Genomic DNA, 57,671 nt, shown 5'->3' on the forward strand with positions numbered 1-57,671 from the left:
TGAGTCGACCTCTGTTGATTCCATTGTTCGCAGCGCTGGCATCGCCAAGGGGACGTTTTATTACTACTTCAAATCCAAAGATGAAGTACTGGCAGCGTTGGCACAGCAACTGTGTGCCGAGATGGTTGCCCGCTCACAAATCATTGCCGACGATCCGCAACTGGGGGCGATTGAAAAGTTCTGCGCCATCATCGCCGCGCAGAATCAAACTGCAGAAGCCGGGCAGGCTTTGGTTGAGGACTTACACCGCCCAGAGAACCGCGCATTGCATGAGCGCAGCAATATTGAAACGGTGTTGGCCTTTGGGCCGATCCTGGCAACGGTGGTGGAGCAAGGAAACCAGGAAGGCGTTTTTCAAGTTGATGATCCGCTATCGACGGTGCAGTTCATTCTTGCCGGTTCGCTGTTCCTGTTCGGCCACCAGATGTTTAGCTGGACGCCTGAAGAGCAAGCCGCGCGTATGCAGGCCATGCTGTTGCTGATTGAGCGCGCCTTCGGTGCCGCTGCCGGGTCTTTTGCCGCCGTTTTAGGAGCCAGCATCCAAGGGGAAGATTAAAATGGCCCCGGCACAATCTACTATTCCCTGCAACGCTAATGGCGGCGTTGCTTGTTTCCATAGAGCAGGAGCCTATTAAAAAGTAAGTCATAACATTTCATTAGCGTATCGATAAAAACCTGAACTTTAGTGATCGGCTCATTAGTAGCTGATGGCTACCTTTTGACCTAACCCTGGGATATTTATCATGATGGATTATTCTTTTTTATCTACTCGCACGTCATTTTTAATGGTTAAACCGTTCTCGCTGACAGCCATATTACTAACGGGCAATGCCTATGCTGGCGATTGGTCGGTAGGTGCTGGTGTACTGGCAGAACAGTTACCCTATCGCGACTATGATGCACAATATATACCGCTACCGATTTTGACTTATCAAGGAGAGCAGTTTTTTATTAACGGCCAAGGGATCGGGATTAATCTACTGAGTTCTGAGAAGCACAATCTGCATTTGGCGGTTAACTACTCCCCACTAAGCTTTAAGCCTGCGGATAGCGACGATCCGGCGATGAAGAAACTGGACAAGCGGCGAGCGACCGCCATGGCGGGCATCGGGTATCAGTACCATGCCGATTGGGGCAGCATCAACGCTGATATTGCAACCGACGTGCTGGGCTATAGCGACGGCGTAATTGCCGATGTCGGCTATCAGTACCGCTTCCAGTTTGGCAAATTACAACTGGTTCCCGGTTTCGGTATGCGCTGGCAAAACCGCGCCTTCAATAATTACTATTTTGGTATCAGCGAACGGGAATCGCAACGCAGCGGGATGCAACAATACCAGGCGAAAAGCGGCGTCACATCTTACATTTCTCTCGCCAGCTATTATGCCATTAATAACGACTGGCAGCTGTTCCTGATGGGATTTAATGAACAGATGAGCGACACGGTGAAAGATAGCGCGATGACCGATCGTGATTATAGTATCAATGCAGTGGCTGGCGTTTTATATAGCTTCTGATCGGCCCACTATTTTATTTGATAAACCAGCGATGGATCCCAATAATCATTTATGGGAAGGGACTGTTTTGCCATAACCCACTGCACCTTAATTTGTGACTAGCCAGCGTTTAAGGTGCAGTTTACTTTCTGCCAGGGTAAGGGGATTTTAGGCACCAAGATCCCCGAGTCACTCCCGATAAAGCAAATCCCCATAAATCCCGGTCAGCACCCCACCCGGAGCGAACTGCTTTTTGATCCACTGGGTGACCTGCCCGGTTGCCGCATGCTGTGTCGCCAGCAACATGCTGGAATCCTGCCGTGGGTTATGAATGGCGCGGGTTGCCAACAGCCCCTCTGCTACCGGTTCACGCGCCATATATTCCGGTAAGAAACCAATCCCCTCCCCTAAAATCTGGCATTGGCACTTGGTGTTAAAATCCGGCACCAGGATCGCTTCCTGCCCGTGCAGCAACCATCCCACCTTCTTGTTGATGGTATGCGCGGTGTCTTCCACCATGATGTTGGGATAAAGCCGCAGCTGGCTCTCTGAGATCGGCTCTGGCATAAACGCCAAGGGATGATCGGGCGCAATGGCGAACACCCAGCGGATGGCGCCAATTTCGGTGTAATCAATGCCACCGCCGTCCAGCAACGTATCCGGTGCGCCAATAGCGATATTGGCCTGGTTGTTGATGATGGAATCCCAGACGCCGTTGTATACCTCGGTGGTCACCGTAATGTGGCAGGTGGGGAATTGCTTCTTCAGCACCTGTAACAGCCGGGCGGTATGCCTTGGGGTGTAGAGCAACTGATTGATACAGATGCGCACCCGCGCCTCGATACCCTGCGAGATGGTATCAATACCACGCTTGATGGCATGGAAGTCGTTAAGCAGATCGGTCGCTTTACGGTAGAAGTAAAAACCGGACTCGGTGAGTTCGATGCTGCGCGTGCTGCGGTTAAACAGTACGACGTCCAGCCCGGTTTCCATCCTTTTGATGGTATAGCTGATGGCCGAGGTCGTCAGATCCAGTTCCTTGGCCGCCTTGCTGAAGCTGCCAAAACGCGCCGTGGTGGTAAATGCCAACAGATTTTCTTCGGTAAAAATAGAATTCATGACCCCTCCTCCCCCCTGGACGCATTGTTGAATGTATTTGTAAATCCTATGACACGCAACCAGTATTGAACAAAATTTAACACTGCGATTACAACTGATTTGAAGACAATCACACTTCTGATTATTAGTTTAGAGCCTGATGTGGCGGGAGGTGAAAGCCCATTCCCCGCAGGGACGTTTGCCGTGGCAAAAGGCGCAAAACATAAGAGAAAGATTGCGCCGCCGCACAGTTTGTCTTTATTGTTGAATTATTTTCAATAATTACACCCTTTGCGATGAATGATTCTTAAGCGGATGTTTTTATCCAGCATCTATTGCTATTCTCAGTAGCAATGAAAGCATCCAAAGCCCACTGGAAAAATAGGGAGCCAGAATATGTCTGATAAGGCGCTAATCACAGAATTTCTTTTTGCAGCGGAACAGGGCGACAGCGACGCGCTGAAAAATTGCCTGAGTAAAGGGGCAGATATCAATGCCACTAACCGCCAAGGCCGCACCGCAATTACGCTTGCCAGCTTGAATAAACATTACGACTGCGTGGAATTATTAATCGCTGCCGGTGCAGACATTGATAAGCAGGATCAGACCTGTTTTAACCCCTTCCTGCTGAGCTGCCTGAATAACGACTTAACGCTACTACGTCTGGTATTGCCAGCAAACCCGGATTTGGACCGTTTAACACGCTTTGGCGGCGTGGGTATTACCCCAGCCAGCGAAAAAGGTCACGTCGATATTGTACGTGAATTGTTAACGCGTACTGAAATTAACGTCAACCACACCAATTTTGTCGGTTGGACGCCGCTGCTGGAAGCCATTGTGTTAAATGATGGCGGCGCGAAACAGCAAGAGATTGTCAAATTACTGCTCGATCACGGTGCCAATCCTCATATGACCGACAAATATGGTAAATCGCCTCTGACGCTGGCCCGCGAAAAAGGCTATCACGAAATTGCTGAACTGCTGGTTGCCGCCGGCGCTTAACCGAGGAGAAATGCCATCGCACAGCCTCAACGGCAGTGCATTACAGCGTTATCGGCGGAGGTGGCGTTCCCCCGCCAGAGGCTAAGTGGGCAGGTCGAACAGGTTTTTTCACGCGCGGTAAACCTGTTCGTTCCCGAGCAGAACATGCTCTACACGTTATTAAGCGACGAGTACGATAACGCCCCCAATAGTTGCCGCATAGCGCTCAGGCACTGTGACCAGATATTTAGCCCAGGAGATCGCGTCGAGTTTTCTCAGGGCAGCATTGAAATAGGTCAGCATAGTTGGATTGATTTATCTCACTGCCAGACATGGCAGCAGCCTGACCTGTATTTAACCGAAGCAAGCAGAGCATCAATTGCTTGGCACCAATGGGGGGCTTGCATTAATCAACAGGCTTCATCCGGTAATTCGCTGTTTAATTACCGTGGCGAGAATATATTTTATCGGGAAATGGCCAGATTATTACAACTTCATCGTGATGCGTTATTTCTAGCGATACGGCGCAATGAAGATCCCGACGAGGCCTTACATTCTCTCATTGGTTTGGGAATTGGCCTGACGCCTTCCGGTGATGATTATCTGGTTGGGCTTTGCTCTATATTATTGCTACCCGGTCATCCGGCGCGAAAATATCGCGAGGTTTTTCTGGCAGTGCTGGAGAAAGCACAACATAAAACCACGCTGCTAAGCGCTATTACCTTAGAAACGGCAATCAATCAGCGTTACCGACAGGTGATTAGTCACCTGTTAGAAAAATTAGTACACGACGATCGTCACCTTATTATCGATACCATTAACAAGATTAAACAGATCGGTTCAAGTTCGGGTTGCGACATGCTGTATGGCATGGCCGATGCCTGCCTCTTGACCTCATATTTTGGAGAAAAATATGCCCATCAGGATCGTGGTAAAAAACAACACCTGGTTTGACTCTGTTTCGCTGATGTCTATTTCCACCAAAGCGAACAAACTTGAAGGCGTTGAACAAGCGTTTGTGGCCATGGCCACGGAGATGAACAAAGGAGTGCTGGAGAACCTGGGCTTGTTAACCCCAGAGCTGGAAGCCGCCAAAAACGGCGATCTGATGATCGTGATTAAGGGTGCCAGCGATGAAGCTAATGAGGCGACTCTGCAAGCGATCGAAGCCTTGTTCACCCACAAAGATAAAGGTGGCCGCCACGAAGCGCGTTACGCCACCCTCGCCAGTGCGAAAACTCATATCCCGGAGAGCAACCTCGCGGTGATCTCGGTAAACGGGTTGTACGCGGCACGTGAAGCCCGTCAAGCGCTGGAAAACGATCTCAACGTGATGCTGTTCTCCGATAACGTCTCCATCGAAGATGAATTGGCGTTGAAACAGTTGGCGCATGAAAAAGGCCTGCTGATGATGGGGCCAGACTGCGGCACCGCCATCATTAATGGCACCGCCCTGTGTTTTGGTAACGCGGTTCGCCGTGGCAACATCGGTATTATCGGCGCATCCGGCACCGGTAGCCAGGAGTTGAGCGTACGTATCCATGAGTTCGGCGGTGGTATTTCGCAACTGATTGGCACCGGCGGGCGCGATCTGAGCGAAAAAATTGGCGGCCGGATGATGCTGGACGCGCTGGAGATGTTAGAGAACGACAACGGTACAGAGGTGATTGTACTGGTCTCCAAACCCCCTGCCCCTGCCGTGGCACACACCGTGCTAGAACGCGCCCGTGCCTGCCGTAAACCCGTGGTGGTTTGTTTCCTTGGGCGCAATGAGCCACCAGCCGATGAACCAGGGTTACAGTTTGCACGTGCAACCAAACAGGCAGCGTTAAAGGCCGTGCTGCTTACCGGCATCAAAGAAGAGTCGCTCGACCTGCATCCACTGAACTGGCCGCTGATTGAAGAAGTGCGTGCCAAGCTGACGCCGCAGCAAAAATACATTCGTGGTCTGTTCTGTGGCGGCACTTTGTGCGACGAAGCGATGTTTGCCGCACTGGAAAAATACGACGACGTTTACAGCAATATTCAGCCCGACCCGGCCATGCGCCTGCAAGACCTCAACCGCAGCGTGGCACACACCTTCCTCGACTTTGGCGATGACGACTTCACCAATGGCAAACCGCACCCGATGATCGACCCGACCAACCGCATCCAACGTCTGTTGCAGGAAGCGCGCGATCCCGAAGTTGGCGTGATCGTGATGGACTTCGTGCTTGGCTTTGGCTCTCACGAAGATCCGGTGGGCGTAATGATCGAGGCGATCAAAGAGGCCAAGGCCATTGCGTCCAGCGAGAGCCGACCGTTGGAGATCCTCGGCTATGTGCTGGGCACCGATCTCGATACGCCGTCGCTACAGCAGCAGTGCCAGATGCTCACCGATGCGGGAGTGATCTGGGCTAGCAGCAGCACCAATACCGGATTGCTGGCGCGTGAATTTGTTTGTAAAGGAGGGAAAGCCTGATGAGCCACACGTTATTCAACCAACCGCTGAACGTCATTAACGTCGGTATCGCCATGTTCAGTGATGATCTCAAAAAACAGCATGTGCCGGTAACCCAGCTCGATTGGACTCCACCGGGCCAGGGCAATATGGCGGTGGTTGAGGCACTCGATCAGATTGCCTCCCCCGCGCTTGCCGAGAAAGTGGCTGCCGCGAACAAACTGGCGCTGGAGCGCATTATTCAGTCGCATCCGGTGCTGGTAGGTTATGACCAGGCGATCAACGTCGTCCCTGGTATGACGCGCAACACCATTTTACATGCTGGCCCACCGATCACCTGGCAGAAAATGTGCGGTGGGATGAAAGGCGCGGTCACCGGTGCGCTGGTGTTTGAAGGACTGGCAGCCAACCTCGACGAGGCAGCAGAATTGGCAGCATCCGGCGAAATCATCTTCTCGCCGTGCCACGAGCATGATTGCGTGGGTTCGATGGCAGGCGTGACGTCCGCGTCAATGTTCATGCATATCGTCGAGAACAAAACCTACGGCAACCGCGCATATACCAATATGAGCGAGCAGATGGCGAAGATCCTGCGCATGGGGGCCAATGACCAAAGCGTGATTGACCGACTCAACTGGATGCGCGATGTGCAAGGCCCGATGCTGCGAGATGCCATGAAGCTGGCCGGTGAGATCGACCTGCGGCTGATGCTGGCGCAAGCGCTGCATATGGGCGACGAGTGCCACAACCGCAACAATGCGGGCACTTCACTGCTGATCCAGGCGCTGACGCCGTGGATTATCCAGGCGGGCTACCCGGTTGAGCAGCAGCGCGAGGTCTTCGACTTTGTCGCCAGCAGCGATTACTTCTCCGGCCCAACCTGGATGGCGATGTGTAAAGCGGCAATGGATGCGGCGCACGGTATTGAGTACAGCACCGTGGTCACCACCATGGCGCGTAACGGCGTTGAGTTTGGTCTGCGCATCAGCGGGCTACCGGGCCAGTGGTTTACCGGCCCAGCGCAGCAGGTTATCGGCCCGATGTTTGCAGGCTATAAACCGGAAGACTCGGGGCTGGATATCGGTGACAGCGCCATCACCGAAACCTACGGCATTGGCGGTTTTGCCATGGCAACCGCTCCGGCCATCGTTGCACTGGTCGGGGGCACGGTGGATGAAGCGATCGATTTCTCACGCCAGATGCGTGAAATCACCTTGGGCGAAAACCCCAACGTCACTATTCCCCTGCTGTCGTTTATGGGGATCCCAACGGCGATCGATATTACCAAGGTCGGCAGCAGCGGCATCCTGCCGGTGATCAATACCGCCATTGCCCATAAGGATGCCGGGATCGGCATGATCGGTGCCGGGATTGTGCACCCGCCGTTCGCCTGTTTTGAGAAAGCAATACTGAGGTATCGCGACCACTACTGCCAATAACAATATACCCGTCGTCTTTCAAGCTGCAGCGTTGTTACCTGCACTATCTCACCCCAGTCACTTACAAAAACGTAAGCTCCTGGGGATGAGATAGTTTGTCGCCTAGCTGCAACTTGAAATTCATAGGGTAACCGGGGCTAACCCAGCGTTAGCCCCACCTGACACCAGAGAGTTGTTCACCTGCAGGACCAATGGCGATCCCGTTGATCGTCGAGAGTTGTTAAACGACCTGTGAAGGATTTTCCATGAACAAAATGAAATTAGAGTGGAAACGCGGTGACTGGGCAGCCTACTTCGGGCTGATGACCAATAACCTGACCAACCTGCTCACCATGATGGGGTTACTCATCTTTGTGGTGGGTATTCCCAAAGAGATTGTCTACGGGCGCATAGCCCCGGCCTTTGGTCTGGCCGTGATGATGGCCAGCATCTGTTACACCTGGTTCGGCCTGCAAATGGCTCGCCAGACCGGGCGGAGCGATGTGACCGCGCTGCCTTCTGGCCCGAGTGCGCCGTCTATTTTTACCGTGACCTTCCTGGTGCTGATGCCGGTTTATCAGTCGACCGGCGATGCGGACTTTGCCATTTCGATCGGCCTAGTGTGGTGCTTTGTTGAAGCACTGATCCTGGTGGGCGGCTCTTTCCTCGGCGAAACCATCCGCAAGATGATCCCGCGCACCGTGCTGCTCTCCTGCCTTTCCGGCCTGGGGCTGTTGCTACTGGCGATGAACCCGATGTTGCAGGCGTTCGAAGCGCCGACCGTTTCGTTCATCGTGCTGCTGCTGATCTTTATCAACTGGTTTGGCAAAAAGCCAATATTCGCCCGCATTCCGACCGGTTTGCTGCTGCTGATCGCCGGTACTGCGCTGGCGTGGATCTCCGGCCTGCAAAGCCCAGATGCGATTAAAGCCTCAATGTCTTCCTTTGGCTTTAACCCGCCAGGATTCCATGTCGACAGCTTCATGCAGGGCCTGCCACACGCGCTGCCGTATCTGGCCTCTGCCGTCCCGCTGGGGCTGGCGAACTACATCTTTGACCTGGAGAACATCGAGAGTGCGCACGCCGCCGGGGATGAATACAACACCCGCAAAGTGATGATGGCCAACGGCCTCTCCTCCATGTTCGGCTGCCTGCTGGGCAACCCGTTCCCGGTGACCGTGTATGTTGGCCACGCCGGTTGGAAAGCCATGGGGGCCAGCATTGGTTACACCTTGGCGTCCGGCGTGACGATGTTCCTGGTTCCGCTGTTCGGGCTGGGTGCCTTTATGTTGGCGGTGATCCCGATGACGGCGATCGTGCCTATCCTGGTGTTTATCGGCGTGGTCACCGCCAACCAGGTGGTGAGGGAAACGCCGAAAATCGAGGTCCCGGTGATCTTCATCTGCCTGTTCCCGTGGATCGCCAACTGGGGATTAACCATGGTTAACAGCGTGCTGGGGGCGGCGGGCACCTCGGGAGCCAAGCTGGGCGCTGAGTTGCTGCATAGCAAAGGCGTGTATTACCAGGGGCTGGTGCATTTGGGTAGCGGTGCGCCACTGGCCAGTATGCTGTGGGGCTGTGTCGCGATTTTCGCCATCATCAACAAACCGCTGCGTGGTGCGGTGGCAGCGGCAACTGGTGCTCTGCTGGCCCTGTTCGGCGTGATCCATGCGCCAGCCGTGGGCTTTGCCGAGGGAAGCTCATTGCTGTTCACGCTGGCTTACCTGATGATGTCGGCCATGTTTGTGGTGAAGCATTTTCTCGATAGCCGTGAAACGGTTCCAGCTCCAGTGCAAGAGCCAACCAAAACCGCCTGACCTCTCATCCCTACCCTCTCCCACAGGGAGAGGGAGTTGCCCCGAGTGCGCAACCAGCCCGGACAGTAGGGAGTAATAAAAGCAAGGTATTACACCGAAAAATCAACGAACTCGATCGGTTCCCTCTCCCTGTGGGAGAGGGTTAGGGTGAGGGGCATTTATAGGTTCCCGCCCCTATTTAAACGGCCTTTTTAATCGGAAGACCCAAATGAAAGAACTCGTCGTCGTCGCCATTGGTGGCAACAGCATTATCAAAGACAACGCCAGCCAGACCGTGGAACATCAGGCCGAGGCGGTGAAAAAGGTCGCAGACTCGGTGCTGGAAATGCTGGCATCGGATTACCACATCGTACTCACCCACGGCAACGGTCCGCAGGTGGGGCTGGAATTACGCCGTGCAGAAGTGGCCCACGAACATGAAGGACTGCCGCTAACCCCGCTGGCCAACTGCGTGGCGGATACCCAGGGCGGTATCGGCTATCTCATTCAGCAGGCACTCAACAACAGTCTTGCACAGCATGGCGGGCAGAAAGCGGTAACCGTCATCACGCAGGTTGAGGTGAATAAACAGGATCCCGCCTTCACCACCCCCACCAAACCGATTGGCGCTTTCTTTAGCGAACAACAGCGTGATGCGTTATTGCAGCAATACCCCACCTGGCGTTTTGTAGAAGACTCCGGGCGCGGCTATCGCCGGGTGGTCGCCTCACCGGACCCCATCAGGATCGTGGAAGCCGACGCTATCAAGGCGCTGACTCAACAAGGGTTTGTGGTGATCGGAGCGGGCGGCGGTGGCATTCCTGTCGCGCGTAATCCGCAAGGGGATTACCAAAGCGTCGATGCGGTGATCGATAAAGATCTGTCCACTGCCCTGCTCGCCAGGGAAATCCGCGCCGACGTACTGGTGATCACCACTGGCGTGGAGAAAGTGTGCATTCACTTTGGCAAGCCGAACCAACAAGCGTTAGGCCAGGTGAACGTGGCCGAAATGACCCGCTATATGGCAGAGGGCCACTTCCCGGCAGGCAGCATGTTGCCGAAGATCGTCGCCAGCCTGGCGTTCTTACGCGACGGCGGCAAACGCGTCGTCATCACCTCGCCGGATTGCCTCCCCGCCGCACTGCGCGGTGAAACGGGCACCCATATCGTTAACCTCTGAGAGGCAACAACAGATGAATGAGAACAAAAGCCGCCGTGAGTTTTTGAGCCATAGTGGCAAAGTGGCTGCGGCCTGCGCACTATTGGGGGCAACCTCCTCCGTCGGTTATGCTGCTAACCCGGCAACCGCGAACTGTGAGGCAGATCGGCGCATGAAAATTACTGACAAGCACTATTATCTGGATAACGTGCTGCTAGAGGCGGGTTTTGAGTTTGACGGAGCAACCCCGGTCAGCACTCGCACCGAACTGAAAACGCTGGAGATCAATCAGGGCAAGATCGTTGCCTTGCGCGATAACCGCCAGCATGCGGACAGTACGCTGCCGGTTTACGACGCTGGCGGCAAGCTGATGCTGCCCGCCATGCGAGATATGCACATCCATCTGGACAAAACCTTTTACGGCGGCCCATGGCGTTCGCTGAATCGCCCGGCGGGCACCACCATCAAGGATATGATCAGGCTGGAGCAGAAGCTGCTGCCGGAACTGCAACCTTACACCCAAGAGCGGGCCGAAAAGCTGATCGATTTAATTCAGTCCTACGGTTCCACCACCGCCCGCAGCCATTGCAACGTTGAGCCAACCTCGGGGCTGAAAAACCTGGAGAATCTGCAAGAAGTGCTGGCACGCCGCAAATCTGGCTTTGACTGCGAGATTGTCGCGTTCCCACAGCATGGCCTGTTGTATTCGAAATCAGAGCCGCTGATGCGTGAGGCAATGCAGGCAGGAGCGCACTATGTCGGTGGTCTGGATCCGACCAACGTCGATGGCGCAATGGAAAAATCGCTCGATAGCATGTTCCAGATCGCGCTGGATTATAACAAAGGGGTGGACATCCACCTGCACGAAACCAGCCCGGCAGGCATTGCGGCGGTGAACTACATGGTAGCAACCGTCGAGAAAACGCCACAGTTAAAGGGCAAGCTGACCATTAGCCATGCCTTTGCGCTGGCAATGATGAATGAACAGCAGGTGGATGAGATTGCTACCCGTATGGCAGCACAGCAGATTACCATTGCCACCACGGTCCCTATCGGCACTATGCACATGCCGCTCAGCCAGTTGCGTGAGAAAGGCGTGTTTTTGATGACCGGCACCGACAGCGTGATCGACCACTGGTCGCCGTATGGCTTGGGCGACATGCTGGAGAAAGCCAACCTTTACGCTCAGCTTTACGTACGCCCGAATGAGGGAACTCTGTCACGTTCGTTGGCGCTCGCCACCGGTGATGTCTTGCCGCTGAATGACAAAGGGGAACGCGTATGGCCGAAAGCCCAGGACGATGCCAGTTTCGTGCTGGTTGATGCCTCCTGCTCCGCCGAAGCGGTAGCACGCATTTCCCCAAGAACCGCCACGTTCCATAAGGGCGAGATGGTTTGGGGCCACGTTGGGCAAGGCAGTAAGGCCTGATAGATGTGGTGACACCAGGGGTGCAGCACGCTGCGCCCATTTACATCATCATTGGCTTAACCCGTACTTGCATTAACAATCCACCCGCAGAACAGACCGAGCAATGCCAAAAATACCAATAAGGTGATTAACACCCGTGCTCGCTTATGTCCTTTGGTAAACGAATAAATGAAGTTCACAATTTCGTAGATGGCTTCCAATATCCCAAAAATAATTCTGAATACCAGGTTCACCAACTCACCGATACTTTCAAGCATTCCCTGCTCCTTGCTATCCGTAAAGACCATACCGTAGCAGCAAGGCACATGATAAGCCACTGACCTACGCTGGCAGGCCAACGGATTGCCCACTCTTACCAGCGCATTGTTGGCTTACACGGATCATAGTCCGCATCCCCGTCTAAACTTATCGCTCTTCACTCAGGCAAATCGTTTAAAAACCGTGGATCGGTGGGAAATAATGCCTTTGCTTCCTGATGTAAACGCCGGTAGGTGGCGGTATCCTGTTGATATTGCGCGATAGCCAACCATGAGGCATAAATATTTTTATCGATCCGCTGAGCAAGATAGCCCTGTGCCCATTGAGCATAGTTTTCAAGCAAGCGGGGGGCGCGGGACTGGTTATACATTAGCAACGCATGGGTCTGTTGATCGTAATGCCAACGTTCGGTATTCACCCAGGGGTCAAACGCCATCGCACGGTGAGCGGGTTGAATATCCGCAAAGTGATTACGTTCAAAGGCGGTTAAAGACAAATTGGCATATAGCCCAATACTGGCCACTATGCAGATGGCGGCTGAAGCCATAGGCACTACAGTTCTTAAAAATGAGTGAGTTACTGAAGATAAAGTGGTGCGCTCTGTGGCCTTATCGGTTTGGCAATCCCACTGTGCCAGCAGCAGTAAAAAAATGGCCCAATGTGCGCTAGACAGCATAAACGGGTATTCCGTTTGGCTGTGTAACAGCAAAGGGAGCAGCACGATGGCCAACGCCAGGCTTGCGCCTTTTTTTCGCCAGGATAGCCGGAGCAACCTGATACCGGCACACAGTAAGACTATCATGCCAGCCAAGGCAACCATGCCCCCTTCAACCCACCACAGTAAGATTTCATTATGCGGATGGCGCACCACGCCAAGACCCAATGTGGATAATCCGGCAGCCAGGCGATAGTGCTGAAAACTATATTCGAATCCACCGTAACCCCAACCCAGCCAAGGCTTTTCGGCAATCATCTTTATGCTGTCCTGCAACATGATCAACCGGGCCTGGTTTGATGTGGTGTGTTCAACCGTTTCAACTCCTCCATTTATTTGAAAAATGAATGCGATAGTGATACCCAAAAGCATTAGGCCTGTTGCGATACCCGTGAGCTTTTTTGCCTGCCGCCATCCCAACCAGAGCAACAATATCCCGCTGATAACGCCGCCAAGCCAACCTATCCGTGACTGTAACCACATCAACAATGCGGGAAACAGCACCAGTACCAACCCCAAGGCATAACGTCTGTATCGTTCTGCTTTTGGCTGGGTTAAGGAAAAATCAGGCAACAACAACAGCATCAATGCCAGTGCCAATCCGCAAGCGATAAAGCTGGCTAGAACATTCACCTGTTGGAAGACCCCATAAGGCCGGTCGTTTTTCATTGGGTAGTCAAACCAGGCTGGTACAACTTCCGGTAAGGCCAATTGCAACAGAGCAATCAGCGCCTGGAATACCGCGGCCAGCAGAATGGCGTAAAATAGCCAATGCCGGGCAAAGTGCGGTGGGCGATATTGCATCCATGAGACGTAAAAAACCCAACCGCCAGCTAACCCAAGCCAGCGTGCCATTCCCGCACTCTGCCAATGTGGCGAGGTATATAATAGGGGAATTGCCAGGATCACCACGGCCAGCAGCAGCCAACGGGCAGTTACGCTAAGCGAGATGGAAGAGTTGGCCGATAGTGTCAGCCAGAGGGTGGCAGTGACGGCAGCCATCACTGCCCAAGTCAGGATATTATGCGGCAGTTTCAGGCCACTTCCGCCCATATTAGGCAAGGCAAGCGGGCTAAGAAATATCAACCAAATCAGTAACAGCCCTAGAGGCAATAAGGATAGTCCCACCGGGCTAGCCAATGGTAAAGGACTTTGTGGATGATGCATTTTTCACCTGATGAAATAAGCTTTAGTGTTGAGAGCGACGGTATTACTCTTTTATTCTTATCACTCTTCAAATTACGGGGGGGATAATAAATTTCACATCAATTATAGTCATTGATGTATTAGAGGCTACAACATCGTGACAAACCAATCAATTTAATGATTGATAATTAACAGCAAAATACATTTAATTTTTTATAATAAAAAATTAAATGCTAAGTGAACAGCAGAGATCGCAAACTCAATGGCAATATTGCTGAATTACCGAGGGGGCTAAACGCATACCACAACCAAGTTAATACATTGATTATTTTATAAAAATATACCACGGCCGTTTGGGCGCAGCCGATTAAGGAGTGTTTGGCCCGGCAAACCGGGCCATCGTGCGATAAGAGGATTAATTCAACTTAAAATTAACTTAAATCAACATCCTTGCTGCCAAATAGCCAGGTCAGAATAAATCCGGCGGTATAAGAGATCAATATACCGGCGACATAAACCAACATGCCGGCGAAAATTCCCTTGGCTGAGGTCATTAATGGAATCGACACCAGACCCGAAGGGCCAAACACCGTATTCAGCCCCACCGGCAACCCCATCCAGGCAACCAGACCGATAAAGAAGCCGCCGACCGCGCCCCCCAGGCAGGCGGTAACGAAGGGCTTCAAACGCGGTAAGGTAACGCCGTAAATCAGCGGCTCACCAATCCCCAGCAGGCCAGGGAAAATGGCCCCCTTAATCTGGGTACGCAGTAAAGAGCCTTTAGGTGACCGAGCAAACAGCGCCAGCGACGCCCCCACCTGCCCTGCACCGGCCATCGCCAGAATAGGGAACAGCGAGTTAAAGCCCTGTGCATCCATCAAGGCAAAGTAAACCGGCACAAAGCCCTGATGAATGCCAAACACTACGGCGATCAGGAACAACCCGGCCAGAATGGCGGTGCCGAACGGATTGCCGTTCAGGTGCATAAACAGCCATGACATGCCCTTAAACAACTCACCGCCAACCGGCATAATCACCACAAAGGTAATGGCGCCAGTGATCAGCAGGGTAATTGACGAAGTCAGGATCATATCCAGATTATCGGGGATCACCCGGCGCACCTGCCTTTCGATCCATGCGCCCAAGATACAGGCCAGTAGAACCCCAATAATGTTACCGCGTGGGTCGATCGCCAGCCCAAAAAAGTCGCTCATCCCTGCGTAATAGCCTGTAGTTCCTTCAGGGACATAGCGTAAAACAAACAGTGAAGCGATGATCGCACCGTTAACCCCGGTGCCACCAAAGGCCTTCTGAGTATTAAAGCCGATCAGGATACTGAGGAAGGTAAACAAACCGATGCTGAACACTTTCATGTAAGCGATCAGCCCTTTGAGCCATGCGGCCGGTGCTACGCCCTCCACGATCAGCGTTTGCTGCATCAGGGTAGCAATCCCCAACAACAGCCCTGCGGCAATAAAACCTGGGATCAACGGCGTAAAAATCGTGGCAAACTTAGTCAGGAAATTATGTACCGCGCTATTTTGCTTGGCTTTCATCTGCTGCTTGTTTTCACTTGCCAGGGCCTGCAAGTCAGCTTGCTCGGCATTCCCCCGTTCCTGCTGCGGCTGCGCCGTTAACAACGCATTCATCATCTCGCTGGCAGTCTGAGCTTTGCCAGGGCCGAGGATAACCTGCAGTTGATCGTCGCCGTTAACTACCCCCATCACGCCAGGGATCTTCTTCAACTCATCGAGCCGTATCTGCTGACGATCTTTTAACGTCAGACGCAGCCTGGTCATGCAGTTACCGCAGATAATGATATTTTTACTGCCGCCGACCAGAAGTAAAATTTGCTCTATCATAGGAACGGTTATTTTCGCCATGGTTATGCCTGTATCCCTTGCAGTGCTTGACGGATAAATCCTTTGTTTTTACTCAAAACCGCGCTGGCCTCAGGGGCAGACAAGCCGCCGAGGATCATCACAATCGCGGTTTTGCAGTGACGCTGACATTGATTAAGTGCCTCTTCCGCCTCCTCTGGGCTGCACTCGGTGGCTTCGACCACGATATTGACCTGGCGCTGTATCAGCTTGGCGTTGGTGGCCTCCACGTCGACCATCAGGTTGCTGTAAACCTTGCCGCTGCGGATCATCGCGCCGGTGGTGATCATATTCAGGATTAACTTCTGCGCCGTTCCCGCTTTCATGCGCGACGACCCCGTCACCACTTCTGGGCCGACTACCGGTTCAATAGCGATATCGGCTGCCTGGCTCATTGCGCTATTCGGATTGCATGAGATGGCCACAGCAGTCGCCCCAACGCTACGGGCATACGCCATTGCCCCCAGTACATAAGGGGTGCGGCCACTCGCTGCGATGCCAACCAGCACATCACGCGCGTTGAAACCGAGATTACGCAGATCCTGTTCGCCCATTTGCGGATTATCTTCGGCATTTTCCACCGCCTGCAAAATCGCGGCATGCCCCCCGGCAATCAGACCAACGACCTGTTCACGCGGCGTGCCGTATGTTGGTGGGCACTCACTGGCATCCAGGATCCCCAACCGGCCAGAAGTGCCTGCGCCGCAATAAATCAATCGACCACCACAGGCAAAAGCCTCTACTACCAGATCCACTACCCTGGCGATTTCTGGCAAGGTGGCAGCTACCGCCAGCGGCACTTTTTGGTCTTCGCTGTTGATTACTGCGAGCATGTCCAGAGTAGGTAGCGTGTCAATTTGCGAACTGGCCGGGTTGCGGCTTTCCGTCACCATCTGGCTTAAATTTATCTTCATAGGGGCTTCCAATGGGTTAAGATTTTCGACAATGTTAAGGAATTATTTATTCGGCAAATGTGATAATCGTCACGGTAAATCTATTCTCGCCGACGAGTAAATCAGGAATAAGACGGAAAAATAACCGCCATTTAAACTTTAATTTTCAACAATTTCAAATAAATAAGTCAAAGGAATGAAAAGCCCCCTAACTGGAATAATCTATTACACACAGTGGAGATATTGTTGATGTCAGTCCTGAACGAAATCACCTGGTTGTTGCCAAGCCTGGCCGAAAACCAGCAAAAGATCGCTAAATATATCCTTGATAACCCGGAAGCCGTCCTGAGTATGTCTTCTTCCCAGTTTGCTGAAGATGCGGGGGTCAGCCAGTCAGCCATCGTCAAGTTTAGCCAGAAAATCGGCATGAAAGGCTTCCCTGCCCTGAAAATTGCCATCAGTGAGGAGCTGGGTAGAAATAACCTGTTCAAGTCCTATCCGCACAAGGCCTTGCATAACGCCATCTCGTCGGAAGATTCATTGATGGTGGTGGCACAAAAACTGGCCCATGAGAAAAATGCCGCGATCGTCGAGACGACAAAAAGGATCAATTTCGCCATTTTCCAACAGGTGGTCGATGCCATCGATAACGCGCAACGCGTACAGATCGTAGGCATTTGGGGCTCGGGTCTCACCGCCAAAGATTTGAGCTACAAATTACAGAAGATCGGTATCCTGAGCCTGGTGGAAGCCGACCTTCACGTCCAGATTGCCACCGCGCAGGCGCTAACCGCCAAAGACGTTCAAATCGTTATTTCTTTCAGTGGCCGCAGGAAAGATATGCATATCGCCGCCTCGATGGCCAAAGCACAGGGAGCGACGGTGGTCGCCATAACCGGCAGCAAGGACAATCCTTTAGCCAAAATAGCCGATTATGTATTGGAAAGTGTCTCTGATGAAAACGAGTGGCGTAGCTCTTCGATTTCGTCCAGAACCGCACAAAATACCCTGACGGATTTGATTTTCCTGGCGTTAATGCAACGACGCAAAGAGATTGCCAAACCTCTGGTGCTGAATGCGAGCATGACCATTAATAACCTGGACGACTGACCCCCAGAAAAAACCGAATACCATTAAAACAATGACAAGAATTATCTTAACTTTTTATGACGGGATTAAAATAATTACCGCAAGATATTCTTGCCCTTAAAGGGTTATTCTTTGCTCGCCCCCTTTACCAATCAAGCTGCGCGATACAATGCTGGTATAAAAAACCGGCATTATTCCTTTCCGCGCCACAAACACGAATCGATCAACTGTGATAATTATCACTTTATTACCTGGTTTGGAATGTACAATCGCCGGAAATTGATACCTCGGAGTCATCCCATGAAAAAAATAATACCGGCCATCTTTTTATTTAACGCCGGAAGCTATGCTGCCGCTATTCCAGAAGCCCAACTAAAAGAGATGTGGCTTTCCCCCAAAGGTGCAACTGAAAAGCTCATTGCCGACATGAGTTTTGCAGAAAAACTCGGACAAATGTTGATGATTGACATTCGTTACTGGGATGAAAATAGCAGCGAAAGTAAAACCCCTTTTACCGAGATGAATACCCACGTCAGTAAAATGATGACGGACTATCATTTGGGTTCAGTGATCCTGTTCCGTGAAAACCTGATTAACACTCCACAAACGGTTGAGTTGATTAATAATTTCCAGCACGCACGGACTAATTTACCGCTGTTTATCAGTACCGATCAGGAAGGCGGCTATGTTACTCGTCTGCGTGTGGGCACCGAGATGCCGGGTAATATGGCGCTAGGCGCTACCGGTGTGGCCGATTTAGCCAAACAAGCCGGGAATATTCATGGTTATGAGTTAACCAGCCTTGGGTTTAACTTTAACTTTGGGCCGGTAGTGGATGTGAATAACAACCAGAATAATCCAGTTATCGGCGTTCGCTCTTATTCCGACGATCCGATTCTGGTTGGGAAATTAGCTCGCAGCTATATCGAGGGTATTCACCAATATCCGGTACTCACCTCTCTGAAGCACTTCCCTGGGCACGGCAACGTCGCCTCGGATACCCATTTTGCCCTCCCCAGCGTCAACACGGATAAGGCTTCATGGCAACAGACCGAACTGAAACCCTTTGTCGACGTAATGCCCGATACCGATGCCATCATGACCGCCCATGTGGTGGTGCCAGCGCTTGATAGCACCATCCTGACCAACATCAAGGGAGAGAAAATCGGTACCCCGGCCACCTTATCCAAAGCGATCCTGACCGATACCCTGCGTAATCAACTCAAGTTTGACGGGCTGATCCTGACGGATGCCATGGACATGGGGGCCATTACCGGCAATTTTGATCGTCATTGGTCCATCAAGCAGGCTATTTTAGCCGGTAATGATATCGTCTTGATGCCAATAGGGATTAAAGACAGCGCCAGCATTGAACAACTCGGCGAACTGTATGCTTATTTGCAGGCAGAAGCGGAGAAAGATCCGGTGCTGAAGCAACGCATTGAAGATTCTGCGCAGCGGGTGATTTATACCAAGCTCAGTAAGCGCATCTCCCCTGCGCCTCATGATACTGCCACGGCTGAAAGGATTGTCGCCTCCAAGGCGCACAAGGATCTGGAAAACGCCATTTCGGAGCAGGCCATTACGCTGATCAAAAATGAGCAGGTTCTGCCTTATGCGCTGAAACCACAAAACAACATCATGGTCTTTTCGGACGAAGGCCCACGCAATGAGTTAATCAACAAGCATCTGGGCCAGATTGCCAATGAGTTGAAAGTGGGATTAAACGTAAAGGATCAGGTGGTTAAGCTGGATCAGGATACATTAACGACAGAAGAAATTGAGCAGCAACTGCAAGGTCAGCAGTTGGTTATCCTGGCCACCTACAACCTGAAGCTCAACCCAGTCAATGCCCAGCGCATCATCGACGTCGCCAATAAGCAAAACATTCCTCTGGTAGTTATTGCTACGCGCAACCCGTATGACATTGCCTATTTATCTGACGTAAAGGCCAATATTGCGATTTATGGCATCACCGGTTTTGATGTGACCAATAACGTCCGCAACAGCCTGGAAACCAACATTCGCAGTGGTTTAAGAACGCTGTTCAAGGGGCCTACAGGGGATAGTCTTGCAACGCCTCACGGTAAATTGCCGGTTGATATTAAAACACCAGATAATAATAACGTGCTCTACCCACGCGGTTACGGATTAACGGCATTATAATATCTCTGAAGGTAAAACATGAAGATCTTAACAGGGCTAGTGATTTTCAGTGCTATTCTCATGGCACAACCGGTATTGGCTGATGAGTCTGAGACAGATTATGATCAGGAGATCATCAAACTCAATAAACGCATTCAGCAAATAGAAAAAGAAAAGAAAGAAGCACAGGATAAACTTAAACAACAAACCTGGCGCTTCGATACCTATATTGGCACCGAGCAGGAGATAGACAGTGACGACCGCTGGAAATATATCCGTGGCAGCGTAGCAACCTCACCTTATGTCGGTGCCTTTATTTACCAGAATGATTCATTGTGGCTGTATGATGTCCAATTTTTGAAAACCTATCTGGACAATACGCCAGAATATGACCGCACACGTTGGCAGGCAGGCGTCACCAGAACGTTTCCCTTCACTTTGGGAGGAAAAACTGGCAACACCAAATTACGCCTCGGTTATCGTAACGACAACTGGCATTATCCGTCCATCAGCAACCCAGCGCTGGCAGCACCGGAATACAAAGGGGATATCCGCAAGGGCGAGGAGCGGCACGAGATCTGGATCCGTCCGCAAGCCTATTACAAATACTCTGATAGCCTGAGTTTTAATGCCAGCCTCTCTTTCCGCCTGATTGACCGCAAGTTGGATTATGCGCGGGCCAAAGGGGATTATGGGGTTTACAAGCGCGATTGGAGCCAGATCAATGAGCACTTTGCGGGAGCAAACCTGACGTTTAACCAGAAAAATTCCCTCTGGCTGAACTATTTGTACATTGATGAGCAACTGGTCAATACGCTGTATAACAAGGAACATTTCCTGTGGGCGATTTACCGTTACAAGTTCGACAGTGGCGTGATGTTAATGCCTTATACCCGCCTGGCACTGACTAAAGGGACGCAAAGCTTCCGCGACTCCAGAAACCAGGAAACGGTTTATAAAGAGAAAGACCGTAGCCGTTACGGCTTCCAGGCAATCTATCCGTTTAACAAACAAACGTCGCTGTTTGTCGACAGTTATTACCGCCCGGAACAAACCTGGATGAACGGTGATAAAACCAGCAACAACTTCTGGTTCTGGGCGCTGGAACTGCGGCATAACTTCTGACGGGCAATTGATCCCATTAACAGAGAGAAATAAGGAATGAGGCATCTGCTACTGACAGTGTTATTCCTGTGCTCGTCGTTCATCAGCGCTGGCTATGCCAGCGCTGTACCAGGCATAGTGCTCGGCGTCGATCAGGAACAAACCTATGGGCCACTGCTGAAAAACCAGCGCGTCGGCCTGATGGTGAACCAAAGCTCAATCAATAAACAGGGCCGGCACACCATCGACAAATTGCTCGCCGAGCAGGAAAAATATCAATTTACCGTGACCACCCTGTTCTCGGTAGAACATGGCATTCGCGGTAATGCCGATGCCGGACTGGGCGACGATAATCATCGCGATAAACATAGCGGCCTGCCGATCGTGTCTTTGTATGGTCGGGATGAGGATGGGCGGTCTCGAGCCCATCCCACCGAGGCACAGTTAGCCAATGTCGATATCGTTATTTACGATCTGCAGGATGTGGGCGTTCGCTTCTTTACCTACACCATTTCCCTGCACCATATGCTGGAAAGCCTGCAAAAATACCATAAAAAAATGATGGTATTCGACCGGCCTAACCCGCTCGGCAGCCATGTGTATGGCCCTATTCTCGAGGAGACAAACATCTCGGGGATTGGTATGCATCCGATACCGATGGTGCACGGGCTCACCTCGGGGGAGTTTGCCCGCATGATCACCGGCGAGGGTTGGCTGACAAATTTCAACGATACCAACTGGCAGGCCTTTGGCATCAAAGACTATCAGTTCCCCGCTAAAGACCTGATGGTGATCGGCATGGCTAACTATACCCATGACACCCCTTATTCACTGCCAGTACGGCCATCACCGAACCTGCGCAGCGATCTGGCCATCCAGCTCTACCCTTCTTTGGGCCTGTTTGAAGCCACCAGCGTCAATATGGGCAGAGGTTCAGACCATCCATTTGAACAACTGGGTTTTCCTATGCGCCAGTTTTACGTCAATACCTGCTATCAGGTGGATATCAACCAGCAGAAAACCGGCTGGCCACAGGCCGGAAAGGAAGTGTGCGGGGAGATTTTGACCGCTACCGACATCGGCCAGGTTAAGCCAACGATACGTTATCTGGTCGACTGGTGGTTCAAGTTCAAGACTGCGGGCTATGAGATGGTGCTCCCTGCTGCAAAAGAAGCGCAGTACCTGGATTATCAGGAGGAATTCTTCTTGATACGCCCCCAGTGGCTGGCCAAGCTCACCGGCACCAGCAAGCTGGTTACGTTGCTGAATGACGCAAGCGAAAGAAAGCTGTCTGTTGATGAAACGGTTAAATTCATCGAGGCCCAGTGGCAACCCGGGGTGGATAGCTATTTGCAACTGCGCGAGAAATATAAACTTTACCCTTAACGAGGCTGCGATGGCGCAAGGGGCGCCACATGTTGCGCCCCCTACAAATTCAGTCATTGCCACGTTGTCATTAACCCTTCCCTTTTCCTATGACTTTGACTTTTGGTGGCGGTAGTCTTTGCCACCTCTTTTTTTGTGAGCCAGTTATGGGGCGCAGCATGCCACTGAGATGAGGTTTCTATAGCCCCCTCTCATGTTCTACTCTCCTTAACCCAGCTCAGCGCCAGAACGGACGGCTGTAGTCTCGCTTGATATCATCCCGGCGTAGACCGATATCCTTTAGCTGATCGCCATTCAGTCTTGCCAGCGTATTGGCTGCTTTGCGCCTCTCATTCCAACGCTTTGCCCATCTGTATGCTTTTAGCCATAAACGGACAACAATATTACGGCGTTTATTTCTTGTTTTCTCAGCTGACAAGCAGCCGCCATCAATTTGATTTTCAATAACATTACTCATAATCAGCTCCCCGTCAGTCGATGAGCCTTTAGCATGATGCTTCGGTGAAAAACATTACAGATGCAAAAGCTGGCTATTATTTCCATACAGATATGTGCTAAACAGTCTGAATGGTAAAAATCAGCGCCATCTGTACTGGTCCCTTCTCTTTATCAGGTGATATCCATGACTCGCTACCAACAATTGGCCAATATCCTTAGCCAACGCATCAAAGAAGGGCTGTATGTGCCCGGAGAGCGGCTGCCTTCCGTTCGGGTGCTGAGTGACGAACACGGGGTCAGTATCAGCACCGTACAGCAGGCGTATCGGCAACTTGAAGAATGCCTGCTGATCGAGGCGCGGCCGAAATCGGGATACTTCGTGCGTTGTAGCTCAAATCTGCCTGCTCTCCCCGCGCTATGCAGCCATGCACAAAGGCCGGTCGAGATATCTCAGTGGGAAAATACGCTGGAGTTTTTAAAGGCTAGCGCTCAAGACAATGTGCTACATCTGGGCGTCGGCACGCCGGACCTGTCTGGCCCAGGACTGAAAATACTCAACCGTTTGCTCGCCCGTATCAGCCTGCATCAAAGCGAGGAAGTGCTGGATTACGACAGTATTTACGGCACTCTGGCGTTGCGTGAGCAGATTGCCCGCCTGATGCTGGACAGCGGCAACCATCAATCGGCAGACAATATCATCATTACCTCTGGCTGCCATGGCGCACTGGCGATTGCCCTAGGGGCCGTTTGCCAGCCTGGCGACATTGTGGCGGTGGATTCCCCCAGCTTTCATGGTGCAATGCAGACGCTGAAAGGGATGGGGATGAAGGTGATTGAAATCCCCACCGATCCGGTGGTGGGTATCAGCCTGGAGGCGTTGGAAATGGCGCTGGATCAGTGGCCGATCAAAGCCATCCAGTTGACACCGACCTGCAATAACCCGTTGGGTTACAACATGCCGAATGAGCGTAAGAAAGCGCTGTTGACGTTGGCTCAACGCTATGACGTAGCGATTATTGAAGACGATGTGTATGGTGCTCTCGCTTATCAATACCCACGCCCGCCGACCATTGCCTCCTTTGATGAGGATGGCCGCGTCTTGCTGTGTAGTTCCTTCTCTAAAACCGTTGCGCCCGGCCTGCGGGTTGGCTGGATTGCACCAGGCCGTTACTTAGAAAAAGCGTTGCATATGAAATACATTTCCGCCGGGCGGGTTCCCACTTTGCCGCAGTTGGCTATGGCTGAATTCATTAAACAAGGGCATTACCTGCAACATTTACGCCGCATGCGCCGCCAATATCAACGTAATCGCGACATTATGACGGGTTGGATCATGAAGTATTTCCCGCCGAATACCTGCCTGAGCAGGCCGCAAGGGAGTTTTATGTTATGGGTGGAGCTGCCTTATGGGTTCGATAGCCTGCGCCTGAACCGCTGTTTGCTGCCGCAGGGCATACAGATTGCCGTCGGATTTATCAGTTCTGCGGCAGGAAAATACCGCAATTGCCTCCGGCTCAGCTACAGCAAGCCCATGACCCGCGAGATTGAACATGCGATCCAAAAGGTGGGCAAGACGATTTATGAATTGCTGGAGGTGGAGCAGCCAGCGCTGGCGACAGAAAAGCAAAACCAATAAGCCAATTATCAGTAGGATGCTTGGCGCCATCGGCCCACACGGCGATGGCCCATATCGTTGCTAAAGCTGCAAAATGGCGCTCAAGAGGGTAAAATCAATAAATCGCCATCCTGAGTACCTCTTTTCTCACTGGCCATACTTCGAACATGTTCCTCCCCCCAAGCTTAATAAAAGCATTCCGCCTGTGTGTATAGACTGTTTTTATCGAGATACATAAAAACTGGCTAATAGAAGTGGCATTCATGCCATTAATCGTATGAGTGAGTATGGTTTTTTCTCTTTTGGTTAACTTCCCTTTCTGCAAGTCTATAGGCGGTTTCTCATGTTCAAAATCCTCAGTTATCTTATCTAGAATATTTTTAACACTTGCATGGGGATCCAGTAAAATGTTCTTTTCAAAAGCAATGTTGAAATTTGACCTATTATTGACTGGAATGACAATCAGCCGACCAGGAAGAGGATTGGTTGAAATCAAGAGTAAGATTTCATTAATATAATTTAATGTGTAAAAAATGTATACGTCATCACTTTTTAAATTATTTCTTGGGGTGCTATTCAATTCATGAAAGTCTATATGGCTCACTTCTCTTTCATCGTTTTGGAGATATTCTTTAATCCCGATGAAGAAATAATAATTTTCAGTAATGACTTTAATATTTATTGACATGCCATTAGTCCTTATGGTTTATATGTGAAATCCGTGATATAAACACTTGCCGACGGCTTGCTAAGCCTCTAGACAGTATTGATTTTTTTATAACATATGACGACACTCGAGACCTTTATTTTTTCGGTGTCGCCTTTTATAGTTAATAATAGTTGATGGTAAACGTCACTTTGCCATTCGCTTTGCCCGGTGTAGGCGTGGTCGCGGTTTGAATATAGCGGGCAGACAATGGCACGCGAATCGTCGAAGTGCCATCCTTAGGTAGAGTTATGGTTTGTTCTGCCGCAAAGTTAAACAGCGTCGGCGTTTGGCTGCTATCTCCCCAACCGAGCTGGATGCCTACACCCGAAGCGGCCCCGACCACCGTCGAATCGATGGCCATAATCCCGTTGACGGAATCCACTACGGACGTCGCCGGGGTTAATCGCACGCCAATAGTGTTATTAAGAGAGGTCGTTGAGGTGCCTGTTCCAGTATTGTAATTCATTAACAATGGCGCATTAGTCGAATTATAAAAACCATAGAATTTGGGGCAATTAATCAGGGCAACAGAGGCATCAATCCAAGGGGTTGTTGAATTTAATGCTGTAAAATTCTCAGCTATTGCATAAGTTCCCAATGTCACAGCGACATCTGGCGTCGTACAGGTTTGCGCTGATACCGTGATATTCCCTTGAAAGCTGAAAATCCAATTATATACCGGTAACCCACTGGTTGCGGCAGCATTAGTGTGGCTGGTTTGTGAAACATCCAGACCCTGCGTAACGGTAGGAAAATTGGCGCCGCTCGCAATGTAAGTTCCAGGTGTAAGTGGGCCGGTTTTAATCAGTGCGACATTTCGTACGTTGCTTGCACCTGATTCGGTAAGTAGTCCAGCTAATTCTGACCCAAGAAGATTCTGCGCCTCAGCATAAAGCTTGGTTGTTGTTATGGGGGTTCCCGAGGCACTCAAAATTGCCACGCCGATACCGGGAATACCGGTTTGATAGACCCCGCCTGCATAAGGGCCCGTTGTCAGATTAGCAGAAGGCTGCGGAGTATTTGATACAAACGCTGAGCTAGTATAATAAAAGTATTTTCCAACATCCGACGCAGGCCATTTTATGGTAAAGGTCCCATCTTTCATAATCAGACTCGCCTGGTATAGCACGGTCCCCACAGGTACATCTACCCCGGCCGAAATCTGCGGCGGGCTCAAGGGAACGACTACTGTTTGGACTCCGGTGTTTAGCGTCACGGCCACAGCGGCCCAGCTAGCAGGGCTGGCTGCCGTTAACAAAACTCCCCCCAGCAAACCTGACACGTTATTGATCGATAACTTCATACGTCATTCCCCCCTCTCTCTGGCCGGGCCCAGCGGGCCTTGGCCAGAAAAAAAATAGTTTTGATGCTTCGACGGTTAACCGTTGTCAACGGCCGATTCTGTGTTGTTCTTTGCCAATTTCGACTTATGGATACCCGGGGGTGTGCCCGCCGTGCACGGTGCGGTAAATCTTTGTATCTGGCTCTGTTGCTGCCCTTTGACCGTGGGCAGTAAGATATAATTGACGGTACATTGCATATCGCCGCCTTGGCCCCATTTCACCCGCAGTTGGCCCTTATCTTCGGCTACCCGCGCATACAGTTGCCCGCCCTGACCCACCGACCCCACGTTATTGCCGGTGCTGTCAAAAATATCTGCCCCGAACGGAACCGGCTCTCCTTGATAGGTTGCATTTACCAGGATTGGTGTGCCCCGCTTGGTGTTGTATTTCAGCCTCACCACCGCTCCGGAGTACGGCGCCACTTTCTGGCTGGTATTGTCCAGTTCCACATTGGCCGCCGTACCTGCCGGATCGATACTGACCTCATTCATCTGGTACGGGTTCAGGTAAGGCACTACCGCATAGCCACGTGAATCAATGCTCACCCCTGGATACGAGGAGACCTTGGCCCCTTCGGCTCCTTTGGCTTCCACCAAGGCAAAGGTATCCGAGCTATACGGCGTAAAGCTCACTCCACCCGCATGCGCAATCACCGTGCCGTTTATCCCGGCCGACGCACTCTGGTAACCTTTACCTGTGCTGGCCGTGGCGCTCAACGCCGTGGCCGGGCTGCGGTAGCTACCGCTCAGCGACCCACTGGAACCCATGCCCTGGTTGGCGTTCATCGCCGTCACGCCATAGCTAAACTGGTTATCCTGCCCTGCTATTCCGGATACCGTAGCCTGCTGGCCATAACGCCCAGTGCTGTCATGCGATAAATCCATGCGTAGCTGCGGCGTGTGAGTTTCATCGTTACGCCCCAACGGCAGGCTGAAACTCAGTAAATAGTTGGTCTGTGATCCGGCCAGACTGGAGAAACTGCGGTTGATGCTCAGGCCATACGACAGGCTCTTGTACAGATTGTTGTAACCCACCTGGTACTGCTTCTCAGTGCCGTCTTTGTTCCAATAGTTCTGCAACGAACCACTGACATACAGCTGGCCCCAGTTTTCTGGCAATCCCTGTGCGGCGGTGACCGTCAGGCGGTTTTTCGCCCGCCAGATAGAATCAGGCGAGAACCCCTGCGCTACCGCATCACGGGTCTGCATCGCAGTCATGAAATCCATGTAGCCACTGGTTGAGAAGCGGTATGCCGCCAACGTCAGGTTGCTGTTGCTTTCACTGATCAGCTTGCTGTAGCTCACCTGATAGCTTTGCCCGCTCAGGCTGTTACCCGGCTGATGCCGGCCATTCACATTGGTGCTGTTACCCAAATGGGTGCGAGCCTGTGAGGCATCAAAGGCCAAGGCCCCTATGGGTGTCCCCACCGCAGCACCCAGTTGCAACGCATAGTAATCCTGGCTGGCTTGCATGCCGCCATAGCCAGTAACGGAGTTGGTCAATCCAAGCTGGTAGGTAGCCTGGTAAAGCGCGGGCTTCTTACGCAGATTATCGCTGCGTACTTCACCCGCAGTGATCGAATAACGTGATGAACCTGGGCGTAATAGCTGTGCCACCGAGGCATACGGCACGCTGAAGGTCTGTTCGGTGCCGTCTGACTCACGCACGGTGACGACCAGATCCCCACCGTACCCGGTCGGATACAGATCGTTGATCAGAAACTCGCCGGGGGTAACGGTGGTCTCATACAGCACCTGCCCCCCCTGACGTACGGTGACACGAGCGTTGGTACGGGCAATACCACGGATATCCGGGGCGTAACCACGCAGAGACTCCGGCAACATCCGATCGTCGGTCGCCAGTTGAATGCCGGTAAACGGCAGCGTATCGAACAGTTGTCCGGTGGTGTTCGACTGCCCCATCAGCACTCGCGCCTTGAGCTGCGGGATATCGCGCTGCAGATAAGTATTGAGACTGGTGTACTGGTTCTGGCCGTTGTCCGTCCGAGTATAGGAGCCGTTATGGCGTAGATACCAGGCCCCGACGTTCAGCCCAGCGTTCACCCCGGCATACATGGAATTAAAGGTATTGCCATGCGACTCGCTGGTATAACCATTAACGTTGTAACCCAACAATAATGCCGGTACACCGCTGTCCCACAGTTCCGGACTCACGGTGCCCCGAGCCGTACTCAGCGTGTAAACCTGCGGGATCATGATATCCAGACGCTGTTCATTACTGTCATAATTGACTTTAGATTCCGGCAGTTTACTCACCAGATCCATACACAGTTCGCCCTGGCCTTGCGGGCCTAAAAAACCTGGCGGTAATCTGCCATAATTGAACGGTATATTTTTAATCAGCTCGCGGGTCAGACAGGGATACACGGATTTATCTGCCCGTGCCTTGAATTCGATGTCGGTATTACTGACGAGTTGATTATTAATGTATAAAGCCGTTTTATATACCCCAGGCAACCCCGCAGAACCATTGGCAAAACGGCTAAGATCCACTGACTTTTGATCATCAATATTCAGGAATGAGGCATCAAACTCCAGATTCTTTGCGATCTCGGTCGGAGGACTAATGGTATTATCAGCACTGGCGCCACCCACGATAAACGTCGATAAGATAGCCATCGCGAGAGGGGTTAATTTTCTCTGGGATCCATACTGCAATTTTTTTGACATAACGCATCCCTTCATAACTCATTCATGAATAGTGACAATCCTGTCACGCCGAATAGAGTGTTTATGCAACTAAATTATTATTTAATGATGGCATTGAAAGAATTAACTGCTCCGTAGTCATTAACAAAATCCCCGGTCACGTTATTGCCCGCCTTTACTGACAACGTAAATGTTTGTGTTCCATGCGGGGCCACCATCTCACCTTCCACCGTTTTCCCATTCACCGTAATGCTCGCAAAGGAGACATGATAAGGGGTGGGATTGATGGCCTGAAGGCTATTTCCTTTTGCACTCCAGGTGACGGCTTTGACGGCATCATTGGCGTTACCCACCAAGCCGACGGGCCGGTAGAACAGCTTGATGCGCGAGCGGAACGCCATCTGCAACAAGTTTTCCTCGGCTTTGGCCACTTTTTTGGCCGGGACCTCGAGCACGTTGAGCCAGAATACCGATTCTCTGTCCATCGGCAGTGCACCACCGGTGTAGCTGATACGCAAGGTCTGGCCTTTGCTGGGTTCCACACGGTTCATCGGCGGGGTCAACACAAAAGGTACCTGAATAGCGGCGGGTTTGGCCGTGACATCGCCAGTATCAATCCAGCTTTGGATCAGTACAGGGGACGGACCGACATTGTTGAGTTTGACACTCACCTCTTTAGCGTCAGACGGATAGACCACCCGAGTGCCGCTGATCACCACACTGGCCAGGCTGCTGGTCGTAAAGAGGGCCACGGCCAACAGGCCGAAGGCATGATAGATATGCCGGGGAAAAGACGACATGATTAGCTCCTTGCTGACATGCTGAATGGGGGAGGGTTCCCCCTCCCACCAACGTATTACTTGTACTGAATGGAATAAACAACGCTACTCTTTACGGTGCCTGGAGTGGTTGCCCCGTCTGCATAGTACTCAACGGCATATGGCAGGTTGGCCGTACCCGCAGTCAGGTCATAAGGAACATAGGTGGTATTCAGTCTCTGGTTCTGGTTACCCGCCTGGATCACAGCTTGAGTGGAGCTTGAACCGTCACGCAGTTGCAGGCTGACATTGCTCGCCGTACCGCCCATGTTTTTCAAGTGGCCTGTCACCAGATCAACAGAAGTGCCGGCTTCGAAGAAGGCAGAAACCGTCTTCAAAGTACCTGCGCAATTGCTCAGTGCCATGTTGAAGCCTGTACGGCCTGCCGTTTGTGCAGCGGCTGTCAGTTGGTTGGTCCCGATTGTTGGCAATGTCACGGTTGCGTCGGCCGCTACACCATCAACAATAACGTCGCAGGTTGTTGCCGTCAGTTCACCATTGAATGTGATAGTTCCAGTAGAGGCAGCATGAGCCAAGCCAGCAGAGCCAAATAAAGCGACGAGAGATGCAACGATGGTTAACTTTTTCATATATATTCCTACATACCTTGTGTTGTTAAACCATTCTAATATCCATTAGAATGGCAGGGGTCATCCATGTGATATGGATATATCTATATATACTTTATAAATTACAGGAGAAACTCATTCGATAAGTAAAGATTTAACCCTCTGATTATCTACCGAGTAGCCGACACCACGCACGTTTATTATCAGGTCATCACGAAGACCGATTGATAACAATTTGCCTTTTATCTTTTTAATTTCTTGCCAAAGCCGTTGATTAGATGATGATAGACCAAACTCATCCCAAACATTTTTCATTATTTTGTTTTTGCTGATGACTTCGATTTTTCGATTCTTAAGTAAAAATGATAATAATCGCGTTTGCATTTCATTTAAAAGAACAAGCCTGAAAGACAATAGCTGTTCCTCACTTTCATTGATGAAATACATCAGCCTTCTATGATTAACATTGAAATAAATATCTTCATCGATTAGGAATCCATGCAAATTATCTTCCATAACTATCTCGGCTAATTTTTAGATCTTAAAAACCACCCATAATGTGAACCTATTATATCTGCAAATTGCCGCATAACGATCCATTCTAAATAATGAAAATCACATATATAAAAAATGAACAATCGATATTTTATTTTTATAATAATATGAGTGGGAGAATTTATATCTGTTTAAGTTAAAAAAATAAACCTTTCAACCAATTTTACTTATTCCGTTTTATTAGCCAAATATATTGAATGTACGAGCTTATCGGATTTTTCTGCCGCAATATTGAAATTTTTTATATTATTCATATAGATACATAGGGTTAGTTGCTAGGATTTATCTAACGCCGCCTCCCATCCTAATGAGGAAAACTGTGCATCATGTCGTCTATACAGTCCGTGGTGGATCAGTAATTTTTGGCACCTCAATAGCCTGTTAATGAACGGACTACGTTTTGCCATGAGCCTGTCTAGCCCTCGTACGGCAGTTGTGCTGGGGTATTAAGAGCCGGGCGTTGACCCGAGCAGCCGTTATCTCAGTATCTGAACGTTTGTAATAAGGTCAAAAAACGGACACGGCCCCTTCTCAACGACTACACTTGTAAAATTGGTTTGATCGCGTGTGATGTCTTGATGCTACGTTGCTTACCAACAACGTTCTCCCTACGATCCCACTAACGGACTTTGTATGAAGATTGAAATTCTTAAACAGGCGGTTATGGATTCACGAGACGGCATCACCATCTCTGACAATGCCATAGACGACAATCCTTTGATTTTTGTCAATCCGGCTTTTGAGAGAATGACCGGCTACTCCTTCGAAGAAATCACCAACATCAACTGCCGATACCTACAAAATAATGATCGGGAACAGCCAGAACTGGAGATTGTGCGCAACGCCGTTAAAAAAGGCGAGTACTGCCTTGTAACCTTGCGAAACTACCGCAAGGATGGAACCATGTTTTGGAACGAGTTAAGCATATCGCCAATTCATGATGAGAGTGGGACTGTAACCAATTTTATCGGGATCCAAAAAGACGTAACACCAAGAATGATAATCCAGCAACAGCTTCGTGATGAGCATCGGTCCCTTGAGGAAATGAAAATACACTTCGAGCAACTCTCCATAAAGGATGGACTCACCGGGATTTATAATCGTCGCTTTTTTGATACGCAGTTCGACATTCAATGCAAAATTGCCATCCGTAATGGCGACTCATTGACGCTCGCCATGATCGATGTCGATCACTTCAAATCATTCAATGATATTTATGGACACCAGGCAGGCGATGAAGCGCTAATACGTGTCGCGGATTGCTTGAGTAAGTCCTTCAAGCGGGGGTCTGATTTTGTAGCCAGGTATGGCGGCGAAGAATTTGTCATTCTTTCCAATGGCATGACGAAAGGCCAGGCAACGCTGTATGTGCAGACGCTATGCCAACTGGTGCGAGATTTGAGAATACCGCACTCCGCATCCAGCACAGGATACTTGACTATAAGCGTCGGTTTTTCAGTTCATACATTTGGCCAACTGCCCTCGCCTAACGTACTACTGACACATGCCGATAAAGCTCTCTACGTAGCTAAAGCCCGGGGCAAAGATCAGTTTTTCAGTCTTTAGGTTCTGTACGAAAATCTGAGGGACATGGGGATGAACTGGAGATCTCCTGGCATATTGCAAACGCAACCGGGGTTTTACGTTCACCTTCAGCCATTGTGGAATGCCAATGGCTGAGGATATGTTGCCATTACTGTCTTTTAATGCTGCGACCGCTAGCAGCAACCATGCGTGGCCGTTTTGTCATTGGTGGTCTAACTGCTTGCCCTGTAGTACTGTCCCTACTCAATCTACGAAAATAAAGAAGGTATAAGGCTCACCAATCCATCACCTAAGTGGCGCAAATCAGCGCGGTACGAAGGCATCATCCCTAGATTCACACGGACTTTTTTCAAACGTGACTCCAAAGAAAGCGAGGTTATGTACAAAGATGAATTCGACCGTATCGTAACTAGCGGGATTTGCCCGGAATGCCGCGGTGCAAGGCTTAATCCCTCCGTATAGGAACCTAAAGTTCTCGGTAAAAATATTGCAGACTGTAGTGCCATGCAGATCAGCGACCTCATTATATTTTTAAGTGAAATTGAAACTCTGGAGGAGACCGCGCCAGCGTTACCTATTCTAGATGCGGTAAAAACCAGCCTGGACACCTTATCACCATCGGGCTTGGATACCTGAGTCTTGGCAGGCAAACGTCAACATTATCCGGTGGGGAGTCACAACGGGTAAAAATAGTGCGGCACTTGGGCTGCAGCCTGACCGAACTGACCTATATTCTGGATGAACCCAGTGCGGGGTTGCACCCAGCGGACGTGGACAAGCTCAACACCATCCTGAAGGAACTGCGCGGCAAGGGAAACACCGTACTGGTTGTGGAGCATGACCCGAGCGTTATCGCCATTGCTGACAATATTGTCGATATGGGGCCGAAATCGGGCTCATACGGCGGTGAAATTGTGTATCAGGGCAATTTAGCGGGGCTGCTGGCTTCCGCCACCCTGACCGGTGAGTATCTTTCAATAAAACCGAGCATCAAGACGACCTTCCGCAAGCCCCAGGCTTTTTTTACCCTGGAGAATGTCACACTCCACAATCTCAATGACATCTGTGTGTCAGTACCCCAAGAAGTCTTAAACGTGATTACCGGGGTAGCCGGTTCAGGTAAAAGCTCCCTCATCAGCTATGCCCTGACCGCGCAATTTCCTGACATTATAAAAATCGACCAGAGTGAACTGCGCGGCTCCAAGCGTTCCAACATCGCCACATACACAGGAATACACGATAATATCAGGCGTCTGTTCGCCAAGCACAATAATGCAAATGCGGCTCTGTTCAGCACAAATTCAAAGGGGGCTTGCCCATCCTGTAAGGGGCTTGGAGAAATACACACAGGTTTCGCTTTTATGGGCGACGTGGTGACCCCTTGCGATGTCTGCAACGGAACAGGCTTCAAACGTGACATTCTCGCTTTCACCTTCCAGGACAGGAATATCCACGAGGTATTGTCGCTCACCGTAGCCGAGGCGTTTGATTTTTTCCATGACCCGAATATACAGGGTCCCTTGCAAAGGCTTGCGGAAGTGGGTCTTGGTTATCTCACTCTCGGCCAGCCGCTCAGCACGTTTTCAGGCGGAGAGCGCCAGCGGGTCAAATTGGCTACGGAACTAGAAAATCAAGGGCAAGCCTATATTTTTGACGAACCGTCTACCGGATTACACATTTCGGATGTAGCCAAACTCATTACCATGCTGAACCGGCTGGTAGATCAAGGAAGCACTGTCATTGTTATCGAACACAACCTCGACATCATAAGTCAGGCGGACTGGATTATCGATATGGGGCCGGGGGGAGGAAATGATGGAGGACGGATCACTTTTGAGGGGACACCCGCAGGGCTCTTGAAAAGCCGGACGCTGACCGGGCAGTTTTTATCTCAGTATCTGAAATCTGCGATGTAGATATGAGCGGATTATAATGCATCTACTTTACCAGCAATGAACAGTAGCAAACCACTATCCAACTTCAGTGAGCGTTGATGTAAATCAACGCTTTCCTGCTCATACCCTCGCTTTAGTCGTGAAACAACATGAGTTTTCGAGGCTATCCAACCCAATTATTAACAAAATAAATATCAGTAAATTTCATTTTAAGCAAGATGAGAGCGTTATTGAGCAAGAATGAACAACTAAATTAACAAGAAAAGACTATTATTAAACCATGCTACTGTTTTCGATCACTAAGGAGAGTAATATGATTTTACTATCGACACCCAAAGCACTCACATCCAATTATCGTAACGTGCAAAAAAGTGACGCGATCAATTCCGCCATTAAAGAGTTGGAAACAGGCCTTGGCGATGGCAGCATTTCATTACTCGAGAGTTGCCACCACGCCTTGGATAAATTGAATTACACTAGTCAATGCCAGGAATTTCAATCCAATGAAGAATTCAGAATCTTCGATAATTACTTTGATGTAAAGAGAGTTGATGGAAAACCGCTAGAAACTCATATTAATAACGGGGTGGAATGTGCGATAGCCTTTATTGACAACGTAAGTCATCACGGTTCTTCCTTAAATCACCATGACTATGATGAGTTAATTTCTAAAATTATTACCGCTGTTTTCATTGGTGTGGAATATCTCAATGAAGACACTAAAACTGTTCAGGAGGAAGTATGACTCATCCCTCACTACTAAGATGGAAAGTGGGCCATCAGGTCTTTTTCCTTTTTATCCAAAGTACGTTAATGGCTCTGATGAATATTGAACGATTCTATCATGAAAAGAACAGGGATAGCGGCAGGAAATCTCTCCGTGATGCATCATGTATGATGGAAGCATCTGCTTTAGCCATGCGTTTTGCTGGTGATTTTCCTAAAAAGGATTATGAAAAAATCATTAGGCCATCTATGCCCGAAAAGTTTAGTGGGTTGGGCAGCATGGACCATGCCTACATGGTGAAATCTCTTGCCGGGTTGAGAAAGAATAAAGCTGCCATGAAGGAATTTTATGGCAAGGACTATGATGAGTTTGTTTTATCACTTGCCAAAGCTTATGATGCTCACATATACGTTTGTGATAAATTCGTGGAAAACAAAAAAAGTTTGAGAACAACCTCTGCTGAAAAGTCGGCAACAGATTTACTCGGAGAGTTTAAAAACAAAAGAGTTCAACTAATAAAGATCTAGCCGTCATTACACTCTTGTATGAACAGATTAAAATAGTGGGGCGCATTGTGTTTAAAATAGAAGAACTATCAATTTTAAAAAAACAGGTTATAGCACTTGGCGAATGCTTTTCCGATCTACCTTTTTATGAGGAAAAACAGGATATGGCTCGGATTGAGGCAGTGTTAGACGAGCTTTCATCAAAGCTTGCTGATAACTATCCCTATTATCATCCTTTTTATTTGGGGCAAATGCTTAAGCCGCCCCACCCTATCGCTCGATTGGCATATTCTTTGTGCCTGTATATTAATCCGAATAATCACGCATTAGATGGTGGCCGGGCAACCTCCGTGTTGGAAAAAGCCTGTGTTGCCGAGATTGCTGGCATGTTTGGCTGGTCTGTCCATCTGGGGCATTTAACCAGTGGTGGGACATTTGCCAACCTTGAAGCTTTATGGATAGCAAAGAAACTCCATCCGAAGAAACGTGTGGTTGCCTCTGAATTGGCACATTATACACATGAGCGAATTAGCGATGCGCTGGGGCTCGGTTTTAAAAAAATCTCCTGTAATACCTCAGGTGTTATGGATATAGAGGCATTGGTGCAACAACTACAGACGGGAGATGTGGGGACAGTGATCGTCACTTTGGGTACAACGGCGTGTGGGACTGTTGATGCGCTTGACGAGATTATCGAATTAAAGAGTCAGTATGATTTCAGGATCCATGTTGACTCCGCCTATGGTGGATACTTTAGCCTATGTAGAAATCTTGGGGAGAAAACGTCTAGAGCGTTCGAAAACCTTCATTTTGTGGACTCTATTGTGGTAGATCCCCACAAGCACGGTATGCAACCTTATGGCTGCGGTTGCATTATGTTCAAGGACCCCAGCGTGGGCGCTTTCTATAAACATGACTCTCCTTACACCTATTTCAGTTCCGATGAGTTACATCTTGGAGAGATTAGCCTCGAATGCTCACGTGCAGGAGCTTCAGCTGCTGCTCTTTGGGCAACACAACAACTAATACCACTGAAAGTTGGCGCTGATTTTTCCGTTGCATTGGAGTCTGGAAGAGAGGCTGCATTAGCTTTTTTTGCGTGGGTTAATGGTAATGAACATACACTACCTGTTATGGAGCCAGAGTTGGATATTGTCTTATGGATTATCAAAAGTGACAATGCCAGCTCCAGCTCTGCATTATCTCAATCTGCTTTTGAAAAGGCAGCAAAAAGAAATATTCATCTGGCATTAACGCGTATTCCTAAAAAATTACTGGCCGATAAAATCCCGTCAGACAGTACCTATTGGGATGTTGATGAAATAGTAAGTTTACGAGCATGTCTTATGAAACCTTCTCATAAAGAGTGGTTACCACGCATTCAGGCTTTAGTGGGTGATGCCATTGAAGAGGCTCTAGATGCCAAGTCCTCATGTAACCCAGATGACGCCACATAGAAATGAGAGCAATATGAATATTCTAAACATTATCAATGTACCTGAACACCTAGAAGTTGATTTTGAAGAAATATGTACTCAACGCAAAGCGGATTGTATAAATTCCATTAGCTCAATATCGAAAGAATGGATCCAGGCATTCCCTGACATTAACTTTAACGTTTTAAATGAAAGTGTAAATGAAAATTTTTCATGTTATGAATTGTTATGGACTGGAACTCATCAGGGGGATTTAAGCATCGTGGACGGCTACATCCCCAAAACCAATAAAAAAGTTAAATTCCGTTCTGTATTAATTACTCATTTCCCTATGAATAACAAAACTTACATCAGGCATTACTTCGATTTAATAACGATATTTGACCAGTTAGCCTAGCGTAGACGGAGGATATAATGAAAATAGATATCATCAGGCAAAATTGGTCACTTCGGGGGTATAATTTTTTTCTCTGGCATGACCCTATTGCTAAAAAATGGCCTGGGATTATTCATCCGATTGACGAGATCGTTATGCTCCTGGAGGGTGATCTTATTTTAGGTTTTCCAACAGGGCCTATCTGCTTAAAGAAAGGCCAAGAACTCACCGTAAAAGCAAATAGATTACATACAGTATGGAATCCTGGCTCAATGCCTAATAAATGGTGCTATGGCTACAAAATGACTAATGGAGAAAATCAATGAGTACATCGACGAGGAAAGTACTGTTTGTTATGTCGGAGGCTGCTCAAATTGTAGGGAAAGACGGCAAATCTCGTGAAGCGGGATACTGGCTGGAAGAGTTTGCCATTCCTTATCAGATGATGAAGGCAAGTGGTTGGCATGTCGATATAGCAACACCTTTGGGAGAAAAACCCACGGCCGATCCTGCCAGTTTTGCGGTGGATAACGACGGGAAATGTCATTTATGGCCGGATGACAAGACTTTCCGTACTGCATTAGCAACAAAAGAGTCGGCAATTGATAATGGACAGGTATTATCTTTGCGAAATTTACCCGATCGCTTTTTTACAGCATATGATGGAGTTTTTTTTTCCCGGTGGCTACTCCCCCATGGTCGATCTCACTCAGTGCAGACTGACAGCGAATATACTTTCGCTATTTCATGCGGCTAAAAAACCAACGGCATTATTTTGTCATGCTCCGGTGGCGTTATTGAGCGCCACGCTACTTCCCTCATTTCTTTATCGCGGCTACCGAGTGACGTCGTTCAGTACTTCGGAGGAGCAGGATACAGAGATAGGGCAACAACTTGAAATTACTGCGGAAGAGGCGCTGGTTAATGCAGGGATTATATTCGAGAAAGGGACTGACTGGCTACCCTTTGCGATTATCGATCGGGAGTTAATTACCGGGCAGAATACCGCCTCGACAAAAATAGTCGCAAAGATATTTATCAGCGCACTAAACAGGATGTATAAATGAGCACCTTTAAAACACTGATTAAAAATGCCATGGTGATTGATGGTGATAATAATGAAGCTTACTTTGCAGCCGCGATTATTGTCGATGATGGCATAATAAAACGCATCATTACTGACATCATGTCTCCAGACCTGGAAGCTGAATATGACCAACTCATTAATGCCGAGGGGATGTGGTTGATGCCGGGGCTTATTGATGGCCATTGCCACCTCTCGTTTGGTTATCCGGATGAGGCTGACAATGAAAATCATCAAGGCACTTTCAGTGCCGAATACGCTGCGCTGAGGGCTGCACATAATGCCAAAGTGGTACTGATGTCCGGAGTGACGGGGATTTCCATCCCCGGTGGAGCCTGGTTTATCGATGTGGCTATCAGGGATGCCATCAACGAGGGAATGATAGATGGGCCAAGAGTATTTGCAGCCGGACGTTTTATCTCAACATATGGCAGTCTCTCTGATCCAGAGCCTTCATGGGTGGGAAGCCCCGATCACTCTTTGGGCGTTTTGGCTAACAATATCTTGGAGATGATTACAGAAGTCAGGCGTCAGTGTAAACACGGTGTTGATTTAATCAAAATAGCGGATAGCGCATGGGGAGAGTGCCTGACTCTTTCTGCGGAGGAGTTATCTGCCATTGTTGATGAAGCACATAGGCGTAATACCAAGGTGACGATCCATGCTCGTGGAGCTGGTGCGACACGTATTGCAGCACAAGCGGGGGTAGATTGGATAATGCACGCAGATTTGGCGACGGATCTCGACTTGGCTGTCGTTGGAGAAAAGCAGATCCCGATTATGCCAACCTTAACGGCATTGGATACCTTTCTTTCTTGCGCTGAGAGATTAGCGATACCGGATAAGGAGTTATCACGTATCCGCAGCAATTTCGATAGCGCCGTAAAGAACGTAGGCAAACTGAAGGCGTTTGGTATCCCCGTCATGTGTGGTACCGATACAGGTAATTCACCGGTTATGACCTATGGTACCCATCACGCTAAAGAACCCGCGCTATTGGTTAAATATGGAGGATACTCGAATCTGGAGGCAATACAGGCCTGTACCACTAATAATGCCATATCGCTTGGGTTGGTGGGCCAAATCGGTGTGATACGCGAAGGAGCACTGGCTGACCTCCTTATTTACGATAGAGATCCCTCTGAGGATATCACAGTACTCAGTGCGCAGGAAAGTTTGCTTCTAATTATGAAAGGAGGGAGGATTTACAAAAATAAAATATCACCACAGCAACACGAGAAAAATACAAATCCTAAATCGGAAGTGAATTATGCCATCAAATAAAGAGTCGGGAAGAAGTATTATGATATTAATGGTCGCAGTGGCGATCATTGGTTGTAATTCATTCTTAATCAGCCCGATTCTGAACGATATTGCATCAAGCCTCTCTGCATCTACGGCACAGATATCCAGGGCGATTTCCGCCTATGGTGGCGCTACGGCGCTTTCCTCACTATTTCTAGCACCCTATGCGAGAAAAATAGGTATTACGCGTACAATACGTTATGCAGGTATGCTGATGGTCGTAGGGATTGTCCTGAGCGGCCTCTCTCTATCCTGGTGGATGCTCACTATTGCTCAATCATTAGCAGGCGTAGCTGCTGGTTTGATGCTGCCCGCTATTTATACGTTAACATCGGATGTTGCACCAGAAGGGGAAAAGTCTGAGGCGCTGGGCAAAGTCATCACCGGGTGGTCGCTTGCCATGGTAATAGGTATTCCCTTATCCGCAGTGATCGCCGATATAACAAACTGGCGAGTGGCTTATGGATTAATGGCGGTCTTGGGGCTGGTGTTCTTACTGTTCAGCAAAAGGCTACCAGTGATTGATACACCAGCGGAGAAACTTGGTTTTCCGTTTGAAGAATATCGTAAAAACCCTGATATTTTGATTATGTTCGTTGTAACGTTGCTCTACATGACGTCATTTTATGGGCTCTACTCGTTCGTTGGCTCATTTGCCCGTGACAGCTTTTATAATAATGCTGCTCTGGCTGGGCTTATCACCATGGCCTACGGCATTGGTTTTGGTGTGGCCAGCCTTAAGGCTCGGTGGATCGATAAATTCAGCCCTCAATCCTCAGCCTACATTATTTTTATTACTATATCGCTGATATATTCCATTTTGTCCGTGAGTGGATCAAGCATTTATCTGTTGTTGGTGGCTTGCTTACTTTGGGGAGCGGCAAATCATTTTGGTTTGAATGTAATCGTAAGTTTGTTGATCCAATTAAGCCCCTCTTACAAAACGGCCACGCTAGGCATGTACAGCGCGCTTTCTTATAGTGGAACGATGATCGGTGGGCTAGTGTACGGCTATATATTCAATCGCCAAGGGTTCACCTCAATTGCCTACATTTCGTTAGTTCTCTGTATCATAGCGGCCTTTTTAGCTTGGTTTACTTTCAACCATAAGCCAAGACCTTATCAGGATACACTAAAAAACAAGAACAAATTATAGACAGATGTTACACTTATGCTCAGGATCCTTAGTAATAGGGAAGCATAAGATGAGCAATTTTCGTGGAGTAGAAAAAGATATTGCGGTTAACCAACTCTTTAAGTTACCGCCCGAGGATGTGATCTCAGACTCTGGTCACTGTGATGAGCTAAATATCTCGTCCATGCTTCACAAACAGCCTTTCGCTGTGGATGAATGCCTCAGGCCTGCAACGGTACAACATCAATTGGTGCTGTTCTGTGGGGAGACTGAACACGGTGAAGTCAGTTTTAATCAGGAACCATGGCGCAAATATTCTAAAAGAAACAATGAATGGTACATAGCTCCAGCAGGGAGAAATGGATCTGCATGGCGTTGGGGGAAAAAGTCATTTTCTTCGAAAGAGTCGCTGATTTATCGAATTTTGTTGCCAGTGAGTTCGTTGGAAGAAGAGGCTCAGGGAATAGACGGTAGAAACACTACGGTAACATTGATACCAAGAATGGGTGTGGTAGATGATTTGATGCTGAAATTGGCCTTTCAGCTACAAGAAGAAATGGCGAGCCCCAGCTTACTAGGAAGCTTATATACTGATGCGATTGCATCACTTCTCTCTCTACATGTTCTGAAAAACCATTCGGAACTCATAGTGAGCAAAGTGAGGTCGGGCGGAGTTTTTTCCTCTGCGAGGAAAGCGACGTTACGAGATTTCATCATGGCCAATTTGCATATGCACATCTCCCTTGATCAGATGGCGACGTTGGTTTCACTCAGCAAGTTTCATTTTTCTCGCGTATTCAAAAATACCTTTGGTATGCCACCGTATAAGTATATTTTCCGTACCAGAATGAATCATTTTGAACAATTGCTTGTCAACACGGATGAACCGTTATATTTACTAGCGGAAAAAGTAGGGTTCGGGCATTCGAATAACGTCATCAGGGCATTTCGGCGTTTTAAAGGGATAACGCCATCGGAATATCGTCGACGTATAAGAAGTAGTGGTTAGGGGACAGCTAATTTCCATCGAATGAGATGTTCTCCCTCAAAAGCCTCAATCCCCAATTGATTTGGGTATGGCTGAGTTGACCTCGATAGTATTCGTGACAAAATAATTCAGTAACCTCATCTGAGTGTAGTGGCGGCTATGGCCTGCCTGGCGATGTGGCTGACGGGGTATATGGCGGAGAAGAAACAACTTCATCGGCATGATCAGGCAAATAGTGGTTAAGGTAGAAGGCTCCTGTCGTATCGGGGGCTTTGCTGGGAGAACTCGCCTCCGCTGCCTAAAAAGAACAGTCCGTCGACACCGGCGTTAATCATGTCGTCAATGAGCGCGGCGGTACCCTGTTTATCTAACTGGCCATCGGCGTTAAAAATGGTGGAGACAGGCGGAATAATCCCCGAGAACTGCGCGGTATGCTGCATGAGGTCTCCTTGCTGACCTATTTTGTTCTACATTATAGAACAACAATCATTAATTTAGCTCTCATGCTATGCCGCGATGCGCGGAGAGGTAAACCGGGAAAAATCATCAAGGGCAATTTTTTAGTTTGGATCACGAAATGATGAAACGAGGTACAAAAGTTGTAGCCCGGAAGCGAGCGCCGCCGGGCGAGGGAAATTAACCCACCAGCATTTTCACAACCACTTTACGCACCTTCGCGGGAGTCCCCACAGCGCACAGCGGCTTACGGATGATTAATCCTATTGCAAAATAACCCGTTTCGCCTGGTTTGCCAGGCTCAGCCACGCGAACTTTTGCAGATATAGTCATACAGGCGCTGGGTGTCCGCCAGTGAACAGAGCCGCGTTCCAAGATTAAGCGTGGCTGCACTGCCCGCTGCGACGCCGAACCGAACCATATCCACCAAGTCTGCCCCGTTCGCCAATTTCAGCACCATCGCGCCTACCATGCTGTCACCGGCCCCGACGGTGCTAAGTTTCTTCACCGGTGGCGGGACTATCTGTATACAGGTGTCACTATCAACGGCGAGAGCTCCTTGAGGGCCTAGTGATACAACAACCCGCTCAGCTCCCCCCTGTTGCACCAACTCCTTAGCGGCAGCTCGCACATCATCAGGATGCTCCAATGACCGCCCGATAAGCGCAGACAGCTCATTCTGATTCGGTTTTACCAAAGCCAGCCCCCCTACATCCAGGCAGGCCTGTAAAGCATCCCCAGAACTGTCGACGATACAGTGCAATCCTATAGCTTGCGCCTGCTTAATCAGGTCGGTTAATTTTGCCAGCGTGGTGCCCGGTGGCAAGCTGCCACTAATCACCAAAATCGAACCATGAGGGATCTTCTGCACCTGCAACAAAATCTGGTCAAACTCGGCATCATTAACCCTTGCCCCTGGCATAACAAAGCGAAACTGTTCACCGCTATTATCCACATGGACATGCAGGTTCTGCCGTGTCCAGTCCTGAGCTTTCAGGGTTTCTGTAACAATGCCTTCCCGATCAAGCAACTCTTTTAAATGCTCGCCCGTTGGCCCGCCAATGGGAAAGATCGCACTGGCTTGCCCACCAAGATAAACAACGGCACGGGCAACATTGATACCACCCCCACCAGGTTCAAAAATGGGGGTGGTGCAGCGTAGTTTCCCTTCAGGGTAGATCCTGGGAGTTGTCGTCGCGCTATCGAGAGAAGGAGAAAGTGTTAAAGTAAAAATCTGAGTCATGATGGTCAAATCCTCTTATTTTGATTTTACTTTGTTGATTTGGTTGAGGAAGAAAAGGGAAAACGGTGGTCATGCACCGAGACTGGGAGCATTTACCCGAGCCAGAATATATCCGTACACCACAAGTATATACCCTTGTTCTCTTAAGCAGCAGGTGGGCGGGAAACGCTGTTTGAAGAGGCGATATCATCATCTCTTTTCGGATCCACCAGGGCATAAAAAAGACGTCGGTTGACGTCTGTTTACTTCGAAATGATCTCGTACAGGAATAAACACTACGGCGTCATCTTATTGGGCTTGGCGGTGTCTACTTGGCGGGCATTTAACTTCATTGGGGTGCCCACTTCGTTGAGCCTGGACATACCACCAGATATACCCCCACATACATGTAGATTTCAGTAGAACCAGGTAGACGTTGGGATACGGTGATATCAGCTGTAATAGGCAGCCTAAGAGTATTTGGTAGATTTTAATAGACGTTGGGAGAAGTAAAAATGGTCCCATTACGACACATCACTCAATGACATCAGGCCAATAAGTAAGAGCATCACTCCCTTGAGGTATTTGATACTCTGACGGGAACAACAAGGCACATTTCGATATACAGACCGAAGTCGCAAATATGTAGTCAAAGAGGATCGTGTTTATGACGCAACGTTACACGCCGGAACAAGCCGAGCGGATGAAAAAAAGGCGATATTGGGTATACGTAGATGGCGAACGTTTCAGCAGCGCAGCGTCAGCGAACAAATACGTGGGCGAGAACATTTTTCATGCCGCGTGGCGTGCCGACCTTATTGCTGAGTCCGGCGGGGAGGCGATGCAGGTCGGTGACAGAACAAAGTCTGTCCGGCGCGGAGATCATAGCGTTGTGCTGGAGCGTCGGGGCGACCTGTCGGATAAATCCGTCCGTGACTACAACGCCGCGCGCAGAAAGTTGTTGAATGCTGGCTGGCGCGACGATGAGCTTGACGAGATGGATAATGGCGAGCTTTATGCGCTATATAAAAGCGAGTTAGAGCGTGAACTGTTATCGGTGCCGCATTTTTCTGGTTTTGAAAGAAAGTACACTCGAGCTGAGATCCGCCCCGCACAGGGACGTTTCAGACGTGCAGTGATATCAAACTGGGAAAACCAGTGTGCTATTACCGGTACACGGCTCGCTCTCGAGGCCGCCCATATCGTTAGTCACGCTAGCGGGGGTAATGCGAGCGTGGAAAACGGAATCTGCCTTGCTGCGGATTTGCATACGCTGCTGGATTCAGGCCACCTGCTTATTCTTGATGGCATCATTCGCCTATCAGATGAAGCAAAAGACGACCTCCGCTATGCGGCACTGGAAGGCACTATGCTGGGAATACCTCGCGTCAAAGTCCGTTTCCCGACACTTTAACCAACATAAATTTAGAACGTAATATCGTCATTCCGTTTCATCTACGATGCATCAAATGTGAAATTTCTACTAAGGAGAGAACATGTATCTGAAGCACATCAGCGCACGCAACTATCGTGCCTTTGGAGATAGTGCATCCGCACCTGCACTCGACTGGGAGCTCAATCCGGGGCTAAACATCCTTGTAGGAGAAAATGATGCAGGAAAGACCTGTATCGTTGATGCTATCCGCCAGGTGCTGCTGACGACCAGTTATGAGAACATCCGTCTCTTCGAGCAAGATTTTCACATTCACGGCGCGATTCGTTCTAATACCCTTTGTATCGAAGCCACTCTGTGTGGGCTAAGTACCGATCAGGAAGCTTCAGTCCTTGAATGGTTGACACTTGGTGAAGACGGAACTTGTTCCCTTATTCTGCATCTTGAGGCACGATTCCACCCCCCCCAGGCAACTAAGCGTTCACGTGTTGAAACAATTGTGCGAACTGGAGTAAATGGCAGTGGGCCAGAAGTGGGTTACGCGGTAAGAGAGCTGGTGCGGGCAACTTACTTAAGGCCCCTACGCGATGCTGAGGCGGAGTTAAGCTCAGGGCGCCAATCACGTCTATCCCAGATTCTTGGAGCCCATAATCTTATTGCTGGCCAAGAAGTAAACGACTTCGATCAGACAATGCCAACTAACATTCCTACACAACTAGTCGGCCTGATGGCGTTCACTCAGCACCACCTTGGTCAACATCAAGTTATCAAAAGTGTAGAGAAGGACATCAATGACAACTACTTAAGCCAATTTGCATTTTCCGGAGATGCAATTCAGTCGCGCATCCGTATCACACCCAATCTAGCGCTTACACCTATTCTAGAGAAATTCGAGCTGTCGCTGCTTCCCGGAGCACACATTGCTCCTGACGCTCGTTGCGCTCGCGGTCTTGGGTATAACAATGCATTGTTTATGGCTACTGAACTGGTGCTGCTGCGAGATGGCGAAGAACTGGGCCTCCTTCTCGTTGAGGAACCAGAGGCGCATCTCCACCCTCAGTTGCAAGAGCGCGTGATGGATCTCCTGAAAGAGCACTCTAACGATGATCAGGCGCATAAGCGGGTTCAGGTTATTATGACGACGCACAGCCCTTCTTTGGTATCAACTGCACGCATTGAAGATATAACACTGGTGCACAAGGCACAGACCTTCCCTTTAGCTGTCGGCAAAACGAAACTAAAGCGTACCGACTACTCTTTCCTTCGCCGTTTTATCGATGCAACCAAAGCGAATCTATTTTTTGCACGCGGTGTCATGATGGTGGAAGGGCCTGCTGAAGCAATCTTGCTACCAGCTATTGCAGAGATGTGTGGTCGCTCATTCTCAAAGCACGGTGTATCACTTGTTAACGTTGGAAATACCGGGCTTTACCATTACGCCCGCATTCTCCAGCGAGAAGGTACCGGCCCGGATATCCCAATACCGGTCGTATGCCTGACAGACCGGGACATTGTGCCTGACGTAGCAAAAAGCTACGTCTCAAAACCCGCTAAGGGTAAGCGCTTCGATTCGGATTATGACGCTGATGAAATGAAGCAAGTAGTGCAAAGCAAAAAGGACCGTGCGGAAGGCGGTAACACGATCGTCTGCGTATCTGATAGGTGGACACTCGAATATGATCTTGCCCACTACGGTTGCGCTAAGCTGATGTACCTCGCCATTTCTCTTGCCGTAAAGGCTAAGTCACGTGATGAAAGGTTAGAAGAAAGCGACGAAGTTGAGACACTTGCAGCGGAAGAAACGAACTGGTTAGCGCTGGAGGCTGCGGGTCACTCCGATGAAGCTCTCGCTGCAATTATTTATCAGCCTCTTCAAGAGAAAAAAGCTTCGAAAGCCATAGCTGCTCAGTATGCAGCTGAGCTGGTTTCTACAGGCGCGTATGGCACGAATGACGAACTGTTCAATAAACTACCTCCATACGTGCAAACTGCACTATCACACCTGACGATAGATCTAAAATCCAAATCCTCTGCGCTGACGGGGGCTGTTACCGGAGCTGCCATATCGACTGGTGCAACTACGGCGGCAGTAACAACAGCCATGTCGGCTAGCTCTACCGTTCCGGCTAACGCGGCAACAAACGGTATCTAGGAGATCATAAATGAGTGCTGTCCATCTCTCTCCAGACGACTTAGTCGAACTGACGACGCTAGCCAGAGACCTGAACTTTGACGATGCTGAACGTCGTTCTGCCCTACTTGAAAACGGATCGCGTGATTTTAATGCAGTACCCGGAAGTGGGAAGACATCGCTGCTTGCAGCAAAACTTTTGTTGCTGGCTAGGAAATGGCCTCATGCACGCCGAGGCATATGTGTTCTAAGTCACACTAACGTTGCTCGCGATGAGATTGCACATCGCCTGGCGGGAACAGTTGAAGGAACCCAGCTTCTGAGCTACCCCCATTTCATTGGTACTATCCATAGCTTCGTCAATCATTTCTTTGCAATGCCCTTACTACGTAGCCTAGGAATGAAGATTGATGTCATTGATGATCAGGTGTTCGCGGACAAAGCTCGCTCCCTACTTCTGACGAGGAAATTTTCAAGCCTTCGCTTTTATCTGGAGAAACAGATGAATGGTGAAGGTATTGCTACTACGCTCTTCTATCGCACGGCAGAGCTTGGAGTGCATGTTGAAAGCGGCAGCCTACCCGCATCGCACACCAAATCATACAATTCATTGATAGAACTAAAAAACATGCTGGCGTGTCAAGGTGTTTTTCGGCATCGTGACATGTTTGCATTTGCTGACCTTGCGCTTCAGACCTGCCCGAGGCTTCTTGATGTTGTCCATCGTCGCTTCCCGATGGTGTTCATCGACGAAATGCAGGATACCTCCTGGGAGCAAGAGTCCTTGTTAAATCGTATTTTCGATGGCCGGTCAGTGATGCAGCGTTTTGGGGATATCGATCAGAAGATTCTCTCTGATGAAGAACAAGCTGAATTACTCACATTCCCACGGGCTGGGTATGGATGTATAAGCACCAGCAAACGGTTCGGTAAATCAATTTCCGATGCTGTAGGGTGTGTCCGTGTCAGTGGCGAGGCTGTTGTTGGTGAGGGCGAAAATTCTAATGCCCCAGTTCTATTACTGTACAAAACGGAGAGTGCTATCAAAGTGGTCGAACACTTTGGTCGAATTGTTATCGACAGACTGAGTGAGGACAACATCGGTTTGCGCGAAGTTAAGGCGATGAGCGCTCGCAAAACCGGTGAGAGCAACGTTGACGCAGGTCGTCATCTCCTTGATTACTGTCCAACCTATGGCGGAGACAAGCTTAGTGCAGGAATACGCTCAGAAAGTTTCTGGAGTCTCATCGGTGACAGTAAAGGGGCTTTGAAAGAAACATCTTTGAGTTCAAGAGTTTCAGACGTTCGCAGAGCGTTATTGATTATTCTGCGTGCATCTGGGGCATCGTGGGCGCAAGACATTCGTGATGCACGAGCGCTTTCACGAGCTGCGAAGGCTGTTACACCCACTGGAACAATTGATAAGTTAACACGGCAGCTCGCATTGTACGGAGAGGAACTTTGTACAGATGGTCAGCGAGATGCACTGACAGAACTGCTCTACACGCAACTTAAGCCATACCTTCCCGAAGAGATAAGCCTTGAAATATTTAAGGGACTGAGCACTTTCGAAGACGCAGGCGAGAGGGGGAGACTAAACACTTCTGCCTCGGCGAGATGTGAAATTAGTTTTCAGGGGAGAAGCCTCGACATTGGACTCGGTACGGTTGCAGGGATGAAAGGCGAAACTCACGCCGCATCTTTAATCCTTGAATCCTACGGTGGGTTTAGTCGTAAGTTCGATGTTGCACTGGGGCTAGAGTATATTGCAGGAACAGCGGCAAAAAAAAATTTCAAAGCTTCCTAAAACTCAACAGGCGCAAATGCGCAACCTTTACGTAGCAATGTCTCGACCAGCGAAATTGTTATGTCTTGCAGCGAACGAAAGCCGAGTTTCGCAGATTTTGCGTGATGCGCTGGTACTTAAAGGATGGCATATAGAATATGTGACTTGAAAAAGTACATGCCAGCATGATGCATCAATTATCTTGATTAAGAAATGCCCGCTTCTTACTCGCAGCGACCGTTTTGTACACGAATGCTGGCAGCGTAGGGCCATACACGGGCATTACAAATAGCACCTTGTATTATCCCAATAAAGCAAAGCAGTGGTTCACAGAACCCTTGTAATACATTCGATTAATATCTAGACATTCAGAAGGTTAGAGCCGCGACAAGGTAGTATTCCGGTCGACCAAGGACGATGTTGTTATCCAAAGATTTCCTTCGGAGCTGGTCTTCTCGATCACATCACGGACTTGAATGTATTGTTGAGTTGTAGAGTTGTAGAGTAAGGAAATAACCCGTCAGAGATTGCTGTGTTATATACAACAATTAAGATTAATTATTGTCATTATTAAAATGCTTCTAAACTGAGAAGCATTTAAGCCAGATGTAATTTGAAAGATATTGTCATAACTAACCGAAAACTGTCAGATCAGCTCTAAGTTAATACATGTTTTCTAAGTGATTTTCAAATAACTGTTTTGAACCCGCCCCATTAAAGAGGCGGTGTTCCTCATAGCATAATACTATTTGGCATTTATCAACTCTAATAATGGAGCATCAGCCACATCATCTGGAATATATGGATCATCGTCATCTAAATTGATACCAATACAATCAACATCATTCAAGCCAATTTCCCATGCCCACCTAACATCTAACGTACTCATTTCTATTCCTAGACTGTCTTTTCGTGGAGAATCAGTAGTAATATTCTTTAACATTGCATCACATCCGAGATAAAATTTTCCGCAGGAATGATAAGCAGCAAGGAATCTATCAAGGTTGACATTGTTATCGGGAGTCATCGTGTTAATTCGGCTGATCATCGTCATTCTTTTAGTCATTGGAGCATTCTTCATATTCTCAGATATCAGTACTCTATAATGAGCTGGTTTTTTAACTGAGATACCTTTGACGATACAAACACGTAATCTGGATTTATTATCTGATAAGCCTACAGATGATATAAGATCTTTAAAAATATCTTCACCCACACCGGAGTCTTTAAATAATAGATATAATCCTGGGTGACATGCTTTGAATTGAACGAAGCCCACCCCTTTCCAGCGTGTCCTATCCCACAGACGAGGTTTGATTAGACTTTGTATGGAATAATCTTTATGTGTTATATTTTCGGAATTAAGTTCCTCTTCAGGCATTCTTCCTTTCCCAAATGTTGGATCATTTATATCCTCGATCTCCAACACTTTCGGAAATTCACTATCCCAGGATTTATCTCTTAGAAGAGGGTAAGTTTTCTTTTCAGCACTTGTGGAATGAATTTTCTTAATTTGTTGATCAATATCATTTCCAAGAACATTTTCAATAGCTTTGATACAGGCACCGAAACTAATTGCTCTGTCGAATGCAGCATCTTCGAATATCATTTTTTCAATGTATTCTGTATTTTTTATAAAAAATAATTCAGGGACAAGATCAAATACTATTTTCTTGAATTCATTGGTGATTTTTCGTTGAGCATCAATTATAAAATCACTTGCATCAAAACCAGAACAATTTATTGTAAGATTTAGTTTTCCACTATTGCTATTTATTTCATGTGATAAGGATAAGTCATCTTCGTCATCTGCTATTACTTCAATAATTAAAAATGCTTCTTTTAGATGGATGTTATCAATCGCACAAGTTGCAAAAGCACTCTCTAAAAGTGATAAGACATTAGTTGAAAACTCTATAAATGGTGACCGATTCGGAAAGTTGATTTCTATGGTGCATCCAAAAATAAAAGATGTATATACTCCTCGTTTGCCATGGTTATCTTTTATGCCTTGACTATTAAATCCTGCATCAAAGTCACGTATTTTTTGCAAAAAATCATTATTATCATAATCTGCAATAACATCGTACTCACGCTCAAAATCTTCAATATAACCTAAAGCATATTTAAGACATCCCGATGATACAAAAAGTCCTAATCTATCCAGTTCATCAGGAATATTACTCTGTAGATTTATTTCCTTTAGATCAGTGTTCAAAATAAGTTGGCTTATGTAAAAATCAATTTGCTGATTTTCTTTATCACCGAACGAGCTATCACTGATATTCTGGTTAATTATTAAAAACAATTCATACCATAAAATGGCATGTGCTAATTTTCCTATTTTTATTTCCGTTAGGCATAAACTATAATAAATCTCAACCTGCTTTAATGATATCTCATCATACTTCCAGTAGTTATCTGTAATCAAAGAAGCGGATAGAAGCAAGCATGAACGTGAACTCCATAGCAACCCAATGGATTCGTAAGCATAAGCTATTGCTTTTAATGCTAATATAAATTTATCTCGTGATTCCTCTTTATAGAGTGGAATAAAAGTTTTTCCTAAATACTTGATTGCCTGATAAGGGTGACCATTTTGAATTCTCTTTATGCCTCTTCGTAGATTTAATAATGCCCCTTTAACTTCACCGCCTCTAAGAGCGGATTGCTCAGTCATATAGTCTAATAAATTCTCATATGCATCAACCTCGAAAAAAATGTCATCTAGTTCGTTCAAAAGTTGGAAGTTTTTCTCAAAAGGATAGCCTATTAAATTTCCACTACTTTTAAAAATTTCATGTAACTCTTCAAATACAACCGAAGCATCTTCTACATCTGAAAACGTTGTCATTTTATAAATGGCTTTGTGAGTTCTCGCTGTAAGTGCATTACTGGGACGAGATTCATCGTCAGCTATCTCATCTAGTTTAGCGAGCATATTACGTTCGATATTCTCAATGTCGATTGTAGATGTTGCGTTGTTAAGTCTAATATAACTTTTATGGACTGTTACTAAGTTTAAAACTTTCTCCCATTTTGAGGAGTTAGTTGATGATGCTATACATTCATACGCTAATTGAAGATTTTCTTCGAAAAGGTTAAAATCTTCCATCCAAAAATGGGCCTTCCAAGCGTATTGATAATACGCATCCAGCAATTGTTGGTTTGTACCAAATTTTTTTGAGATTTTTATAGCTCTTTCAAATAGACCTTGTGTTTCAATTATCGCTTTTTCAAGCTCAGCGCTTAACTCTGCAACTTCTAAGAAAAAGTCCACTTGCTCATATGAAATTCCAGCAGGGTTTATTTTTCCTCTAATATACTCGGTTAGTTCTTCATATTTTTTTTGCTTCTTATAATCATTTTCTCCAAAAATAACTTCTCTATTATATTGTGTTGGAACCGATAATGTATCAATGACCAATTGCTCGAAATGATTTTTGTAGATTTGATCTAGTATCCAATTAATATCTAATATACGGACATCTATTCCTGTTTGTGCTTTTAAGGTATCTTCAACCTCTGAACGAATATTTGACTTAGCCGATTGATTTGTTACGCAAAATATTTTTTTATAACCACGAGCTGTTTCTTTTATTTTAAGCACATCTTCATGACATTTTTTCTTCCAGTCTTTACGTGTACTTACCGCAAAGGCCCAGCGTTCTTTATTTGATGTTTCATTAACACCTTCGAACCAAAGAAGCTTATTTTGTTCCGAAACAGGGAATGTTTGTGTGTCAGTTTTACCATCCCCCCCAGCTACAGGACCTGTCTGTTCAAGGAGATTAGGGCAAATTATTTTCTCACATATTCTTTTAGCAAAATCTTCGAATTGTAATTCTTGATTTCTTGTATTTAGAGTAGAAAGAAAATGCTCAAGTACAACTCTATCTAAAGACCCTGTCTCTCGGATCGTTGAATCAGAAAATTTTTCAGGGCGACGACGCTTTAGAAATTCTTTAGATGAAAATTTGGCTTCCTGTACTTTCATGATTGTTATGCTCCATTTGTCACCGACATCAAAACCTTGTGTTTATTCACTGGAGTTATTATTCATACTGTTTTTTTGAATAAAACACCAGTAGTGTGCTATGTTCAGACAAGCTAGCTATGTAATCACTATACCACTGCATCATTTCTCGCCTCCCTTCCAAATACTGTGCATGGTTGTAAGCCCCACGAACCGCGTTTTAATCCACATGTGCAAGCTGTGACCCAATTTACGTCGAGCTACAGCATTGCTTATAGCGATAGATGCTCATCCTGCAGCTGCAGAAAATTTATGCCTTTTTACGAATATTTACTGCGATTCCCCTAGCCGCCAACCCATCCACATATTCCCCATACCACTGCAACATCTCCCTACGCTGCTCCAAGTACTGCGCATGGTTGTATGTGCCACGAATGGTATTCTTATCCACATGAGCCAGCTGTAACTCAATCCACGCCGTGTTATAGCCTTGTTCATGCAAGATAGTACTCATCGTGTGCCTGAAGCCATGACCTGTCGCCTTCCCGTGATACCCAATCCTTTTTAGTACCTGATTGATACTCGCTTCGCTCATTGGCTTGGTGATGTCGTTACGCCCAGGAAATACAAGGTTATAACGGCCCGTCACTGCCTGGATCTCTCGCAGTGCTGCCACAACTTGATCAGATAGTGGTACAAGGTGAGGACGGCGCATCTTCATCCTTTCAACCGGTACTTCCCAAACTCGCTTGTCGAAATCAAACTCTTTCCATTCAGCCATGCGAAGTTCAATAGTACGAACTCCCGTTAACATCAGAATTTTTGTTGCTAGCCGAGTTATTGGGCTACCCGAATAAGCGGCGAGAGCCTCTAAGAAGGCAGGAAGTTCATCCGCTAACAGATGAGGGTAGTGCACAGATTTTGGCGGGGTTAACTCACTTGCCAGCTCTGAGGCAGGGTTAGTTTCAGCCCGACCGGTGACAATTGCATAGCGAAAGACTTGGTTACAGGCTTGGCGGATTTTGCGAAGCTTATCGAGGACACCACGTTTTTCGAGTTTACGAAGTGAACTGAGGATCTCCAGAGGCTTGATCTCTGCAACTGGGCGCTTACCTATATCAGGGAAGATATCGTTTTCAAACGCTTCCATAATGTCTTCAGCGTAACCCTTCGACCAGTTTGGACGTTTGTACTCATGCCATTCCAGAGCGATCGCTTTGAAGGTATTTTCCACTGTCGCTTTACGAGCTTGTTTCTCAACCTTTTTCTGTTCACTGGGGTCGATAGCGTTAGCGACTTGCCGCTTAGCTTCATCTCTCCGCTGCCTGGCTTCAGATAACGAAATCTCAGGATAGATACCCAACGCCAGCATCTTTTGTTTACCGTCGAAGCGGTACTGCAAGCGCCAGTATTTAGATCCATTGGGATGAACCATTAAATGCATTCCTTCGCCATCGGTAAGCTTGTAAGGCTTATCTGTGGGCTTTGCACTTCTTACCTTTACATCGGTTAACGCCATTTGAGGCCCTCCGTTGCTGGCTGTTGGTACAGGATTTCATTGAACGGGGATGTACCATCACATATACCAACAGATACTACTTGATGCAGGTAGATGTAGGTAGAGTCAGAGAGAATTTCGATGCGCTAAAATTAGCCAACTTACTGAATTTCAAGCATAAAAAAAGACGTCGGTTGACGTCTGTTTACTTCGAAATGGTACGCCCTACAGGGCTCGAACCTGTGACCTACGGCTTAGAAGGCCGTTGCTCTATCCAACTGAGCTAAGGGCGCATTGAAATGCGGATGCGGCAACCGAGGTTGCGGAGTTGGATTATACGGTCAGAGGTTATTGAGTCAATGCCTTTTGACTCTGTGGTGGTGGCAGAGGTGCTTTATGGCGATTTTTCGCACACAAAAGCTATGATAAGTCACCCTAACGCGATGATCTGGCTACGCTAATCCCCTGCCACAATACCGTCTCATCAACCCCTTGTGGTTCAACCGTGGGTACCAATGGGCGCGGGTTTGCCCTCTGCCCTGCTTTTTGCGACATACAGGCACGTGCCGATCGCACCACGGCGTTGATATCCCCCCAATCGGCCTGCGGGGCATTTAGCACATTACAGGTCTGCGCCAGCATTGCCCTAGGCAACTCACTGGCTGCCAAGGTATTCATCGATGCCTGACAAAGTGGCGTAGCAAGCAGCAATACCAGCACTAAAGGAACGCTACGCATCATTGGTGGCCCCTTTTGTACCACTGCGCCATACGCTGACTCCAGGAAGGGCGGCCCTCCTTCGGCTTACAAAGCCGATGTAATGCCTGCAACAACGCCACCTGCGCCGGATGCAGGGAGGAATCAAACACCGTTTCACCAATATGCCGCTGTTCATCTGCTGGATGTCCACCAGGTTGATGCAATGGATAGAGCCGAGTAATCGTCTGCATGATCCTGCCTCCATAGACCCCAAACGCCAGGGGCAATGAGTAAAGCCTAAAAGACTGGAGGTAAAAAAAGCGTAGAGGATCATTCCGTTGGTGTAAAAAATGTATAAACCGCTACGCAATCGTGTGCTTATTCTCTGCATTAACCCGATCGAAAGCCTGACAGCGCGCCTCTCTTCTGCCAAAATAGCGCCATCCCCCGCTTTTCTTAAATGATGGATTTCCTCACTGATGGCAGCAAAGATTATTGATGGCAAAACGATTGCGCAGCAGGTTAGAAACGAAGTGGCTGAGCAAGTGAAACAACGTCTGGCGGCCGGCAAGCGTGCGCCGGGCCTGGCGGTGGTACTGGTTGGTGAGAATCCGGCTTCGCAGATTTATGTCGCCAGCAAGCGCAAGGCCTGTGAGGAAGTGGGCTTTATTTCCCGCTCTTACGATCTGCCCGCCTCCACCACCGAGCCTGAACTGCTGGCGCTGATCGACAAATTAAACGCCGATAAAGAAATTGACGGCATTCTGGTGCAGCTCCCCTTGCCAGCAGGCATTGATAACGTGAAGGTGCTGGAGCGCATCAGCCCGGATAAAGACGTAGACGGTTTCCATCCTTACAACGTCGGCCGCCTGTGTCAGCGCGCACCTAAACTGCGCCCTTGTACCCCACGCGGCATTGTCACCCTGTTGGAACGCTATAACATCGATACCTATGGCCTGAACGCCGTGGTGGTGGGTGCCTCCAACATCGTTGGTCGCCCGATGAGTATGGAGCTGTTGCTGGCCGGGTGTACCACCACCGTCACGCACCGCTTTACCAAAAACCTGCGTCACCACGTCGAAAATGCCGATCTGTTGATCGTTGCCGTGGGCAAACCTGGGTTTATCCCAGGAGATTGGATCAAACCGGGTGCGATCGTGATCGATGTCGGCATCAACCGCTTGGAAAGTGGTAAAGTAGTCGGCGACGTAGACTTCGAAGCCGCAAGCGAACGTGCGGCCTTCATTACTCCGGTTCCAGGTGGCGTCGGCCCGATGACCGTTGCTACACTGATCCAAAATACCTTGCAAGCCTGCGAGGAATTTCACGACGTTCAACCTAACTAAGTTAAGGCAGTATGGAAATTTTTAATCTGGAAGGTCACCCTCATGTCGAACTGTGCGATCTGCTGAAGTTCCAGGGCTGGTGTGACAGCGGCGGTGCCGCGAAAGAAGTGATCGCCGAAGGGCAGGTCAAAGTAAACGGTCAGGTCGAAACGCGTAAGCGCTGCAAGATCGTTGATGGCCAGAAGGTCAGCTACAAAGGCATGAACGTCACGGTTAAAGCCTGATTGTTCAAGCGCCAGCAAAAAAATGCCGGGTCGGCTAAGCTACCCGGCATTTTTGATCCACTCAAACCCGCTAATGCTCCAATGCGACGAAGCACACGTGTTGCATAGCGCGCAGTGAGCCATACAGTTCGTCCAGGGTCGTCCTTTTCCTTACCGTCAGCTTAAAGTTAACTTCAATCTTGTGTTTTTTGACGTCACGTATGGTCATTGCATCAATCAGGTTTCTCTGCTGATTAAGCTGGGCCATCAAGCTGGCTAGCCCTGCCTGCTCATCAAGTATCAGCCGTACTTTGACCTTCCCCAGATATTGATTCCTCGATTGCAGCAGGAAAATATAGGGGCTGATCTTTATCGCCAGTAAAAACAGTGCGGTAGCCAAGAGTGCGTGCAAATAAAAACTGGCACCACAGGCAATCCCCACTCCCGCCGATGCCCACACGATCGCGGCGGTCGTCAGACCGGAAATGGCGTCATCACGCCGGTGCAAAATCACCCCAGCGCCCAGGAAGCCCACCCCACTGATAATTTGTGCGGCCAACCGCATGGGATCGCTGCGAATATTGACGGAGATCTCGGCGTAATACTCTGCAGACTGAATCGACACCACCGTTAATACGCAGCTGGCGACGGCAATGATCACGCAGGTTTTAAACCCAACGGGCTTGCCCTTGGATTCACGTTCCAGACCAATCACGCCCCCCAGAACAAACGCCGCGACTATCTTGCCTACCGTCGCCAGATGGAGCGGCCCCAACCCGCCCAGCACCGATAACCAGCTGTCCATGTTGCTTCCT

At 48.7% G+C, this 57,671-nt stretch carries 50 protein-coding genes, 1 tRNA gene and 1 pseudogene (1 of these 52 running past the window's edge); 31 read left to right on the forward strand and 21 right to left on the reverse strand.

The features are described 5' to 3' along the window. Nucleotides 1-556: TetR/AcrR family transcriptional regulator (locus N6G83_RS44940; RefSeq protein WP_260524181.1), on the forward strand; the 556-nt coding region annotated here is incomplete at its 5' end. A 187-nt stretch (nucleotides 557-743) separates the two neighbouring features. Next, entirely contained in the window at nucleotides 744-1,517 is a 774-nt protein-coding gene (locus N6G83_RS44945; protein WP_211135701.1) for a MipA/OmpV family protein, read from the forward strand. A 168-nt stretch (nucleotides 1,518-1,685) separates the two neighbouring features. On the opposite strand, the gene N6G83_RS44950 is transcribed toward N6G83_RS44945, so the two are convergent. Next, the gene (locus tag N6G83_RS44950; protein WP_021180041.1) at nucleotides 1,686-2,615 is read right to left on the reverse strand and encodes a LysR substrate-binding domain-containing protein; all 930 of its coding nucleotides are present in this window, start codon (nucleotides 2,613-2,615) and stop codon (nucleotides 1,686-1,688) included. A gap of 375 nt (nucleotides 2,616-2,990) precedes the next feature. On the opposite strand from N6G83_RS44950, the gene N6G83_RS44955 reads away from it, so the two are divergent. From N6G83_RS44955 to N6G83_RS44985, 7 genes are all read left to right on the forward strand, one after another. Beyond that, the gene (locus N6G83_RS44955) at nucleotides 2,991-3,596 is read left to right on the forward strand and encodes an ankyrin repeat domain-containing protein (protein WP_024530332.1); all 606 of its coding nucleotides are present in this window, start codon (nucleotides 2,991-2,993) and stop codon (nucleotides 3,594-3,596) included. A 144-nt stretch (nucleotides 3,597-3,740) separates the two neighbouring features. Further along, complete coding sequence (locus N6G83_RS44960; RefSeq protein ID WP_211135702.1) at nucleotides 3,741-4,529, forward strand: DUF2877 domain-containing protein; 789 nt, start codon at nucleotides 3,741-3,743, stop codon at nucleotides 4,527-4,529. Beyond that, nucleotides 4,489-6,036, forward strand: coding sequence for an acyl-CoA synthetase FdrA (gene fdrA, locus N6G83_RS44965; RefSeq protein WP_024530333.1), 1,548 nt, complete (start codon nucleotides 4,489-4,491; stop codon nucleotides 6,034-6,036). Before N6G83_RS44960 ends, fdrA begins: the two co-directional genes overlap by 41 nt. Next, entirely contained in the window at nucleotides 6,036-7,454 is a 1,419-nt protein-coding gene (locus N6G83_RS44970) for a DUF1116 domain-containing protein (RefSeq protein ID WP_024530334.1), read from the forward strand. The genes fdrA and N6G83_RS44970 overlap by 1 nt, the downstream gene beginning before the upstream one ends. 245 nt (nucleotides 7,455-7,699) lie before the next feature. Further along, nucleotides 7,700-9,250 (forward strand): xanthine permease, encoded by a 1,551-nt coding sequence (locus N6G83_RS44975; RefSeq protein ID WP_024530335.1) that lies wholly within the window; start codon nucleotides 7,700-7,702, stop codon nucleotides 9,248-9,250. Nucleotides 9,251-9,458: 208 nt separating this feature from the next. Further along, nucleotides 9,459-10,409, forward strand: coding sequence for a carbamate kinase family protein (locus N6G83_RS44980; RefSeq protein ID WP_211135703.1), 951 nt, complete (start codon nucleotides 9,459-9,461; stop codon nucleotides 10,407-10,409). A gap of 13 nt (nucleotides 10,410-10,422) precedes the next feature. Then, nucleotides 10,423-11,817 (forward strand): amidohydrolase family protein, encoded by a 1,395-nt coding sequence (locus N6G83_RS44985; RefSeq protein ID WP_024530337.1) that lies wholly within the window; start codon nucleotides 10,423-10,425, stop codon nucleotides 11,815-11,817. 56 nt (nucleotides 11,818-11,873) lie between these two features. On the opposite strand, the gene N6G83_RS44990 is transcribed toward N6G83_RS44985, so the two are convergent. The 4 genes from N6G83_RS44990 to murQ all read right to left on the reverse strand — a co-directional run bounded on the left by N6G83_RS44990 (nucleotide 11,874) and on the right by murQ (nucleotide 16,730). After that, nucleotides 11,874-12,074 carry a hypothetical protein gene (locus N6G83_RS44990; RefSeq protein ID WP_211135704.1) on the reverse strand — a complete coding sequence of 67 codons (201 nt, stop codon included), beginning with the start codon at nucleotides 12,072-12,074 and terminating at the stop codon, nucleotides 11,874-11,876. A gap of 158 nt (nucleotides 12,075-12,232) precedes the next feature. Then, nucleotides 12,233-13,957, reverse strand: coding sequence for a PglL family O-oligosaccharyltransferase (locus N6G83_RS44995; protein ID WP_211135705.1), 1,725 nt, complete (start codon nucleotides 13,955-13,957; stop codon nucleotides 12,233-12,235). A gap of 410 nt (nucleotides 13,958-14,367) precedes the next feature. After that, complete coding sequence (gene murP, locus N6G83_RS45000; RefSeq protein ID WP_074027883.1) at nucleotides 14,368-15,819, reverse strand: PTS N-acetylmuramic acid transporter subunit IIBC; 1,452 nt, start codon at nucleotides 15,817-15,819, stop codon at nucleotides 14,368-14,370. A gap of 2 nt (nucleotides 15,820-15,821) precedes the next feature. Then, entirely contained in the window at nucleotides 15,822-16,730 is a 909-nt protein-coding gene (gene murQ, locus N6G83_RS45005; RefSeq protein WP_074027882.1) for an N-acetylmuramic acid 6-phosphate etherase, read from the reverse strand. 228 nt (nucleotides 16,731-16,958) lie between these two features. Between murQ and N6G83_RS45010 the strand changes: the two genes are divergently transcribed. From N6G83_RS45010 to N6G83_RS45025, 4 genes are all read left to right on the forward strand, one after another. After that, a complete protein-coding gene (locus N6G83_RS45010) occupies nucleotides 16,959-17,819 on the forward strand; it encodes an SIS domain-containing protein (protein WP_024530342.1) in 861 nt (286 codons plus the stop codon). Between the two features lie 279 nt (nucleotides 17,820-18,098). After that, a complete protein-coding gene (locus N6G83_RS45015; protein WP_211135706.1) occupies nucleotides 18,099-19,964 on the forward strand; it encodes a glycoside hydrolase family 3 protein in 1,866 nt (621 codons plus the stop codon). A gap of 18 nt (nucleotides 19,965-19,982) precedes the next feature. Continuing rightward, the gene (locus tag N6G83_RS45020) at nucleotides 19,983-21,068 is read left to right on the forward strand and encodes a hypothetical protein (protein ID WP_024530344.1); all 1,086 of its coding nucleotides are present in this window, start codon (nucleotides 19,983-19,985) and stop codon (nucleotides 21,066-21,068) included. Between the two features lie 36 nt (nucleotides 21,069-21,104). Further along, complete coding sequence (locus tag N6G83_RS45025; RefSeq protein ID WP_211135707.1) at nucleotides 21,105-22,433, forward strand: exo-beta-N-acetylmuramidase NamZ domain-containing protein; 1,329 nt, start codon at nucleotides 21,105-21,107, stop codon at nucleotides 22,431-22,433. Between the two features lie 217 nt (nucleotides 22,434-22,650). Here the strand turns inward: N6G83_RS45025 and N6G83_RS45030 are convergent, their stop codons facing one another. Next, nucleotides 22,651-22,890: a DUF1127 domain-containing protein gene (locus N6G83_RS45030; RefSeq protein ID WP_211135708.1), complete on the reverse strand. Its 240-nt coding sequence runs from the start codon at nucleotides 22,888-22,890 to the stop codon at nucleotides 22,651-22,653. Between the two features lie 165 nt (nucleotides 22,891-23,055). On the opposite strand from N6G83_RS45030, the gene N6G83_RS45035 reads away from it, so the two are divergent. Next, the gene (locus tag N6G83_RS45035; RefSeq protein ID WP_211135709.1) at nucleotides 23,056-24,507 is read left to right on the forward strand and encodes a PLP-dependent aminotransferase family protein; all 1,452 of its coding nucleotides are present in this window, start codon (nucleotides 23,056-23,058) and stop codon (nucleotides 24,505-24,507) included. Nucleotides 24,508-24,601: 94 nt separating this feature from the next. On the opposite strand, the gene N6G83_RS45040 is transcribed toward N6G83_RS45035, so the two are convergent. The 6 genes from N6G83_RS45040 to N6G83_RS45065 form a co-directional block, all read right to left on the reverse strand. Beyond that, nucleotides 24,602-25,174 (reverse strand): helix-turn-helix transcriptional regulator, encoded by a 573-nt coding sequence (locus N6G83_RS45040; protein WP_024530347.1) that lies wholly within the window; start codon nucleotides 25,172-25,174, stop codon nucleotides 24,602-24,604. A gap of 142 nt (nucleotides 25,175-25,316) precedes the next feature. Next, a complete protein-coding gene (locus N6G83_RS45045) occupies nucleotides 25,317-26,498 on the reverse strand; it encodes a fimbrial protein (RefSeq protein ID WP_260524182.1) in 1,182 nt (393 codons plus the stop codon). 75 nt (nucleotides 26,499-26,573) lie between these two features. Further along, nucleotides 26,574-29,228, reverse strand: a complete 2,655-nt coding sequence (locus tag N6G83_RS45050) for a fimbria/pilus outer membrane usher protein (RefSeq protein ID WP_211136520.1) — start codon at nucleotides 29,226-29,228, stop codon at nucleotides 26,574-26,576. Between the two features lie 77 nt (nucleotides 29,229-29,305). Beyond that, complete coding sequence (locus N6G83_RS45055; RefSeq protein ID WP_211136521.1) at nucleotides 29,306-30,007, reverse strand: fimbria/pilus periplasmic chaperone; 702 nt, start codon at nucleotides 30,005-30,007, stop codon at nucleotides 29,306-29,308. Nucleotides 30,008-30,063: 56 nt separating this feature from the next. Beyond that, the gene (locus tag N6G83_RS45060; RefSeq protein WP_211136522.1) at nucleotides 30,064-30,615 is read right to left on the reverse strand and encodes a fimbrial protein; all 552 of its coding nucleotides are present in this window, start codon (nucleotides 30,613-30,615) and stop codon (nucleotides 30,064-30,066) included. 114 nt (nucleotides 30,616-30,729) lie between these two features. Continuing rightward, nucleotides 30,730-31,110 (reverse strand): transcriptional regulator, encoded by a 381-nt coding sequence (locus N6G83_RS45065; protein WP_260524183.1) that lies wholly within the window; start codon nucleotides 31,108-31,110, stop codon nucleotides 30,730-30,732. A gap of 672 nt (nucleotides 31,111-31,782) precedes the next feature. Here N6G83_RS45065 and N6G83_RS45070 point away from each other — a divergent pair. The 12 genes from N6G83_RS45070 to N6G83_RS45125 all read left to right on the forward strand — a co-directional run bounded on the left by N6G83_RS45070 (nucleotide 31,783) and on the right by N6G83_RS45125 (nucleotide 42,167). Then, nucleotides 31,783-32,715, forward strand: coding sequence for a GGDEF domain-containing protein (locus N6G83_RS45070; protein ID WP_211136523.1), 933 nt, complete (start codon nucleotides 31,783-31,785; stop codon nucleotides 32,713-32,715). A 680-nt stretch (nucleotides 32,716-33,395) separates the two neighbouring features. Further along, nucleotides 33,396-34,610 carry an ATP-binding cassette domain-containing protein gene (locus N6G83_RS45075; RefSeq protein WP_211136524.1) on the forward strand — a complete coding sequence of 405 codons (1,215 nt, stop codon included), beginning with the start codon at nucleotides 33,396-33,398 and terminating at the stop codon, nucleotides 34,608-34,610. A gap of 292 nt (nucleotides 34,611-34,902) precedes the next feature. Further along, nucleotides 34,903-35,334 carry a hypothetical protein gene (locus N6G83_RS45080; protein ID WP_211136525.1) on the forward strand — a complete coding sequence of 144 codons (432 nt, stop codon included), beginning with the start codon at nucleotides 34,903-34,905 and terminating at the stop codon, nucleotides 35,332-35,334. Then, entirely contained in the window at nucleotides 35,331-35,843 is a 513-nt protein-coding gene (locus N6G83_RS45085; RefSeq protein WP_211136526.1) for a hypothetical protein, read from the forward strand. Before N6G83_RS45080 ends, N6G83_RS45085 begins: the two co-directional genes overlap by 4 nt. Before the next feature lie 47 nt (nucleotides 35,844-35,890). Next, nucleotides 35,891-37,279, forward strand: a complete 1,389-nt coding sequence (locus N6G83_RS45090; RefSeq protein ID WP_211136527.1) for an aminotransferase class I/II-fold pyridoxal phosphate-dependent enzyme — start codon at nucleotides 35,891-35,893, stop codon at nucleotides 37,277-37,279. A gap of 13 nt (nucleotides 37,280-37,292) precedes the next feature. Beyond that, nucleotides 37,293-37,655, forward strand: a complete 363-nt coding sequence (locus N6G83_RS45095; RefSeq protein WP_211136528.1) for an ester cyclase — start codon at nucleotides 37,293-37,295, stop codon at nucleotides 37,653-37,655. A gap of 17 nt (nucleotides 37,656-37,672) precedes the next feature. Beyond that, a complete protein-coding gene (locus N6G83_RS45100) occupies nucleotides 37,673-37,960 on the forward strand; it encodes a hypothetical protein (RefSeq protein WP_211136529.1) in 288 nt (95 codons plus the stop codon). Then, the gene (locus N6G83_RS45105; RefSeq protein ID WP_211136530.1) at nucleotides 37,957-38,391 is read left to right on the forward strand and encodes a hypothetical protein; all 435 of its coding nucleotides are present in this window, start codon (nucleotides 37,957-37,959) and stop codon (nucleotides 38,389-38,391) included. Before N6G83_RS45100 ends, N6G83_RS45105 begins: the two co-directional genes overlap by 4 nt. 40 nt (nucleotides 38,392-38,431) lie before the next feature. Continuing rightward, nucleotides 38,432-38,701 (forward strand): hypothetical protein, encoded by a 270-nt coding sequence (locus N6G83_RS45110; RefSeq protein WP_211136531.1) that lies wholly within the window; start codon nucleotides 38,432-38,434, stop codon nucleotides 38,699-38,701. Continuing rightward, nucleotides 38,698-40,002, forward strand: coding sequence for an amidohydrolase family protein (locus N6G83_RS45115; RefSeq protein ID WP_211136532.1), 1,305 nt, complete (start codon nucleotides 38,698-38,700; stop codon nucleotides 40,000-40,002). The genes N6G83_RS45110 and N6G83_RS45115 overlap by 4 nt, the downstream gene beginning before the upstream one ends. Continuing rightward, nucleotides 39,989-41,179, forward strand: coding sequence for an MFS transporter (locus tag N6G83_RS45120; RefSeq protein WP_080673387.1), 1,191 nt, complete (start codon nucleotides 39,989-39,991; stop codon nucleotides 41,177-41,179). The genes N6G83_RS45115 and N6G83_RS45120 overlap by 14 nt, the downstream gene beginning before the upstream one ends. A gap of 49 nt (nucleotides 41,180-41,228) precedes the next feature. After that, nucleotides 41,229-42,167 (forward strand): helix-turn-helix domain-containing protein, encoded by a 939-nt coding sequence (locus N6G83_RS45125; RefSeq protein ID WP_211136533.1) that lies wholly within the window; start codon nucleotides 41,229-41,231, stop codon nucleotides 42,165-42,167. 254 nt (nucleotides 42,168-42,421) lie between these two features. Here the strand turns inward: N6G83_RS45125 and N6G83_RS45130 are convergent. Further along, a pseudogene (locus tag N6G83_RS45130) lies at nucleotides 42,422-42,586 on the reverse strand (dihydrodipicolinate synthase family protein); the annotation flags it as partial. 317 nt (nucleotides 42,587-42,903) lie between these two features. Continuing rightward, entirely contained in the window at nucleotides 42,904-43,845 is a 942-nt protein-coding gene (pfkB, locus tag N6G83_RS45135; RefSeq protein WP_161738663.1) for a 6-phosphofructokinase II, read from the reverse strand. Between the two features lie 646 nt (nucleotides 43,846-44,491). Between pfkB and N6G83_RS45140 the strand changes: the two genes are divergently transcribed. The 3 genes from N6G83_RS45140 (at nucleotide 44,492) to N6G83_RS45150 (ending at nucleotide 49,155) form a co-directional block, all read left to right on the forward strand. Next, on the forward strand, nucleotides 44,492-45,238 hold the full coding sequence (locus tag N6G83_RS45140; RefSeq protein WP_211136534.1) for an HNH endonuclease signature motif containing protein: 747 nt from the start codon (nucleotides 44,492-44,494) through the stop codon (nucleotides 45,236-45,238). An 82-nt stretch (nucleotides 45,239-45,320) separates the two neighbouring features. Beyond that, nucleotides 45,321-47,369: an ATP-dependent endonuclease gene (locus N6G83_RS45145; RefSeq protein ID WP_211136535.1), complete on the forward strand. Its 2,049-nt coding sequence runs from the start codon at nucleotides 45,321-45,323 to the stop codon at nucleotides 47,367-47,369. A 10-nt stretch (nucleotides 47,370-47,379) separates the two neighbouring features. Further along, nucleotides 47,380-49,155, forward strand: a complete 1,776-nt coding sequence (locus N6G83_RS45150; protein ID WP_211136536.1) for a UvrD-helicase domain-containing protein — start codon at nucleotides 47,380-47,382, stop codon at nucleotides 49,153-49,155. A gap of 724 nt (nucleotides 49,156-49,879) precedes the next feature. On the opposite strand, the gene N6G83_RS45155 is transcribed toward N6G83_RS45150, so the two are convergent. The 5 genes from N6G83_RS45155 to N6G83_RS45180 form a co-directional block, all read right to left on the reverse strand. Continuing rightward, nucleotides 49,880-53,131: a hypothetical protein gene (locus N6G83_RS45155; RefSeq protein WP_260524184.1), complete on the reverse strand. Its 3,252-nt coding sequence runs from the start codon at nucleotides 53,129-53,131 to the stop codon at nucleotides 49,880-49,882. A gap of 289 nt (nucleotides 53,132-53,420) precedes the next feature. Further along, nucleotides 53,421-54,629, reverse strand: coding sequence for a tyrosine-type recombinase/integrase (locus N6G83_RS45165; RefSeq protein WP_211136364.1), 1,209 nt, complete (start codon nucleotides 54,627-54,629; stop codon nucleotides 53,421-53,423). 195 nt (nucleotides 54,630-54,824) lie between these two features. Further along, nucleotides 54,825-54,901, reverse strand: a tRNA-Arg gene (locus N6G83_RS45170). 142 nt (nucleotides 54,902-55,043) lie between these two features. Then, nucleotides 55,044-55,349: a hypothetical protein gene (locus N6G83_RS45175; RefSeq protein ID WP_211136365.1), complete on the reverse strand. Its 306-nt coding sequence runs from the start codon at nucleotides 55,347-55,349 to the stop codon at nucleotides 55,044-55,046. Continuing rightward, nucleotides 55,346-55,558: a hypothetical protein gene (locus tag N6G83_RS45180; RefSeq protein ID WP_074027797.1), complete on the reverse strand. Its 213-nt coding sequence runs from the start codon at nucleotides 55,556-55,558 to the stop codon at nucleotides 55,346-55,348. The genes N6G83_RS45175 and N6G83_RS45180 overlap by 4 nt, the downstream gene beginning before the upstream one ends. 228 nt (nucleotides 55,559-55,786) lie before the next feature. Between N6G83_RS45180 and folD the strand changes: the two genes are divergently transcribed. Further along, nucleotides 55,787-56,653, forward strand: coding sequence for a bifunctional methylenetetrahydrofolate dehydrogenase/methenyltetrahydrofolate cyclohydrolase FolD (gene folD, locus N6G83_RS45185; RefSeq protein WP_021805409.1), 867 nt, complete (start codon nucleotides 55,787-55,789; stop codon nucleotides 56,651-56,653). A gap of 11 nt (nucleotides 56,654-56,664) precedes the next feature. Beyond that, the gene (gene ybcJ / locus N6G83_RS45190; RefSeq protein ID WP_021180059.1) at nucleotides 56,665-56,877 is read left to right on the forward strand and encodes a ribosome-associated protein YbcJ; all 213 of its coding nucleotides are present in this window, start codon (nucleotides 56,665-56,667) and stop codon (nucleotides 56,875-56,877) included. A 70-nt stretch (nucleotides 56,878-56,947) separates the two neighbouring features. Here ybcJ and N6G83_RS45195 read toward each other — a convergent pair whose 3' ends face one another. Continuing rightward, nucleotides 56,948-57,661, reverse strand: coding sequence for an MgtC/SapB family protein (locus N6G83_RS45195; RefSeq protein ID WP_024528450.1), 714 nt, complete (start codon nucleotides 57,659-57,661; stop codon nucleotides 56,948-56,950). Between the two features lie 8 nt (nucleotides 57,662-57,669). Beyond that, a protein-coding gene (locus tag N6G83_RS45200) for an MFS transporter (RefSeq protein WP_024528449.1) crosses the window boundary here: on the reverse strand, nucleotides 57,670-57,671 show a 2-nt sliver of it. Its footprint extends 1,234 nt past the window's final position; a 2-nt sliver of its 1,236-nt coding sequence is all that appears in the window; its start codon lies beyond the right edge, outside the window — the gene reads right to left on this strand; the stop codon is cut by the window's right edge — 2 of its three bases fall inside, at nucleotides 57,670-57,671.

Source organism: Serratia sp. PL7 (assembly GCF_945957435.1).

What these genes read in the sequence shown, in the direction of transcription:
- N6G83_RS44945 (WP_211135701.1), top strand. Translation starts at nt 744, where the DNA reads ATGATGGATTATTCTTTTTTATCTACTCGCACGTCATTTTTAATGGTT.
- N6G83_RS44950 (WP_021180041.1), bottom strand. Translation starts at nt 2,615, where the DNA reads ATGAATTCTATTTTTACCGAAGAAAATCTGTTGGCATTTACCACCACG.
- N6G83_RS44955 (WP_024530332.1), top strand. Translation starts at nt 2,991, where the DNA reads ATGTCTGATAAGGCGCTAATCACAGAATTTCTTTTTGCAGCGGAACAG.
- N6G83_RS44960 (WP_211135702.1), top strand. Translation starts at nt 3,741, where the DNA reads ATGCTCTACACGTTATTAAGCGACGAGTACGATAACGCCCCCAATAGT.
- fdrA (WP_024530333.1), top strand. Translation starts at nt 4,489, where the DNA reads ATGCCCATCAGGATCGTGGTAAAAAACAACACCTGGTTTGACTCTGTT.
- N6G83_RS44970 (WP_024530334.1), top strand. Translation starts at nt 6,036, where the DNA reads ATGAGCCACACGTTATTCAACCAACCGCTGAACGTCATTAACGTCGGT.
- N6G83_RS44975 (WP_024530335.1), top strand. Translation starts at nt 7,700, where the DNA reads ATGAACAAAATGAAATTAGAGTGGAAACGCGGTGACTGGGCAGCCTAC.
- N6G83_RS44980 (WP_211135703.1), top strand. Translation starts at nt 9,459, where the DNA reads ATGAAAGAACTCGTCGTCGTCGCCATTGGTGGCAACAGCATTATCAAA.
- N6G83_RS44985 (WP_024530337.1), top strand. Translation starts at nt 10,423, where the DNA reads ATGAATGAGAACAAAAGCCGCCGTGAGTTTTTGAGCCATAGTGGCAAA.
- N6G83_RS44990 (WP_211135704.1), bottom strand. Translation starts at nt 12,074, where the DNA reads ATGCTTGAAAGTATCGGTGAGTTGGTGAACCTGGTATTCAGAATTATT.
- N6G83_RS44995 (WP_211135705.1), bottom strand. Translation starts at nt 13,957, where the DNA reads ATGCATCATCCACAAAGTCCTTTACCATTGGCTAGCCCGGTGGGACTA.
- murP (WP_074027883.1), bottom strand. Translation starts at nt 15,819, where the DNA reads ATGGCGAAAATAACCGTTCCTATGATAGAGCAAATTTTACTTCTGGTC.
- murQ (WP_074027882.1), bottom strand. Translation starts at nt 16,730, where the DNA reads ATGAAGATAAATTTAAGCCAGATGGTGACGGAAAGCCGCAACCCGGCC.
- N6G83_RS45010 (WP_024530342.1), top strand. Translation starts at nt 16,959, where the DNA reads ATGTCAGTCCTGAACGAAATCACCTGGTTGTTGCCAAGCCTGGCCGAA.
- N6G83_RS45015 (WP_211135706.1), top strand. Translation starts at nt 18,099, where the DNA reads ATGAAAAAAATAATACCGGCCATCTTTTTATTTAACGCCGGAAGCTAT.
- N6G83_RS45020 (WP_024530344.1), top strand. Translation starts at nt 19,983, where the DNA reads ATGAAGATCTTAACAGGGCTAGTGATTTTCAGTGCTATTCTCATGGCA.
- N6G83_RS45025 (WP_211135707.1), top strand. Translation starts at nt 21,105, where the DNA reads ATGAGGCATCTGCTACTGACAGTGTTATTCCTGTGCTCGTCGTTCATC.
- N6G83_RS45030 (WP_211135708.1), bottom strand. Translation starts at nt 22,890, where the DNA reads ATGAGTAATGTTATTGAAAATCAAATTGATGGCGGCTGCTTGTCAGCT.
- N6G83_RS45035 (WP_211135709.1), top strand. Translation starts at nt 23,056, where the DNA reads ATGACTCGCTACCAACAATTGGCCAATATCCTTAGCCAACGCATCAAA.
- N6G83_RS45040 (WP_024530347.1), bottom strand. Translation starts at nt 25,174, where the DNA reads ATGTCAATAAATATTAAAGTCATTACTGAAAATTATTATTTCTTCATC.
- N6G83_RS45045 (WP_260524182.1), bottom strand. Translation starts at nt 26,498, where the DNA reads ATGAAGTTATCGATCAATAACGTGTCAGGTTTGCTGGGGGGAGTTTTG.
- N6G83_RS45050 (WP_211136520.1), bottom strand. Translation starts at nt 29,228, where the DNA reads ATGTCAAAAAAATTGCAGTATGGATCCCAGAGAAAATTAACCCCTCTC.
- N6G83_RS45055 (WP_211136521.1), bottom strand. Translation starts at nt 30,007, where the DNA reads ATGTCGTCTTTTCCCCGGCATATCTATCATGCCTTCGGCCTGTTGGCC.
- N6G83_RS45060 (WP_211136522.1), bottom strand. Translation starts at nt 30,615, where the DNA reads ATGAAAAAGTTAACCATCGTTGCATCTCTCGTCGCTTTATTTGGCTCT.
- N6G83_RS45065 (WP_260524183.1), bottom strand. Translation starts at nt 31,110, where the DNA reads ATGGAAGATAATTTGCATGGATTCCTAATCGATGAAGATATTTATTTC.
- N6G83_RS45070 (WP_211136523.1), top strand. Translation starts at nt 31,783, where the DNA reads ATGAAGATTGAAATTCTTAAACAGGCGGTTATGGATTCACGAGACGGC.
- N6G83_RS45080 (WP_211136525.1), top strand. Translation starts at nt 34,903, where the DNA reads ATGATTTTACTATCGACACCCAAAGCACTCACATCCAATTATCGTAAC.
- N6G83_RS45085 (WP_211136526.1), top strand. Translation starts at nt 35,331, where the DNA reads ATGACTCATCCCTCACTACTAAGATGGAAAGTGGGCCATCAGGTCTTT.
- N6G83_RS45095 (WP_211136528.1), top strand. Translation starts at nt 37,293, where the DNA reads ATGAATATTCTAAACATTATCAATGTACCTGAACACCTAGAAGTTGAT.
- N6G83_RS45100 (WP_211136529.1), top strand. Translation starts at nt 37,673, where the DNA reads ATGAAAATAGATATCATCAGGCAAAATTGGTCACTTCGGGGGTATAAT.
- N6G83_RS45105 (WP_211136530.1), top strand. Translation starts at nt 37,957, where the DNA reads ATGAGTACATCGACGAGGAAAGTACTGTTTGTTATGTCGGAGGCTGCT.
- N6G83_RS45115 (WP_211136532.1), top strand. Translation starts at nt 38,698, where the DNA reads ATGAGCACCTTTAAAACACTGATTAAAAATGCCATGGTGATTGATGGT.
- N6G83_RS45120 (WP_080673387.1), top strand. Translation starts at nt 39,989, where the DNA reads ATGCCATCAAATAAAGAGTCGGGAAGAAGTATTATGATATTAATGGTC.
- N6G83_RS45125 (WP_211136533.1), top strand. Translation starts at nt 41,229, where the DNA reads ATGAGCAATTTTCGTGGAGTAGAAAAAGATATTGCGGTTAACCAACTC.
- pfkB (WP_161738663.1), bottom strand. Translation starts at nt 43,845, where the DNA reads ATGACTCAGATTTTTACTTTAACACTTTCTCCTTCTCTCGATAGCGCG.
- N6G83_RS45140 (WP_211136534.1), top strand. Translation starts at nt 44,492, where the DNA reads ATGACGCAACGTTACACGCCGGAACAAGCCGAGCGGATGAAAAAAAGG.
- N6G83_RS45145 (WP_211136535.1), top strand. Translation starts at nt 45,321, where the DNA reads ATGTATCTGAAGCACATCAGCGCACGCAACTATCGTGCCTTTGGAGAT.
- N6G83_RS45150 (WP_211136536.1), top strand. Translation starts at nt 47,380, where the DNA reads ATGAGTGCTGTCCATCTCTCTCCAGACGACTTAGTCGAACTGACGACG.
- N6G83_RS45155 (WP_260524184.1), bottom strand. Translation starts at nt 53,131, where the DNA reads ATGAAAGTACAGGAAGCCAAATTTTCATCTAAAGAATTTCTAAAGCGT.
- N6G83_RS45165 (WP_211136364.1), bottom strand. Translation starts at nt 54,629, where the DNA reads ATGGCGTTAACCGATGTAAAGGTAAGAAGTGCAAAGCCCACAGATAAG.
- N6G83_RS45175 (WP_211136365.1), bottom strand. Translation starts at nt 55,349, where the DNA reads ATGATGCGTAGCGTTCCTTTAGTGCTGGTATTGCTGCTTGCTACGCCA.
- N6G83_RS45180 (WP_074027797.1), bottom strand. Translation starts at nt 55,558, where the DNA reads ATGCAGACGATTACTCGGCTCTATCCATTGCATCAACCTGGTGGACAT.
- folD (WP_021805409.1), top strand. Translation starts at nt 55,787, where the DNA reads ATGGCAGCAAAGATTATTGATGGCAAAACGATTGCGCAGCAGGTTAGA.
- ybcJ (WP_021180059.1), top strand. Translation starts at nt 56,665, where the DNA reads ATGGAAATTTTTAATCTGGAAGGTCACCCTCATGTCGAACTGTGCGAT.
- N6G83_RS45195 (WP_024528450.1), bottom strand. Translation starts at nt 57,661, where the DNA reads ATGGACAGCTGGTTATCGGTGCTGGGCGGGTTGGGGCCGCTCCATCTG.